This is a genomic window from Brevundimonas sp., assembly GCF_003248455.1.
Classification (GTDB): Bacteria; Pseudomonadota; Alphaproteobacteria; order Caulobacterales; family Caulobacteraceae; genus Brevundimonas.
This window is the reverse complement of record NZ_QFNM01000021.1, coordinates 1-47,576: the sequence shown is the minus strand read 5'-3', so window position 1 is coordinate 47,576 and position 47,576 is coordinate 1. Positions and strand designations below refer to the sequence as shown.

Annotated in this window: 41 protein-coding genes and 1 pseudogene; 18 read left to right on the top strand and 24 right to left on the bottom strand. The window is 66.9% G+C overall.

What is annotated here, in order from left to right; translation table 11 throughout:
• Nucleotides 1-123: transposase (locus DI624_RS09395; RefSeq protein ID WP_291537579.1), on the bottom strand; the 123-nt coding region annotated here is incomplete at its 3' end.
• A 63-nt stretch (nt 124-186) separates the two neighbouring features.
• On the opposite strand from DI624_RS09395, the pseudogene DI624_RS09390 reads away from it, so the two are divergent.
• Nucleotides 187-384, top strand: a pseudogene (locus tag DI624_RS09390) (transposase); the annotation flags it as partial.
• Here DI624_RS09390 and DI624_RS09385 read toward each other — a convergent pair.
• The 6 genes from DI624_RS09385 to putA form a co-directional block, all read right to left on the bottom strand.
• Nucleotides 381-1,232 (bottom strand): hypothetical protein, encoded by an 852-nt coding sequence (locus DI624_RS09385; RefSeq protein WP_291537569.1) that lies wholly within the window; start codon nt 1,230-1,232, stop codon nt 381-383. The pseudogene DI624_RS09390 and the gene DI624_RS09385 sit on opposite strands and share 4 nt — an antisense overlap.
• Nucleotides 1,233-1,237: 5 nt before the next feature.
• Entirely contained in the window at nt 1,238-1,915 is a 678-nt protein-coding gene (locus DI624_RS09380; protein ID WP_291537567.1) for an ABC transporter ATP-binding protein, read from the bottom strand.
• Complete coding sequence (locus DI624_RS09375) at nt 1,912-3,078, bottom strand: chain-length determining protein (protein ID WP_291537565.1); 1,167 nt, start codon at nt 3,076-3,078, stop codon at nt 1,912-1,914. Before DI624_RS09375 ends, DI624_RS09380 begins: the two co-directional genes overlap by 4 nt.
• Before the next feature lie 19 nt (nt 3,079-3,097).
• Entirely contained in the window at nt 3,098-3,874 is a 777-nt protein-coding gene (locus DI624_RS09370; protein WP_291537563.1) for an ABC transporter permease, read from the bottom strand.
• A gap of 97 nt (nt 3,875-3,971) precedes the next feature.
• Nucleotides 3,972-5,285, bottom strand: a complete 1,314-nt coding sequence (locus DI624_RS09365) for a glycosyltransferase family 1 protein (RefSeq protein WP_291537576.1) — start codon at nt 5,283-5,285, stop codon at nt 3,972-3,974.
• Between the two features lie 61 nt (nt 5,286-5,346).
• The gene (gene putA, locus DI624_RS09360; protein WP_291537561.1) at nt 5,347-8,478 is read right to left on the bottom strand and encodes a bifunctional proline dehydrogenase/L-glutamate gamma-semialdehyde dehydrogenase PutA; all 3,132 of its coding nucleotides are present in this window, start codon (nt 8,476-8,478) and stop codon (nt 5,347-5,349) included.
• Nucleotides 8,479-8,585: 107 nt separating this feature from the next.
• On the opposite strand from putA, the gene DI624_RS09355 reads away from it, so the two are divergent.
• The 5 genes from DI624_RS09355 to DI624_RS09335 all read left to right on the top strand — a co-directional run bounded on the left by DI624_RS09355 (nt 8,586) and on the right by DI624_RS09335 (nt 14,474).
• Nucleotides 8,586-9,047, top strand: a complete 462-nt coding sequence (locus DI624_RS09355; protein WP_291537558.1) for an Lrp/AsnC ligand binding domain-containing protein — start codon at nt 8,586-8,588, stop codon at nt 9,045-9,047.
• A 131-nt stretch (nt 9,048-9,178) separates the two neighbouring features.
• Complete coding sequence (locus tag DI624_RS09350; protein ID WP_291537555.1) at nt 9,179-11,398, top strand: AGE family epimerase/isomerase; 2,220 nt, start codon at nt 9,179-9,181, stop codon at nt 11,396-11,398.
• Between the two features lie 94 nt (nt 11,399-11,492).
• Nucleotides 11,493-12,578, top strand: coding sequence for a glycosyltransferase family 1 protein (locus DI624_RS09345; RefSeq protein ID WP_291537553.1), 1,086 nt, complete (start codon nt 11,493-11,495; stop codon nt 12,576-12,578).
• Between the two features lie 46 nt (nt 12,579-12,624).
• The gene (locus DI624_RS09340; protein WP_291537550.1) at nt 12,625-14,124 is read left to right on the top strand and encodes a phosphomannomutase/phosphoglucomutase; all 1,500 of its coding nucleotides are present in this window, start codon (nt 12,625-12,627) and stop codon (nt 14,122-14,124) included.
• Between the two features lie 86 nt (nt 14,125-14,210).
• On the top strand, nt 14,211-14,474 hold the full coding sequence (locus tag DI624_RS09335) for a hypothetical protein (protein WP_291537548.1): 264 nt from the start codon (nt 14,211-14,213) through the stop codon (nt 14,472-14,474).
• Nucleotides 14,475-14,516: 42 nt separating this feature from the next.
• Here the strand turns inward: DI624_RS09335 and glmS are convergent, their stop codons facing one another.
• Nucleotides 14,517-16,331 (bottom strand): glutamine--fructose-6-phosphate transaminase (isomerizing), encoded by a 1,815-nt coding sequence (gene glmS, locus DI624_RS09330; protein ID WP_291537547.1) that lies wholly within the window; start codon nt 16,329-16,331, stop codon nt 14,517-14,519.
• 158 nt (nt 16,332-16,489) lie between these two features.
• Between glmS and glmM the strand changes: the two genes are divergently transcribed.
• Nucleotides 16,490-17,839: a phosphoglucosamine mutase gene (glmM, locus tag DI624_RS09325; protein ID WP_291537546.1), complete on the top strand. Its 1,350-nt coding sequence runs from the start codon at nt 16,490-16,492 to the stop codon at nt 17,837-17,839.
• A gap of 7 nt (nt 17,840-17,846) precedes the next feature.
• On the opposite strand, the gene DI624_RS09320 is transcribed toward glmM, so the two are convergent.
• Nucleotides 17,847-18,332, bottom strand: coding sequence for a hypothetical protein (locus DI624_RS09320; RefSeq protein WP_291537545.1), 486 nt, complete (start codon nt 18,330-18,332; stop codon nt 17,847-17,849).
• 67 nt (nt 18,333-18,399) lie between these two features.
• Complete coding sequence (gene rph / locus DI624_RS09315) at nt 18,400-19,125, bottom strand: ribonuclease PH (RefSeq protein WP_291537543.1); 726 nt, start codon at nt 19,123-19,125, stop codon at nt 18,400-18,402.
• A 91-nt stretch (nt 19,126-19,216) separates the two neighbouring features.
• On the opposite strand from rph, the gene hrcA reads away from it, so the two are divergent.
• Both hrcA and grpE read left to right on the top strand, forming a co-directional pair.
• Nucleotides 19,217-20,287 (top strand): heat-inducible transcriptional repressor HrcA, encoded by a 1,071-nt coding sequence (gene hrcA / locus DI624_RS09310; protein ID WP_291537573.1) that lies wholly within the window; start codon nt 19,217-19,219, stop codon nt 20,285-20,287.
• Entirely contained in the window at nt 20,284-20,931 is a 648-nt protein-coding gene (grpE, locus tag DI624_RS09305; protein ID WP_291537541.1) for a nucleotide exchange factor GrpE, read from the top strand. Before hrcA ends, grpE begins: the two co-directional genes overlap by 4 nt.
• A gap of 24 nt (nt 20,932-20,955) precedes the next feature.
• Here the strand turns inward: grpE and DI624_RS09300 are convergent, their stop codons facing one another.
• The 8 genes from DI624_RS09300 to DI624_RS09265 all read right to left on the bottom strand — a co-directional run bounded on the left by DI624_RS09300 (nt 20,956) and on the right by DI624_RS09265 (nt 32,263).
• Nucleotides 20,956-23,040, bottom strand: coding sequence for a S8 family peptidase (locus DI624_RS09300; RefSeq protein ID WP_291537538.1), 2,085 nt, complete (start codon nt 23,038-23,040; stop codon nt 20,956-20,958).
• Nucleotides 23,041-23,289: 249 nt separating this feature from the next.
• Nucleotides 23,290-24,189 (bottom strand): dienelactone hydrolase family protein, encoded by a 900-nt coding sequence (locus DI624_RS09295; RefSeq protein ID WP_291537536.1) that lies wholly within the window; start codon nt 24,187-24,189, stop codon nt 23,290-23,292.
• Nucleotides 24,190-24,336: 147 nt separating this feature from the next.
• Complete coding sequence (gene purH, locus DI624_RS09290; RefSeq protein ID WP_291537534.1) at nt 24,337-25,941, bottom strand: bifunctional phosphoribosylaminoimidazolecarboxamide formyltransferase/IMP cyclohydrolase; 1,605 nt, start codon at nt 25,939-25,941, stop codon at nt 24,337-24,339.
• Nucleotides 25,942-26,021: 80 nt separating this feature from the next.
• The gene (locus DI624_RS09285) at nt 26,022-26,366 is read right to left on the bottom strand and encodes a hypothetical protein (protein ID WP_291537531.1); all 345 of its coding nucleotides are present in this window, start codon (nt 26,364-26,366) and stop codon (nt 26,022-26,024) included.
• Nucleotides 26,363-28,183 (bottom strand): heparinase II/III family protein, encoded by a 1,821-nt coding sequence (locus tag DI624_RS09280; protein ID WP_291537529.1) that lies wholly within the window; start codon nt 28,181-28,183, stop codon nt 26,363-26,365. Before DI624_RS09280 ends, DI624_RS09285 begins: the two co-directional genes overlap by 4 nt.
• Nucleotides 28,180-28,845: a ribulose-phosphate 3-epimerase gene (gene rpe, locus DI624_RS09275; RefSeq protein ID WP_291537527.1), complete on the bottom strand. Its 666-nt coding sequence runs from the start codon at nt 28,843-28,845 to the stop codon at nt 28,180-28,182. The genes DI624_RS09280 and rpe overlap by 4 nt, the downstream gene beginning before the upstream one ends.
• A gap of 47 nt (nt 28,846-28,892) precedes the next feature.
• Nucleotides 28,893-30,227 carry an RsmB/NOP family class I SAM-dependent RNA methyltransferase gene (locus DI624_RS09270; RefSeq protein ID WP_291537525.1) on the bottom strand — a complete coding sequence of 445 codons (1,335 nt, stop codon included), beginning with the start codon at nt 30,225-30,227 and terminating at the stop codon, nt 28,893-28,895.
• A 47-nt stretch (nt 30,228-30,274) separates the two neighbouring features.
• Nucleotides 30,275-32,263 (bottom strand): potassium transporter Kup, encoded by a 1,989-nt coding sequence (locus tag DI624_RS09265; RefSeq protein WP_291537524.1) that lies wholly within the window; start codon nt 32,261-32,263, stop codon nt 30,275-30,277.
• Nucleotides 32,264-32,429: 166 nt separating this feature from the next.
• On the opposite strand from DI624_RS09265, the gene DI624_RS09260 reads away from it, so the two are divergent.
• Entirely contained in the window at nt 32,430-32,900 is a 471-nt protein-coding gene (locus DI624_RS09260; protein ID WP_291537523.1) for an Rrf2 family transcriptional regulator, read from the top strand.
• 7 nt (nt 32,901-32,907) lie between these two features.
• A complete protein-coding gene (locus DI624_RS09255; RefSeq protein WP_291537522.1) occupies nt 32,908-33,705 on the top strand; it encodes an SDR family oxidoreductase in 798 nt (265 codons plus the stop codon).
• A gap of 149 nt (nt 33,706-33,854) precedes the next feature.
• Here the strand turns inward: DI624_RS09255 and lpdA are convergent, their stop codons facing one another.
• Genes lpdA through DI624_RS09230 form a run of 5 tightly spaced genes read right to left on the bottom strand, consistent with a single transcriptional unit; the run spans nt 33,855 to nt 39,823 of the window.
• Nucleotides 33,855-35,279 carry a dihydrolipoyl dehydrogenase gene (gene lpdA, locus DI624_RS09250; protein ID WP_291537520.1) on the bottom strand — a complete coding sequence of 475 codons (1,425 nt, stop codon included), beginning with the start codon at nt 35,277-35,279 and terminating at the stop codon, nt 33,855-33,857.
• Nucleotides 35,279-35,713 carry a hypothetical protein gene (locus DI624_RS09245; RefSeq protein WP_291537519.1) on the bottom strand — a complete coding sequence of 145 codons (435 nt, stop codon included), beginning with the start codon at nt 35,711-35,713 and terminating at the stop codon, nt 35,279-35,281. Before DI624_RS09245 ends, lpdA begins: the two co-directional genes overlap by 1 nt.
• Nucleotides 35,714-35,716: 3 nt before the next feature.
• Nucleotides 35,717-37,432, bottom strand: coding sequence for a 2-oxo acid dehydrogenase subunit E2 (locus DI624_RS09240; RefSeq protein ID WP_291537518.1), 1,716 nt, complete (start codon nt 37,430-37,432; stop codon nt 35,717-35,719).
• A gap of 1 nt (nt 37,433) precedes the next feature.
• Entirely contained in the window at nt 37,434-38,516 is a 1,083-nt protein-coding gene (locus DI624_RS09235; protein ID WP_367142105.1) for an alpha-ketoacid dehydrogenase subunit beta, read from the bottom strand.
• Between the two features lie 59 nt (nt 38,517-38,575).
• Nucleotides 38,576-39,823, bottom strand: coding sequence for a thiamine pyrophosphate-dependent enzyme (locus DI624_RS09230; protein ID WP_291537516.1), 1,248 nt, complete (start codon nt 39,821-39,823; stop codon nt 38,576-38,578).
• Between the two features lie 147 nt (nt 39,824-39,970).
• Between DI624_RS09230 and DI624_RS09225 the strand changes: the two genes are divergently transcribed.
• The 5 genes from DI624_RS09225 (at nt 39,971) to DI624_RS09205 (ending at nt 45,235) form a co-directional block, all read left to right on the top strand.
• Nucleotides 39,971-40,459, top strand: a complete 489-nt coding sequence (locus DI624_RS09225; protein WP_291537515.1) for an Lrp/AsnC family transcriptional regulator — start codon at nt 39,971-39,973, stop codon at nt 40,457-40,459.
• 37 nt (nt 40,460-40,496) lie between these two features.
• A complete protein-coding gene (locus tag DI624_RS09220) occupies nt 40,497-41,435 on the top strand; it encodes a pirin family protein (protein WP_291537513.1) in 939 nt (312 codons plus the stop codon).
• 61 nt (nt 41,436-41,496) lie between these two features.
• A complete protein-coding gene (locus DI624_RS09215; protein WP_291537511.1) occupies nt 41,497-42,462 on the top strand; it encodes a WD40 repeat domain-containing protein in 966 nt (321 codons plus the stop codon).
• The gene (mtgA, locus tag DI624_RS09210) at nt 42,462-43,166 is read left to right on the top strand and encodes a monofunctional biosynthetic peptidoglycan transglycosylase (RefSeq protein ID WP_291537509.1); all 705 of its coding nucleotides are present in this window, start codon (nt 42,462-42,464) and stop codon (nt 43,164-43,166) included. Before DI624_RS09215 ends, mtgA begins: the two co-directional genes overlap by 1 nt.
• A gap of 125 nt (nt 43,167-43,291) precedes the next feature.
• Nucleotides 43,292-45,235 (top strand): ubiquitin-activating E1 FCCH domain-containing protein, encoded by a 1,944-nt coding sequence (locus DI624_RS09205; RefSeq protein WP_291537508.1) that lies wholly within the window; start codon nt 43,292-43,294, stop codon nt 45,233-45,235.
• Nucleotides 45,236-45,239: 4 nt separating this feature from the next.
• On the opposite strand, the gene DI624_RS09200 is transcribed toward DI624_RS09205, so the two are convergent.
• Complete coding sequence (locus DI624_RS09200) at nt 45,240-46,151, bottom strand: 2-oxoglutarate and iron-dependent oxygenase domain-containing protein (RefSeq protein ID WP_291537571.1); 912 nt, start codon at nt 46,149-46,151, stop codon at nt 45,240-45,242.
• 226 nt (nt 46,152-46,377) lie between these two features.
• Here DI624_RS09200 and DI624_RS09195 point away from each other — a divergent pair, with 226 nt between their 5' ends.
• A complete protein-coding gene (locus tag DI624_RS09195; RefSeq protein ID WP_291537506.1) occupies nt 46,378-47,052 on the top strand; it encodes an OmpA family protein in 675 nt (224 codons plus the stop codon).
• A gap of 138 nt (nt 47,053-47,190) precedes the next feature.
• Nucleotides 47,191-47,364 (top strand): hypothetical protein, encoded by a 174-nt coding sequence (locus DI624_RS09190; protein ID WP_291537503.1) that lies wholly within the window; start codon nt 47,191-47,193, stop codon nt 47,362-47,364.
• Nucleotides 47,365-47,576 lie beyond the last annotated feature (212 nt).

Here is a 47,576-nt window from a genome sequence, read left to right as displayed (position 1 = left end):
CCACCGATAGAAGGTCTGCTCGCTGATCCCGTGCCGCCGACAGACCTCCGCTGTCGGGCTCCCGGCCTCCTGCTCGCGCAGCACGCCGATGATCTGCGCGTCGTTGAACCTGCTCTTCTTCACGTCCGTCTCCTTGATGAAACGGACTCTCACTCAAAACGAGGGATCAGGAAGGGGGAACGTCACAGGCGAAACCGCAAAATCCAGCCCGTCATCGACGGCCACATCTACGCCCTGCGAAACCGCATCGAGCGTTGTTTCTCAAAGCTCAAACACAGCCGACGACTGGCCACACGATATGACAAGACCGCCGACAGCTTCCTCGGCTTCATCCTCACCGCATCAATCCGATTGTGGATCAGGCACTTCGTCCACACCGCCTAGGCCGGATTTGATACTTCAGTAATTTCAACCCCGCCGAAACTTACGTACCCGTCGAACACACCTTCCAACTGAACCAGCCGCACTTCACTGGGGGCGGCCTCAGTCCATCGGTGCTCCATGATGATCTCGAAGTACCCAGGCCTGGATGGGGAAAATTCCTGAGCCTCATAAACCTCTACGCCGCCCCAATCGACGCGAAAACGAGAACGGCTCGCCCCCTCGTCAAATCCAAACTTGATCTTGGCCTGCCAGGTCGCCGGCCGCATGACGATATAAGGTCCAGAGATCAGGAAACGCGGTTTTCCTGTGATGTCGAAGGGCAGGCCCGACATCGCTAGGTCGACAGATCGCACATCGTAATTAAAGAGTTCTGGCGACCACGTCGCAGAAGCCTCACCCATAAGCAGGCCGAGCGCTTCCGCCGCAGCCTCTGATCGCGCACTGACGGATTTTGGCTGATCTGGACAAGCGACTTCAAGCCCCGGAGCGATCTCTATCAGCCGGCCTTCTTCAGTTGGCAGTACAAGCCGTCGCACCTCGTCGAGTCGACCAGCGTCCCAGAGGCAGCGGGAAATAGATTCGATGTTGTAAAAACCATGATCTTCGTCATCGAGATCTGGCAAACCCAGCAGTATCACGATTTCAGAAACATCTGCCCCCCTGTCCAAAGCCGCCTCGACAGAAGTGCAGATGGAGAGAACGCTGTCATGCCGATCTTCTATCGAATCTGCTTTCAAAGCATCGGACAGGCGCCATCCTTTTAAAGTGGCCTGGCTTGCGATTGCATTTCGCCATGCCGTCCAAGACCTGCACGGCGGCAGCACAACGCAATGATTAGGCAACGCCATGAAAATTACGCAGCCCTCAACCACGTGTATACTTCAACGGCTTCTTGCACATCGTCAAAAAGCTTAGCCTTTCCGCTCTCTATGATCAGCGCCTGATCGCAATAACTCGCAACCATGTCGGTGTTGTGCGATGCCATTACAAACGCCCTATGCGCTCTATTCTGGAACAACTCTTCCTGACACTTGCGCTGAAAGCGTGCGTCACCCACCGCAACCAATTCGTCAATCAGATAGCAATCGAACTCGACCGCGAGGGACAGCCCAAAAGCCAGCCGGGCCCGCATACCAGATGAATACTGCTTCACAGGCCGCCGCATAGCGTTCCCTAGTTCAGCAAAATCATCCACCCTCGCCATCAGGTCTTTGAAGTCCCTGTCGTAGAGTCGCGCCAAAAATCTCACATTATCGATGCCCGTCAGTGAGCCTTGGAAGCCACCTGCGAAGCCAATGGGCCAAGACGAAGTCATCCTCCAGGTAATCCTGCCTTCCGTAGGCCGGTCGATCCCGCCGAGCATGCGTATGAAGGATGACTTGCCCTGCCCGTTGCGACCAAGAAGAGCCAGCCGTCCATCCCGACGCAAGGAGAGGTTTAGATCGGAAAACAAGGGTTTGTGCGCGCCCGGATGTGTACGACTCAACCCCTGGACCAGCAACCCTATTTCGCCAGGTGTCAAATCGGTCATCCGAGCTGACGGTGCTCCCGCACCCCCGCCCATATAAGCCAACCCAGACCGTAAATCAGCATTGTAGAGAAGAACACCGTAAGAACCGCAACGAATCGACGCGGCTCTGTCGGCTTGTCAGGGTAGCTAGGGCTGACGATGCGCTCTAGGTAAAGTTTCTGGCGTCTAGCCTCCTGTTCGGCCGTGACGACGCCTGCGGTGGCTTCCGCCAGTTCTTTGTTGGCGAGTTCGCGCCGCAGCGACAGGTCCTCGTAGCCGCTGATCTTGCTGGCGAGAGAGTTTGACGCCCCTGCGATCTTGGCGCGTTCGGTGGCGACCTGACTTTCGTAAGCCGCGATACGGGAATCCAGCATAGGAAGTTGAGGGCTTCGGGGGGCGTCGGCGACGAGTTGCGCACGCTCCGCCTTCAAGGTCGCGATCGCCGCAAGAAGGTTGCCCACGAGAGCAGAGCCCTCCGTCGCGGTGCGAGCAGGATCTATAAATTGTTCCCGGTTACGAAACGCCGCCAGTTGAGACTGGATTTCCGATAGCCGCGTCCGCGCCTCTTCCTGGCTTCGCTTGGCGTCACGAACCGCGTCTTCAGTCGCGCGTGCATTCATTCGGTTGACAAGCCGCTCCCCGCCATCAAGCATGGCGACATTGAGCGACTGCGCGATCTTTGGATCAAAACTCTCGACACGCAGGGTGCTGATCCCTGTCGTTGCGTCATATCCGGTGACGACAAATCGCTTGAAAGCCTTTCTCATGCCCTCGTCAGAGTCACCCTCCCAAAACCGGGGCCACCCCGTGAGGGGATCACCGCCTCGGGGCGCGAGAATCTTCTGAAGATCAAAGCGCTGGCGCAACTCCTGAATTCCATCCGAAGACAGCACGTACTCGTGTACAGCAAAGGCGTCAGAAGCCGAGGCCGACAGTCCCACGCCTTGCAAGACGAAACCCAGGGACGTCGCCTGCGATTGATTGGCCTGCCGGACGACAAACCGCGCTTCAGACACATAAAGCGGCGACGCAATCAACAGGTAGTAGATAGCAACGAGCAGCGTCGGAACCACCACAACGCCCAAAAAGCCCGTCGGCAGGCGACGCCACCAGCGCGTCTCCTTGGGGGATGACGTGATGAGCTGGGGGATCGGACCCACATAATTGATCTTCGTTTTGCTCATTGGTTTCGCCCAGCGGGGTTTAGGATTCGGTTTCGATTAGCGGTCGAGCGCTTGAGATGAGCAAAAGGCCGACAATGTTGAAAACTGCGCCAACAGCCAGCGCATAAGGAACATCGTAATAGGTTTTGACAAATTCGCCAAATACAGAGGAGCGCATCATCTCGACCGGATGCACGAAAGGCAATACGAGGAGGACCTTTCGGAACCCTTCAGGCAGCCAGGCAACCATCGTGAACACGCCCGAAAGAGGCAGCATCAAATAACCAATCAGGCCGATCAACCGCTCCATCACATCGAAGCGCATGGCCAACCCAGTAAGGATCAGGGCGAAGCCTGTGGATATGAAGGCAAGAAGAAACCACCCCTCATACAGCAACAGGTAGTTACTTGGAGGATTTACCTGCCCCACAGCAAGCAAAAAGGCGTAAACGACCGCATAGGCGATCGTAGCGCCTGCAAATTCCAACAAGACACGTGCCGTGAAGATATGAAATGAACCAATCTGCCTATGGTAGAGCAGCCCCATGTTGCCTTGCAGCGCGCCAGCTAAATAGCCAATCAAGTGGCGGATCAGAATCAGCGACATATAGGCCGTCATAACGAATGGCGCGAGGCGGATTCCGTGCTCGTATGCGGGCTTGGTGAAGCTCCAGAGCACCATCACGCCGAAACAGAAGGCAAGCGGCTCAGCCACCAGCCATACAAAACCAAGCCCCTCACGCCCGAAACGCGTGATGATCTCCCTCATCAGCAAGGCGAGAACGGTCCTGAAATGTCTTTTTATAGAAGCGATCATGACGCTGCCGTGGTGGACCTAGGATAAACCTCGACCGAGCAGATCGACCTTTTGCTCGTTTGCGCTCTATTAGAAGACCGGGTCAAGGGCCGGATACTCAACCCACAACCTTCGCGTAAAGATCGCGAAGCCTGAGCTGATAGGCGGCCGGGCTGAACGCCTCGGCCTGAACCTTTCCGAGGGTCTCGAAATTAAGCCGCATGTCCGCGTCTGCGTCGAGCGCCTGAATACCGCGAGCGATGGCGCGTGTGTCGTAAGGATCGACAATCAGCGCCGCGTTCCCAGCGACTTCCGGCAGCGCCCCGCCGGTGGACGTCAGCACTGCGGTCGATAGGGCCATCGATTCCAAAACAGGCAATCCAAAGCCCTCATAAAGCGAGGGGAATAATGTCGCCTTCGCGCCACGAACCAAGCTGATCAACAGAGAGAACGGCATATAATCGTATTGTCGGATGCGGTCTGCATTGGGCCCGCCGTCGCGTTTCACCTGCGCGAGCAACGCCGTTTCGCCTTCATCCAGCCAAGCCCGACCGCCGATTATTATCAAGGGAGCTCGGGTTCCTGAAGCCAAGTAAGCTTCAACGATGCGTCCAAGATTCTTCTTGGGTTCGATAGCGCCGAAATGAAGGAAATAATCCTTCCAGCCTAAGTTGAATACGCCTTCGAGTTCCATCTCTAATTCGGCTTGCGGTCGATCAGAAAGGGAGGACGGTATGCTTACGGCCTGATATGTATTTGTAACCTGGCGCTCATCAACACCAAGCAGGCGTATCACATCCTGCCGCGTGGTTTCCGACACCACCGCGATATGATCCGCACGGCTCGCGACCTCTCGGCTCAACTTCATGTAGTTAGCTTTATCGTCCAACGTGGTGTGAGGAAGACGCAGCGGTATCAGGTCGTGGAAAGTGTAGATGTTCGCCACGCCCCTAGCATGGAGCGGCAGATTGGCTGTCCAGTGCATGATGTCGGGTGCCGGAGCGTCGGATGTCGCTGCAAACGAAACGGGGGTTGATCGCCCGTAGGCCTGAAAAGCGCGGTTAGCTAGGAAATACAGATCCTGGACAGCCCAGAAACGGTCTGCAGCCGGCATCCCGCCTGAACGCGACGGCCAAATAACCTCCCCCGACGGTATGATTGGATAAGGCGATCGACCAAGCGGCGACGTGAGCGTACCTCTCCAACGACGCGCCTTTTGCTTACGGTTCAGCTTCTGGGGGGGACGTTCAGCATCAACGAGCATGGCCTCGTTGAGAACGTTCTGCGGCCTTCTAGCACCAGACGGCCCATAGAGAACCTGTGTCCCCATGCCTATGGCGCGCGCATTCTCCAAGAGATTTCGGCCGTATGTCGCGATTCCGGAGCCCTTAGCGAGAGCAAGATTAAAGCCGTCAATACAGATCGAGGTCATGGTCACCAGCAGTACGTCAAAGGCACCTTGGACGATTGTGAAGACGGATCGTCAACCCCCTCTAGAGATTCAGCAGCACCGGATCCCCGCCCTGAGCGGCAATATTCACGCTGATCGCCTTCTCCGCCGCATAGCGGATCAGGCTGTTCGGCCCACCCGCCTTGGGCCCGGTGCCCGACAGGCCCTCGCCACCGAAGGGCTGGACACCGACCACAGCGCCTGTGATCGAGCGGTTCACATAGACGTTGCCCGCCGGGACCAGGTCGACCACCTCAGCGGCGAAAGCCTCGATGCGGCTGTGGACGCCCAGGGTCAGGCCGTAGCCGCGCGCGGCGAGCGCGCCGGCGACCGATCTCAGGTCGGACGGGGCGTAGCGATAGATGTGCAGGATGGGGCCGAAGACCTCGCGCTCCAGGAAGTCGGGCGCAGGGATTTCGGCGATGGTGGGGGCGAACAGGTCGCCCTTCTCCGAGGCCATCGGCAGGGCGGCGCGGGCGACGATCTTCGCCTCTCGCGACAGGCGCTCGACATGAGCCTCCAGGGCGCGGCGCGATTCGGGGTCGATCACCGGGCCGATGTCGGTCTTGGGGTCGGCGGGATCGCCCAGCACCTGCGCCGCCAGCGCGCCCTTCAAGCCCTCGATCAGGGCGTCGGCGGAGTCCTTGGGCACATAGAGGACGCGCAGGGCCGAGCAGCGCTGGCCGGCCGAGCCGAAGGCGGACTGGATCACGTCGTCGATCACCTGTTCCTTCAGCGCCGTGGTGTCGATGAACATGCCGTTCAAACCACCGGTCTCGGCGATGAAGGGGATGATGGCGCCGGGGCGGGCGGCGATCGAGCGGTTGATGGCGGCGGCCGTGTCCGTGCCGCCGGTGAAGGCGACGCCGTCTATGCCCGGATGCGTGACCAGGGCGGCGCCCACCGTCTCGCCGCGTCCGGGAACCAGGGCCAGCAGGTCGGGGTTCAGACCGGCCTTGTGATACAGGCGCACGGCCTCGGCGGCGATCAGGGGCGTCTGTTCGGCCGGCTTGGCCAGGACGGCGTTGCCGGCGGCCAATGCGGCGGCGATCTGGCCGGTGAAGATGGCCAGCGGGAAGTTCCAGGGCGAGATGCAGGCGAAGACGCCGCGCCCATGCAGGATCAGCTGGTTGGTCTCGCCGGTCGGCCCCTTCAGGGTTTCCGGCGCGGAGAAGTCGCGTTCGGCCAGAAGCGCGTAGTAGCGGCAGAAGTCGGCGGCCTCGCGCACCTCGGCGACGCCGTCGTTCAGGGTCTTGCCCGCCTCGCGGCTGAGCAGGGCGACCAAACGGTCCATGTCCGCCTCCAGCGCATCGGCCATGGCGCGCAGGACGATGGCGCGGTTCGCCCCGCCCTGGCGGTCCCAGGCGACATGGGCGTTGGCGGCGGCCAGGGCGGCGGCGTCGATGTCGGCCGTCTCGGCCTCCGACACATGACCCAGCACCTGCGAGCGGTCGAACGGATTGGTCACGGCCTGGGCGTCGATCCCGGCCCTCAGCTTGCCGCCGACGATCGGGCCGGAGGTCAGTTTTTCGCGGTCCACCAGCCCCAGCGCCTTGGCGTGGCGTTCGCGGTCGGCGGCCTGGGAATAGTCGCGGCCGAGGGAGTTCTGACGATCGCCGTACATGTCTTTGGGAACCGGAATCTTGGGGTGACGGTCGGGCGCCTGCTCGACCAGAGAGATGGGATCGGCCGCGACGGCCGAGGCGGGCACGCGCTCGTCCAGCAGGGCGTGGACGAAGGAGGAGTTGGCGCCGTTCTCCAACAGACGTCGCACCAGATAGGGCAGCAGTTCCTCGTGCCCGCCGACCGGGGCGTAGGCGCGGACGATGACGGTCTCGCCTTTCCAGGCTTCACGGGCCGCGTCGTACAGGGCCTCGCCCATGCCGTGCAGGCGCTGGTGTTCGACCGCGACGCCCCGATCGCGCGCCATGCGGCGCACGGCGGCCAGGGTGTGGGCGTTGTGGCTGGCGAACTGGCTGTAGATCGCCGGCCACGCCTCGATCATGGCGCGCGCGCAGACCAGATAGTTCAGGTCGGTCGCCGCCTTGGTGGTGAAGACCGGATAGTCGGTGCGGCCGAAGACCTGGGCGCGCTTGATCTCGGTGTCCCAATAGGCGCCTTTGACCAGACGCACCATCAGCCGGCGGCCCGAGCGGCGGGCCAGGTCGGCCACCCGCTGGATCGTTTCCAACCCCCGCTTCTGATAGGCCTGAACCGCCAGGCCCAGACCGGTCCAGCCGCCCAGCGACGGTTCGTGCGCCAGGCGATCCAGCAGCTTCAGCGACAGGGCCAGACGGTCCGCCTCCTCGGCGTCTATGGTGAAGTTGATGTCGTATCGGGCCGCGATAAGGGCCAGGCGCAGGACGCGGGGATACAGGGTCTCCCACACTCCGTCCTCCTGTGTCGCCTCGTAGCGGGGCGACAGGGCCGACAGTTTGACCGACACGCCGTGGCCGTGGTCCGGCCCCTGGCCTTTCGACGTCCTGCCCACGGCCTCGATGGCGTCGGCGTAGATGGTCTCGTAGCGGTCGGCGTCGGCCATCGTCCGGGCGCCCTCGCCCAGCATGTCGAAGCTGCACAGCCAGCCTTCCTTGTTCGACCGTTTCAGCGCCGCCTGGATGGTGCGGCCGACCACGAACTGCTCGCCCATGATCTTGACGGCGGTGGCCACGGCCTGGCGGATGACCGGCTCGCCCAGACGGCCGGCGATCCGTTTCAGGAAGCCGGGCAGGTCGGTGCGCGCCTCCTCGTCCACGTCCACCAGCTTGCCGGTCAGCATCAGACCCCAGGTCGAGGCGTTGACGAACAGGCTGTCGGACTGGCCCAGATGGGCGGCCCAGTCGGCGGAACCGATCTTCTCGGCGATCAGACGGTCGCGGGTCTCCTCGTCCGGCACGCGCAGCAGGGCCTCGGCCAGGCACATCAAGGCCAGACCCTCGCGGGTGCCCAGCGAGAACTGCTGCAGGAAGCTTTCGACCACCCCCTGTTTCTTCTGGCTGCGGCGGGCGTGTTCGACCAGGGCGACGGCCTCGTCCACCACGGCGGCGCGTTCGGCGGCGTCCAGCGGAATGCGCGCCAGATTGGCCGCGACGGCCTCGCGCTCGTTGCGGAACTTGTGCGCATCCAGACCGTCCCAGACGGCCAGGCTGGCGGGCGAGAAGGCGGGGGCGAGCATCGGCGACAAATCCTGTGGATTACGCCTATAGGCCGGAGTTCATTGAAGGTGCTTCGTATGATAGGACACGAGGCCGAAGATCGTTCGATGTAAAGGCAGGATATCCGATGATCGACATCGACGCCGTCGACCGCCGCATCCTGCGCGTGCTCCAGGCCGAGGCCCGCATCTCCAACGCCGAACTGGCCCGGCGCTGCAACCTGTCCCCCGCCGCCTGTTTCGAACGCGTCAAACGGCTGCGCGAAAAGCGGATCATCACCGGCTACGCCGCCCTGATCGACCCGGCCCAGGTCGGCCGCGACCTGTTGATCTTCGTGGAGGTTCTCTTGGACCGCACCACCGGCGACGTCTTCGAGGCCTTCGCCGCCGCCGTCCGCAGCCAGCCCGAGGTTCTGGAGTGTCACATGGTCGCAGGCGGCTTCGACTACCTGATCAAGGCCCGCGTCGGCGACATGGACGCCTATCGGGCCTTTCTGGGCGACGTGCTGGTGCGGATGCCGGGGGTGCGCGAAACCCGGACCTATGCGGTGCTGGAAGAGGTGAAGTCGACGACGGTTTTGCCGTTGTAAATGCACCCTAGGGCGATGCCGCGTCGCTGCTCGCGTCACCTTCGCTGCAACTTGAGATCAGCGAATGGGGTGACGAGACAAGGCTGCTGACCTAAGACGGGCCTCTGACTAGCAGCTTACAGCATCGCTCAATGACCAACATCTTCCCCGTCATCATGTGCGGCGGCTCCGGAACGCGCCTTTGGCCTGCCTCTAGGCCCTCGCTCCCCAAACAGTTCATTCCTTTGGCAGGTAATCGGTCGCTGTTTCAGGAGACAGTCAGCCGTGTCGCCGCTTTGGCGGAAGACGGCGGCGAACTGCTTGTGGTTGGCGGCGTGGGCCACAAGAGGGCGATCCTTGATCAGCTGGAAGAGATCGGGATTTCAGCCGTCATTCTTCTGGAACCTGAAGGCCGAGATTCCTCGGCCGCCATGGCTGCGGCTGCCCTTTGGACTGCTGAGCGCGCACCGGATGCGATCAATCTTTTTGTCGCATCCGACCACCACATTCCCGATGACACGGCCTTCAGGCAATCTGTGGCCTACGCAGCGGGCGCAGCGGCGAAAGGCCGCATCGTAACGCTGGGCGTCGTGCCCACGGAGCCGTCGTCCGCCTATGGTTATATTGCGCCTGCAGGCTCGGGCTTGTCGGAAGTGTCAGCCTTTGTCGAGAAGCCTGACCAACAGACGGCCCGTCGATATATTTCCGAGGGGTATCTTTGGAATAGCGGGAATTTCATCGTGCGCGCCGATATTTTGATCGAAGAGCTTCGAGAGCGCGCCGCCGCAGTCGCCGAGGCCGTCCAAGTCGCCTTGACTCAAGCCGAGCTCGATGGCCCGGCGCTGACCTTGGGGTCTGAATTTTCGGTCGCGCCAAAGATATCCATTGATTATGCCGTAATGGAAAAGACGGATCGCGCGTCTGTTCTGCCGGTCAACTTCGAGTGGTCAGATCTTGGAGCCTGGGATTCCGTTTACGCCTCCGGCGAAGGCGATGTCGGGCTTCACATCCTCGAAGATTCCGAAGGTTGCCTGGTCCGCGCCTGTGACGGCGTGATGGTTGCGGCCATCGGCTTGAGGGACGTTGGCATCGTTGTGGAACCCGATGCGGTTCTCGTCACTGACCTGAAAAAAAGTCAGGACGTGAAGAAGGTGGTCGAAAGGCTGCGCAAACTTTCCCCGCAGCACCTGGACTTCCCCCCCCCAGACACTCCCGAAACGCTGGAGGCTGGCGCAGTGCGGCTCACCGCCTGGCTGCGTCAGGTCGCCCTGCCGGTGTGGTCGAGCCTGGGGCAGGATGAAAGCGGCGGCTTCGAAGAGGTTCTGGCGCTGGATGGCCGTCATATCGCGACCTCAAGGCGCGCTCGGGTCCAGACCCGCCAGCTTCAAGTATATGCTGAAGCGGGACGGCAGGGATGGCGTGGGCCCTGGCGCGCGGTTGTGGACGCCGGTCTTGCTCGCCTCGAAGAAGTTTATCTAAAGCCCGACGGTCAGATGCGCACGCTCTTGGCTCCGGATGGAACGCCGCTTGATGAGACAGCGATGGTCTACGATCAGGCCTTCCTTATGTTCGCGTTAGCCCGTGTCCCCTCAGGGACCCGCGAGGTCGACTTTGAGACGCGAGCAGCAACCGTTCGTGACCTTCTGTCCGCCCGCGCCGATTACAAGGGCGGCGTCAAAGAAAGCGGTCACCACCCCTATCAGTCAAACGCCCATATGCACCTTCTGGAAGCTGCGCTGGCCTGGGAAGAAGCGGGCGGAGGCGGCGAATGGGCCGCCCTATCCGACCGCATTGTCACATTGGCCAGAACATCTTTCATTGACGAAGAGACCGGCGCTCTGCGGGAGTTCTTTCAGCAGGACTGGTCGCCCGCCACCGGTGAAGATGGCGCGCTGGTCGAACCGGGCCATCAGTTCGAATGGGCGTGGCTGCTCGCGCGTTACAGCCGCAGACGAGATGATCTCGTTGCGCTGGTCGACGCCTGGCGACTGTATGAGGTCGGGCTGAAAGGCATCGATTCTAAGCGTCAAATCGCCGTAGACGCCATGAACATCGACGGCAGCGTGCGAAGCGCGCGCGCTAGACTCTGGCCCCAGACCGAGTGGCTGAAAGCGTCACTTATACTGGCTTCGCTCTGCACCGAGAAAAAACGTACTGTCTGCCTGGAACAGGCCGCAATGGCTCAGCGAGCACTCTGGCGATATCTGACTCCGCAAGGAGTCTGGCATGACAAGCTACTCGAGAACGGAAAATTCATCGATGAGCCCGCCCCGGCCAGTTCTTTCTACCACATCATGGCGGCCTATGTGCAACTCAGGGAAACGCTGACAGAGCTTCAGCCAGACACTGCTCTTTCCGTTCGCCTAGGATAAGGCGTGGCGGTTCGGCCACGACCGTCTCGCCTTCGTCATTCGAACGGTCTAGAAGTTCCGCCCTTACTTAACGCCTCAGGGTCCGCCCGCCTCAATGCGCATCGTTCTGGCCACCGACGCCTGGGAACCTCAGGTCAACGGCGTCGTCCGCACCCTGACCCGCACCGTGGCGGAATGCCGGGCCATGGGGCATGAGGTCGAGGTCATCGAGCCCAGCCTGTTCAAGACCATTCCCTGCCCGACCTATCCCGAGATCCGGCTGGCCCTGGGGGCGGAGGAGGAGATACGGGAGATGTTGCGCGCCTTCGAGCCGGAGGCGGTGCATATCGCCACCGAGGGTCCGATCGGCATCGCCACGCGGCGCATCTGCGTGGAGTGGAAGCTGCCCTTCACCACCAGCTACCACACCAAATTTCCCGAATACGTCTCGGCGCGGTTCCCGATCCCGGTCCAGGTCGGCTACGCCTATATGAAATGGTTCCACAAGCCGTCGGGCCGGCTGATGGTGGCGACCCCGACGCTGCGCGACGAACTGGTCGAGCATGGGTTCAAGAACGTCTCGCCCTGGTCGCGCGGCGTGGACACGAAGGTCTTCAACCCCGATCTCGAACCTATCTATGACGAACTCGGCGGCAAGGACTGGCCCCGCCCCTTCTTCCTGAACGTCGGCCGGGTGGCGGTCGAGAAGAACATCGAGGCCTTCCTGCAACTGGATCTGCCCGGGACCAAGATCGTCGTCGGCGACGGCCCGGCGCGCGCCGAGCTGCAGGAGAAATACCCCGAGGCCAAATTCCTGGGCGCCAAGTTCGGCGACGATCTGGCCCGCTGCTTCCGCGACGCCGACGTCTTCGTCTTCCCCAGCTGGACCGACACCTTCGGCCTGGTGATCCTGGAGGCCATGGCCACCGGCACGCCCGTCGCCGCCTACCCGGCCCACGGTCCCATCGACATCATCCCCGGTTCGAACGCCGGGGCGATCGACAAGGATCTGAAGACCGCCTGCCTGGCGTGCCTGGACCTGGATCGCCAGGCGGTGCGCGCCTATGCGGAGAAGTTCAGCTGGCGCGCCTCGGCCGAGCAGTTCGTCGAAAACCTGCAACCCTATCCCGAACCGGAACGCGGCCGCTTCTGGCGCCGTCTGCGCCGCATCGCCCGCATTCGCAAACGCGCCGCAGCCTGATAAGGGCGACGACAACTCTAGCGCGACTCCCTACAAAGGACACCCCATGCTCAAGCCCCGCCAGGATCTGACGCCCAACACCGCCGCCTATGAGACCCAGGCGTTGGTCAAGCCGACGGGCTTTCGCGAGTACGATGCGCGCTGGATTCTGGAGAAGGAGATCAATCTTCTGGGCGTCCAGGCCCTGGGCCTGGGGCTGGCGACCTATGTCCACGAGATCGGGGTCCAGCCGAAGATCGTGGTAGGTCACGACTTCCGCGGCTACAGCCTCAGCGTCAAACAGGCGCTGATCATCGGCCTGATGCAGGGCGGGATGGAGGTTCTGGACGTGGGGCTGTCCCTGTCGCCCATGGCCTACTTCGGCCAGTTCGAACTGGACGCCCCCTGCGTCGCCATGGTCACGGCCAGCCATAACGAGAACGGCTGGACCGGGGTGAAGATGGGCGCCGACAAGCCCCTGACCTTCGGCCCTGAGGAGATGGGCCGGTTGAAGGAGATCGTGCTGAACGGCGAGGGCGTCGCGCGCGACGGTGGCAAGCTGGTGCGCATCGACGATTTCCGAGAGACCTATATCGCCGACGTCGCCTCCAAGGTTCAGGTCAAGCGCCCGCTGAAGGTCGTGTGCGCCTGCGGCAACGGCACGGCCGGCGCCTTCGCGCCCGAGGCCCTGCGCCGCATGGGCGTCGAGGTGATCGAGATGGACACCGAGCTGGACTACACCTTCCCCAAATACAATCCGAACCCGGAAGATCACGCCATGCTGGTGCAGATGGCCGAGCGGGTGAGGGAGACGGGCGCCGACCTGGCCCTGGGCTTCGACGGCGACGGCGACCGCTGCGGCGTGGTGGACGACACGGGCGAGGAGATTTTCGCCGACAAGATCGGCCTGATGCTGGCCCGCGATCTGTCCAAGGGCCATCCGAACGCGACCTTCGTCGTCGATGTGAAATCGACCGGCCTCTACAAGACCGACGAGACGCTGAAGGCCAACGGCGCCCAGGTGGTCTATTGGAAGACGGGCCACTCCTATATCAAGCGCAAGACCGCCGAACTGGGCGCCCTGGCCGGGTTCGAGAAGTCGGGCCACTTCTTCATGGCCGGCGACCTGGGCCACGGCTACGACGACGGTCTGGTCGCGGCCGGCGCCGTCCTGGCCATGCTGGACCGCAATCCGGGCAAGAAACTCAGCGAGCTGAAAGCCGCCCTGCCCGACGCCTGGACCAGCCTGACCATGTCGCCCCATTGCGACGACGAACTGAAGTACGGGGTGCTTGAGCGCATCGTGAAGGAGTATTCCGATCTGGCCGACGCCGGCGGCGAAATCCTGGGCCGCAAGATCGTCGAGGCCATCACCGTCAACGGCGTGCGGGTGCACCTGGAAGACGGCTCCTGGGTCCTCGTGCGCGCCTCGTCCAACAAGCCCGAACTGGTGGTGGTGGTTGAAAGCATGCGCTCCGAGGACGACATGCGCGACCTGTTCCGCAAGGAGGTCAAGCCGCGCCTGGCCGCCTATCCCGAGATCGGCGCGTTCAACCAGGAAATCTGAGGGCGATCAGGCCTCTGCGCGACCGGGGCGCTGAACCAAACGGCGTCCCGGCCGCTTCCTCCCAAACCTCAAGGCGGGAGGACCGATTGCCACGTTACTTTTTCCATACCCAGAACGGCGACTGCGTTCGCGACGACCAGGGCGAAGAGCTGAAGAGCGTGGACGCCGCGCGCGAGGAGGCGGTGGCGGTCCTGGGCGAAATCCTGCGCTACCGCGGGGCGTCCTTCTGGGACACGCGCGCCTTCAGCGTCATCGTCACGGACGCGGACGGCGAGACGGTGGTCAGCATCACCGCCTCGGCCTCGGACGCCCCGCCCGACGGATGGAACCTGTCGGAACGGCTTCAGTGACCGCGCGAGGGCTTGGCCGCCGTCGCCGCGACCCTGCCCCCCTCACTCCACCGTGACGGATTTGGCCAGGTTGCGGGGCTGATCGACGTCGGTGCCTTTCTGGACGGCGGTGTAATAGGCCAGCAACTGCACCGGCACGGCGTAGATCAGCGGCGCGATCAGCGGGTGGCAGTCCGGGGCGTCGATGCGGCGGATGCCGGCGCCGTGCGGATCGGGCGCGGCGGCTGGCGCGATCATGATCACCGGCCCGCCGCGCGCGGCGACCTCCTGCAGGTTCGAGGCGGTCTTCTCGAACACCTCGTCCAGCGGGGCCAGGGCGATGGTCGGCGTCTCCTCGTCGATCAGGGCGATCGGGCCGTGCTTCAGTTCGCCGGCGGCGTAGCCCTCGGCGTGGATATAGCTGATCTCCTTCAGCTTCAGCGCGCCCTCCATGGCCAGGGGGAACATGACCCCGCGCCCAAGGAACAGGACGTCGTCGGCCTTGGCCAGGTCCTGGACAACGGCGCGGACGCCATCGCCCATGCTCAGGGCCTGGGCGATTAGCCGGGGGCTTTCGAACAGGGCCTTGACCAGTTCGGCCTCTTGGCCCGCGTCGATACGGCCGCGCGCCACGCCCGCCGCCACGGCCAGGGCCAGAAGGGCGGCGACCTGGGCGGTGAAGGCCTTGGTCGAGGCCACGCCGATTTCGGGTCCGGCGTGGGTGGGCCACAGAACCGCCGCCTCGCGCGCCATGGACGAGGAATGGACATTGACGACCGCCGCCGTTTGCAGCCCTTGCGCCTTGCACCAGGTCAGGCTGGCCAGGGTGTCGGCCGTCTCGCCGGACTGGCTCACGGCGACCGCCACCGTGCGCGGCGACACGGCCGGCGAGCGATAGCGGAACTCCGACGCGATCTCGACGTCGCAGGGCAGGCCCGCCAGCCTTTCGAAGGCGTAGCGGCCGATCTGACCGGCGTAGAAGGCGGTGCCGCAGGCCACGATCTGGATGCGGTCGACGGCGGCGAAGTCCACGCCCTGCGGCTTGGCCCTGCCCGTCACCAGATCCAGATATTCCGAGAGGGTGTGCTGGACGCTGTCGGGCTGTTCGTGGATCTCCTTTTCCATGAAATGGCGGTACTCGCCCTTTTCGACCAGGGCCGAGGAGGCCGAGACCTGGACCACCGTCCGTTCCACAGGCTGGCCCGCCATGTCGAACATCCGGGCGCCCCGGCGGGTCACGGCGACATAGTCGCCCTCTTCCAGATAGGAGATCTTCTGGGTGAAAGGGCCCACCGCCAGGGCGTCGGATCCCAGATACATTTCGTCCTCGCCCCAGCCGACGACCAGCGGGCTGCCTCGACGCGCGCCCAGGATCAGGTCGTCCTCGCCGTCGATCAGGACAGCCAGCGCGTAGGCGCCGGTAAGCCGATCCAGCGTGACCTTGAACGCATCCAGCGGCGCCCGGCCCGTCTTCAGTTCAGCGTCCAGCAGGTGGGCGATCACCTCGGTGTCGGTCTGGCTTTCGAAGACGTGCCCCTCGGCGGCCAGTTCGGCCTTCAGCTCGGCGAAGTTCTCGATGATGCCGTTGTGCACCAGCGTCACGCGCCCGGCCTTGTGCGGGTGGGCGTTGGCGGTGGTCGGGGCGCCGTGGGTGGCCCAGCGGGTATGGCCGATGCCGACCGTGGCCTTCATCGGGTCCTCGGCCAGGACGGCCTCCAGATTGCGGATCTTGCCCTGGGCGCGGCGGCGTTCAACATGGCCGTCGACGACGGCGGCGACCCCGGCGGAATCATAGCCGCGGTATTCCAGCCGCTTCAGACTGTCGATCAGACGGGGAACGACGGGGCCGTTTCCCGTGACGCCGATGATGCCGCACATGCGAAAGCTCCGCTCGGGGAATGAAAAGGCCGCTTTGCACTGGCGGCGAACTGGGACTAAGCCACACCTCTTGCCCCTTCGGCCGTCTAGGCAATCTTAAATCCGGCCGCATTAAACAAGGGGTTTCGGATCGTTACCCGATACGTAAGGACCAGGCCTTGGGCGACAGAAAATATTTCGGCACGGACGGCATTCGCGGACGGGCCAACACCTATCCGATGACGGCCGAGGTCGCCCTGCGCGTCGGTCTGGCCGCCGGCAAGCTGTTCCGCACCAGCGACGACCGGCGCCATCTGGTGGTGATCGGCAAGGACACCCGCCTGTCGGGCTATACGATCGAGCCGGCCCTGGTCGCCGGCTTCGCCTCGGTGGGCATGGATGTGCGCACCTTCGGTCCCGTGCCGACGCCGGGCGTGGCCATGCTGACCCGGTCGATGCGGGCGGACCTGGGGGTGATGATCTCGGCCTCGCACAACGACTACGCCGACAACGGGATCAAGCTGTTCGGGCCCGACGGCTACAAACTGTCCGACGAGATCGAGCTGAAGATCGAAGCGATGATGGACCAGGGCCTGGACCAGGGCTTGGCGGCGTCGAACAAGCTGGGCCGGGTCAAGCGGATCGACGACGCCCAGGCGCGCTATATCGAGATCGCCAAACAGGCCTTCCCCAAACGCCTCAGCCTGAAGGGCCTGCGCATCGCCGTCGATTGCGCCAATGGCGCGGGCTACAAGGTGGCGCCGACCACCCTGTTCGAACTGGGCGCCGAGGTCTTCCCCGTGGGCGTCGAGCCGAACGGGACCAACATCAACGCCGACTGCGGTTCGACCCATCCCGAGGCCTTGTCGGCGGCCGTCAAGCGCTACCGCGCCGACATCGGCATCGCCCTGGACGGAGATGCGGACCGGCTGATCGTCTGCGACGAAAAGGGCCAGGTTGTCGACGGCGACCAGATCATGGCCCTGGTCGGACTGGACTGGGCCAGGCGCGGCATCCTGACCGGGGGCGGGATCGTCGCCACCGTCATGTCGAACCTGGGGCTGGAACGCCGGCTGAAGGCCGAGGGCCTGACGCTGGAGCGGACCAAGGTCGGCGACCGCTATGTGATGGAGCGGATGCGAGAGGGCGGCTTCAACATCGGCGGCGAACAATCGGGCCACATCATCCTGCACGACCACGCCACCACGGGCGACGGCCTGATGGCGGCGCTGCAGGTGCTGGCCGTCCTGGTCGAATCCGCCAAGCCGATGAGCGAACTGGCCCGCCAGTTCGACGCCGTGCCGCAACTGCTGGAAAACGTCCGCTTCACCGCCGACAAGCCGCTGGAGACCGACGCGGTCAAGGCCGCGATCGGCGAGGCCGAGACCCTGCTGAACGGCCAGGGCCGCCTGCTGGTCCGCCCATCGGGCACCGAAAAGCTGATCCGCGTCATGGCCGAGGGCGACGACGAGGCCCTGGTCAGACAGGTGGTGGCCGATGTGGCCGGCGCCGTGCGGGCGGCGGGCTGACCAGCCGCTAGTTGCGACACTCCGCCGGCGGATTTCCGTCGCCCCGCCACAGCCTGCAGGACCGGTCGATCTCGCCCTGGATCAGGTCGCAGGGGTTGGCGGCGTTGCACGGCGGGCGGGTCGCGGGGCTCACCTTGATGCAGCGTTCGACCAGACGCGCGGCGGCGCTGGCGCCGATGGCGTCGCGACAGGCGACCTCGCTGACCGGCGCGCGGACCGGCGCCATGTCCGGCCCCTCGGGGATGCGGGCCTGCGGTTCTTCGACCGGATCGGTCTTTTCAGGCTCGGCGGTCTTTTCGGCCTGGGCCGAGGGCGCCGGCGTCTGAGCCTGGGGAGCGGGCGCCGGCGCATCGGCCTTCAGCGGCGTCGCCTCGATGATGTCGTTCCGGCCCGCCGAACCGTCGGCGGTCGCCGGCGGGGCCGGATCGCCGCGCTGGCACCCAGCCGCGATCAGCGCGCAGGCGATCAGCGAAAGCCAGGGGGATCGACGCATGGGCTGCGCTCCGTTCGGAAATCGAGACGCGCCACGATGCCTCAAAGACGGGCGCCGGCGAAACCCCTTATCGCTTCGCCGCCGCCAGCGCCGCCTTTTGCAGGGCGAACAATTCGGCGCAGCCGATCTCGGCCAGGGCGAACAGCCGGTCGAACTCGGCGCGCGAGAAGCCGCGCTTCTCGCCTGTGGCCTGGACCTCGACGATCTGGCCCGCGCCGGTCAGGACGAAGTTGGAATCGGCCTCGGCGCCGGAATCCTCCTCATAGTCCAGGTCCAGCACCGGCGCGCCGTCGCAGACGCCGCACGACACCGCCGCCACCTGGTCCAGGATCGGATCGGATTTCAGCACCCCCTCGTCGCGCAGATGGTTCAGGGCCGAGGCCATGGCGACCCAGGCGCCGGTGATCGAGGCGGTGCGGGTGCCGCCGTCGGCCTGGATCACGTCGCAGTCCAGCACCACCTGACGCTCGCCCAGGGCCTTCAGGTCGATGACGGCGCGCAGGGACCGGCCGATCAGCCGCTGGATCTCCTGTGTGCGGCCCGACTGCTTGCCCGCCGCGGCTTCGCGGCGTCCGCGCGTATGGGTGGCGCGCGGCAGCATGCCGTATTCGGCCGTGACCCAGCCCTGGCTCTTGCCGCGCATCCAGCCGGGAATGCTCTCCTCGACCGAGGCCGTCACCAGGACCTTGGTGTTGCCGAACGCGATCAGGCACGACCCCTCCGCATAGCGGTTGACGCCGGTCTCGATGGTCACGGGACGCAGCTGGTCGTCGGTGCGTTGCGAATGGCGCATGAGAAATGATCCCTGTCGGTCGGGCCTTGGAAGCGGTCGCGGCGGTGCTTATCCTGAAACCGTGAGCCTGTATGCCCCGAAAAACCCGCCGCTGGACGCCGGCCAATCCCTCGCGGGCCTGGCCGGTCTGGACGCGCGCGCGCGCGACATCTTCCGGCGCATCGTCGAGAGCTATCTGGAGACCGGCGAGCCGGTGGGATCAAGGACCCTGTCGCTGGGCGGGGTCGCCCTGTCGCCGGCCTCGATCCGCAACACCATGCAGGACCTGGCCCTGGCCGGGCTGCTGGCGGCGCCCCACACCTCGGCGGGGCGGATCCCCACCCATGCGGGCCTGCGCCTGTTCGTGGACGGCCTGCTGGAGGTCGGCGACCTGACCGCCGAGGAACGGCGCGAGATCGACGGGCGCCTGGCAGGCCGGGGCCGCAACCTTGAATCCGCCCTGGACGAGGCGTCCAACCTGCTGTCCGGCCTGGCGGGCGGGGCGGGCGTCGTCTCCAGCCCCGTGCGCGACGCGGGCGTCAAACATGTGGAGTTCGTGGCCCTGGGCCCGGATCAGGCCCTGGCCGTCATCGTCGCCGACGACGGCACGGTGGAGAACCGAATCATGGCCCTGTCGGCCGGGGTCACGCCGTCCACCCTGCAGGAGGCCTCCAACTTCCTGAACGCCCGCCTTCGCGGCCGCCCCTTCGCCGACGCCCGGCGCGAAATGACCCAGGAGCTTCAGGCCGCCCGGCGCGAACTGGACCAGGCCGCCGCCCGCCTGGTCGAGGACGGCCTGGCCGCCTGGTCCGGCGGCCCGGACCGCGAGCGCGCCCTGATCGTGCGCGGCCGCGCCAATCTGCTGCAGGACCGCGAGGGGCTGGCGGACCTGGAGCGGGTGCGCGTCCTGTTCGACGACCTGGAGCAGAAGGAGCAGTTGATCGGCCTGCTGGACGGGGTGGACGCCGCGCAGGGGGTGCGCATCTTCATCGGGGCCGAAACGCGGTTGTTTTCACTTTCGGGTTCCGCCGTGATCGCGGCGCCCTATATGAGCGGCCGACAGCGGGTTCTGGGCGCCATCGGCGTCATCGGGCCCGCGCGACTGAACTACGCCCGTGTCATTCCGTTGGTGGACTATACCGCCCGGGTGCTGGGCCGGATGCTGGACGGGAACGAAACGTGAGCGACAAGCCCCTTAACGACGACATCAACGCCCTGGACGCCGAGGCGGCCGAAGCCAACGCCGAACATGGTCTGGATTCCCGCCCCTCGCAGGATGCCGGCGACGACCTGGCCCCGCTGGACGCCGTGATCGCCGAGCGCGACGAGTGGAAGGACCGCGCCCTGCGCGTCGCCGCCGAGATGGAGAATCTGAAGCGCCGCGCCGAGGCGCAGCAGAACGACGCCCGCGCCTTCGCCATCCAGCGGTTCGCCAAGGACCTGCTGGGCGTCGCCGACAATCTGGAACGGGCCTTGATGGCCGCGCCCAAGGAGGCCGAGGGGGCGACGGCCGGACTCGTCACCGGGCTGGAGCTGACGCAGAAGGCGCTGCTGCAGGCGTTCGAGACCAATGGGCTGAAGCGCGTGGCCCCCGAGGCGGGCGAAACCTTCAATCCCCACCTGCACCAGGCCATGATGGAACAGCCGTCCGACACCGTGTCTGGCGGCAAGGTGATCCAGACCATGCAGTCCGGCTTCGAATTGTTCGGCCGCACCGTGCGCCCCGCCATGGTGGTGGTCGCCGCCAAGGGCTCGGGCGGCCAGGCCGCCAACCCCTATGGCGCGGCCCCTGCGGCCGACGGTCAGGCCTTCGACGGCAAGGCCTGATCCACGGCCGATGGACGGCGTCGGTCAGAACCGGCGCCGCCATCCTCCGATCAGGGCGAATTCGGGCGCGGCGTCGGCGACATGGCGCGGCGCGCGGCTGGCCACGGCCTGAAGCGTGACGCTGGAGCCGTCCCGCAGATCGCGTTCGCCGCCCAGGATGACGTCGATCTGCCGACCGCTGGGCGCCGCCGAGAAACTGCGCCGGGAATAGGTCAGCGGGTCGAAATAGTCGATCGGCACGTCGGCCAGATAGGCGGAGAAGGTTCCGCTCTCGATCCGCAAGGGCTGGGCCAGGGTGAAGCTGACCCGGCCGCACAAGGCCGAACAGTCGGCCAGCAGCCCCAGCCGCCAGTTCGAACTGATCGCCGCCCGGTCCATCGACAGGAACCGCCCCTCGATGCGGGTCGACCCCAGCCCCGCCTCCCCGATCAGGCGCAGGCCCGGCGTCAGGCTCCAGTCGCCGCCCAGGGCGTAGAAGCGGGTGCGGGACGGCAGGGCGAAATCCGATCCGCCCGGCAGGAAGGCCCCCAACGGCCCCAGCCGTTCGTCCAGGGCCCCGACGCTGAACGACAAGCCGCCGTCCGCGCCGCGCCAGCCGATCGACGCCCGGTTGTAGGTCGCCGCATCCTGTTCGACGTGGCGCAGCGGCATCCGCCGGTCGCCGCCGCCGCTTTCGGCCGAGACCTTCAGGGCGCCGAACCGCATCGCGCCGCGCACGGCGCGGTCGGCCTGGGCCAGGGCGGCGAAGCCGTCGCCGGCCGCGCCGTCGAACGGCGAGGCGGCCCCGCCCTTGCCCTGCCAAACCGAGAAATTCATCCGGCCCGTTTCCAGGTCCAGCATCGCCTCCTGGCGAGGCTCGTCGCCCATCCACGGCGCATCATAGAGGTCGTGACGCGGCGCAACGGGCTCGGGCGTCGGGCTGGGCTGGGCCGCGATCAGATTCAGCCGTCCGCCGCCGGGCAGGGCCAGGGTGGTGGCCGCCGTTGTGTTCTGTTCGAACGGCGCCGCCTGATAGGAGCGGCTGGGCGCCGTGGGATAGGCCTCGCCCAGCTGGACCGCGAACATCCGACCATAGCCGTCGAACAGCACCGTGTTCAGCGCGTTCTGCCGGCCGAAGGCGTCGCCGAAGGCCGCGCCCACGAAACTGCCCGGCGCGGTCTGGGTGATCAGTTTCGATCCATCCGCCATCGGCGTCGCGCTCGTCCCGACCGGCCGAAAGGCGCCGGCCAGGTCGAGCAGACCGCGCCCATAGACGATGTCCGCGCCTGGGTCGCCGGCGTCGCGCGCCGTATCGACCAGAATGGCCAGGGCCTGTCGCGCCGTCAGATTGGGAAAGGCCTGCATCAGAAGGGCCAGGGCGCCCGAGACGTGCGGCGCCGAGAACGACGTGCCGCTAACTACCCAGCAGGACGTGCCCTCGCAGCCGGTGACGACCTCTTCGCCTGGCGCGGAGATATAGGCGCCGGCCGTATCGCCGGCCTTGTTGGAGAAGCTGGACATGACATTGGTCGCCCCGTGCGATCCCACGGCGATGACGCCGCCCGCGAAGCGCGGGTCGACGGCGTAGCGGGCGGGCCAGCCTGGATTGGCCTCTCCGTCGTTGCCGGACGAGGCGACGATCACCGCCCCCGCATTGACGGCCCGCAGCAGGGCCGCCTCGAAGGCCGAGCCCAGCCGGCCGTCGCCGCCCAGCGACATGTTGATGATCTTGACCCCGTTGGCGACGGCGTAATCCAGCGCGCGCACCAGGTCCGAACTGCTGAAACAGACCTTGTCGTCCTTGTCCTCGCAGTCCGAGATGTCGGTGCGGATCGACAGGATGGTCGACTGATAGGCGACGCCGATCGCGCCGAAGCCGTTGAAGTTTGAGGCGATGACGCCCGAAACCCGCGTCCCGTGGCTGCTGGATTCGACATAGGGGGTGTTCCGGCCTGCGACCACGTCGGTCGAGGCGCCGGATATCCGCCCCTCGAGTTCCGTCAGGGTGTTGGCGACGCCCGAATCGACCACGGCGACGGTGACGCCCGCGCCTGTGGCCCCCGACTGCCAGGCCGATTGAACCTTGATGTTCGCCAGCCCGTAGTTGCGCAGATATTCGCTCGACGTCACGGCGGGCGGCGGTGGCGGAGGAGGCGGCGGCGGTGGGGGCGGTGGGGGTGGGGGTGGGGGAGGAGGAGGCGCAGGCGGGGTTATCGCACCGCCGCCGCCGCCGCCGCCGCCTCCCCCGCCGCCGCATGCGGCCAGAGGCAGGAACACCAGCCCAAGGCCCAGGACGACCGCCGCACGACGCCGCAATCCGATCATCGCCAATCCCTCCCGCGCGCGACCGCCCTCCGCAGCCCGCCGTTCAGTAACGCCTTAATTCTTTAACGCCTTATCGAAGGTCGCCAGCAGTTTGGACCAGCCGTCCTTGGCGTCCGCCTCGACGTAGCTCGCGCGATAGTCGGCGTGGAAACCATGCGGCGCGTCGGGATAGACGACGATCCGACTGTCGGTCTGGCCGGCCCGCGCCAGGGCTTGGCGCATCCGCTCCACGCTGGCCAGGGGAATGCCCTGATCCTGGCCGCCATACAGGCCCAGCACCGGCGCCTTCAGATCGTCGGCCAGGTCGACCGGCCAGGGCTGGCCCGCCGAAACCTGAACCGGGGTCGCGTCCGCGCCGGGCGCCAGCCGGCCGTACCAGGCCACGCCCGCCCCGATGGCGGCGAAACGGGCCGCCGCCTGCCAAACCACCTTGCCGCCCCAGCAGAAGCCGGTGATGCCGACCTTGCCGTCCCGGGCCCAGGATTGCTGGCTGGCCCATTCCATCGTCGCCGACAGGTCGCCCATCACCTGCTCGTAGCCGGCCGCGCCCACGATCTCCGTGATCCGCTTCATGTCCGACAGGGGCGCGGGGTCCTCCACCCGGTTGAAGAAGGCGGGCGCGATGGCGGCGTAGCCCTGCTTGGCCAGCCGGCGGCAGACGTCGCGGATATAGTCGTGCACGCCGAAGATTTCGGACACCACGATCACGACGGGGAACGGTCCCGCCCCGTCGGGCCGCGCCACATAGGCCGGCAGGTCGAACCCGTCCGACGCGGCGTAGGTCACGGTTTCGGTCGTCAGGCCCGCCGCATCGGTGGTGATCGGCTTGGCCTCCCTGGCCAGGGCGGCGACGGCGTAGCCGGAGAACAGCAGCCCGCCCAGGGCGCCCAGGGCGCGTCGGCTCAGCTTCACATCGTCGGCGGCCTGGCCTTCGGGACGGATCGGCACGGTCATGGGGCGACGCTCCAATGCAAGGAAAGGCGTCAGAGCATCACGACCGGCGCGCGCCGTCCAGTCCTGTCGAAGCGCGATGCAAACGTCTCGGCAGCCTCGACAATTTGTCGAGGCTGCGCCCGAAATCTCGACGCCGGATGTCGAGGATCAGTGCCGGAAGACGCGAACGCCGGTGAAGGCCATGGCGATGCCCTTCTCGTCGGCGGCGGCGATCACCTCGGCGTCGCGCATCGATCCCCCCGGCTGGATCACCGCCGTCGCGCCCGCCGCGACCGCTTCCAACAGGCCGTCGGCGAAGGGGAAGAAGGCTTCCGACGCGCAGGCCGAGCCTTCCGCCAGCGAATGGGCCAAGCCCTTGGCCTCGCCGGCCTCCTTGGCGCGGATGGCGGCGATGCGGGCCGAATCGCGGCGGTTCATCTGGCCGGCGCCGATGCCCGCCGTCTGGCCGTCCTTGGCGTAGACGATGGCGTTGGACTTGACGTGTTTGGCCACGGTGAAGGCGAACAGCATGTCCTGGATTTCGGTCGGCGTCGGCTGGCGGCGCGTGACGATCTTCAGGTCCGACGGCTTGATCAGCGAGCGGTCGCGCGACTGGACCAGGAAGCCGCCGGCGACCGAGCGGAACACCTCGCCCGGGCCGTGCGGGTCGGGCAGGCCGTCGGCGATCAGCAGGCGCAGGTTCTTCTTGGCGGCGAAGACTCCCCTGGCCTCGTCGTCCGCGCCTGGCGCGATCACGACCTCGGTGAAAATGCCGGTGATGGCGCGGGCGTCGTCGCCGTTCAGCGGGCGGTTGACCGCGATCACCCCCCCGAAGGCCGAGACGGCGTCGCATTCCAGGGCGCGGGCGTAGGCTTCCGACAGGTCCTTGCCGACCGCTACGCCGCACGGGTTGGCGTGCTTGACGATGACCACGGCCGGCTGTTCGAACTCGGCGACCAGCTCATAGGCCGCGTCGGCGTCGGCGATGTTGTTGTAGCCCAGCTCCTTGCCCTGGACCTGGGTCGCATAGGCCACGCCCGGACGCTTCTCGCCGGTGCGGTAGAAGGCGCCCGTCTGATGCGGGTTTTCGCCATAGCGCAGCGTCTGGGCCAGGGTTCCGGCGATGGACTTGCGGGCAGGCGCCGCGTCCTCGATCTGTCGGGCGAACCAGCCCGAGACGGCGGCGTCATAGGCGGCCGTGCGGGCGAAGGCGCGGGCCGCCAGCCGCTTGCGCAGCGCCAGATCGGTCGATCCGTTCGCCTTCAAGGCCTCCAGGATCAGGGCGATGCTCTCGCCGTCCACCGCCACCGCCACATGCCCATGGTTCTTGGAGCCGGACCGGATCATGGCCGGGCCGCCGATGTCGATATTCTCGATCGCGGCCTCGAAACCGCCGCCGGCTTCAACCGTCTTTTCAAATGGATAGAGGTCGATCCAGACGAGGTCGACCGCGCCGATGCCGTGTTCGGCCATAGCCTGGGCGTGCGTCGGGGCGTTGCGCACGCCCAGCAGGCCGCCGTGCACGACGGGATGCAGGGTCTTGACCCGGCCGTCCATCATCTCCGGGAAGCCCGTCAGCTCGGCCACGTCCTTGACCGGCAGGCCCAGCTTCTCGATGGCCGCGCGCGTGCCGCCGGTCGAGACCAGTTCGACGCCCAGATCGTGCAGGGCGCGGGCCGCGTCCTCCAGCCCCGCCTTGTCGGACAGGGAAATCAGGGCGCGCTGCGGTTTCACCTGATCGGGCGCGGGCGGAAAGTCGGGAGCGGCGGGCATGGCGGCGTCCGTGAATGCTGGGGAGGATGGCGGGCCGTCTAGACCCAAACCGCCGCCGCGTCACCCCGTATGCGGACGCCTCACAACAGGTCGAACCATCGCAGGGCGTTGAGCGCAAGGCCCAGCGCGATCAGGGGGCCGAAGACCCGAAAGGTGTGCCGCGTGCAGCGCTCGGGAAAGAAGGTGTCATAGGCGCCGTCCGGCGTGGCGCCATAGCGCACGGCCACGGCGGTCAGGGGGCACTTCAATCCAGAGCCGATGAAAACCGCCGCTTCGACGGCGACCAGGGTCAGGGCGATCCAAAGCCACCGTCCCGTCCGCCCCGAAATCCCGGCGTAGAGCACCAGAAGAGAAGCCGCCGACATGACCAGATAGATGGCCGTATGCACGCCGCGAACGATCCGCAGGCGATCGCCGTCGGTCACGCCGGATCGCCGCTCGCGCCCGCAGGGCTCAGCTTCCAGCGGATCTTGGTTTCGCTGTCGGTGCGGGCCGAGCCGCGCACCACGATCTGCAGGCTGCGGCGGGTCAGGCCCGCGTCGATATGGACGCTGGGTTCGATGGCCACGTCCGGCCCGTCGGTCCTGAACCACCAGCCCCGGCCCGAGGCCCCGCGCAGCAGGATGGAGCGCCGGTCCCGCGCCAGCGACGCCTGCACTCCCGGCTCCAGATGGAAACGGATGGCGTAGGGAGCGGCGATCTGGCGCACCATCTCCTTGCGGCCCGGCGTCGGAAACAGCTTCTCCTCGGCGCGCAGTTCGTCCAGCCGCTGGTCCAGATACAGCCTGCGCTGATGGTTGAGGCCGAAGAGCTCGGTCCAGCCGTCGTGCTCCATCTCCAGCCAGACCGCGCCGTCGCCGTCGCGCCGATCGGCCGTGACATGGATCGGCGGTCCGACCAGGCGCGGCCCCAGCAGTTCGCCCTTCCACCCGCCCAGCGGCTCGTTCAGCGACCGTTCGCCCAGCGTCAGCGTCGAATGGGCGGGCGTCAGGCGCAGGGCCTGGCGGTCCGTCGCGGCCGGGGTCCAGCCCGATCCCGTGACCAGACGATCCTTGCCGCAGGCGATCTCCAGCGCCAGGGGCTGGGCGCAGGCCGTGGCGCCCCATGGCCCGGACGCCGGCGCCGCCGTATCGGCGACGACGGTCAGAAGCGGGCTGGCGATGCGGGTCAGGCCCGCTGCCTTGCCCGCGGCGGCGGGGTCGTCCGTCGCCTCGTCATGGGCGCGGGCGGCGGCGACCCGTTCGACGCTGGACGCGCCGCCGCCCTGGAAACCGGCCAGACGACCGTCGGGCAGGGTCAGCAGACGCAAGCCCTTGGTCAATCGGGCGATGGCGGCCGAAACGGCGTCGGGCGTCGGCTCGGACAGTTGCGACAGGGCGTCGTCCAGCGTCAGCAGGTCCAGCAACAGTTCCAGCCCCGCCTCCGGGCTGCGCGAGGCGTGGCCGCCGTCGTCCTGAACCGTGATCTCCAGCGCGCCGGACAGGCGCGACAGGGCGCGGCGACGCAGGCTCTGCCCGGCCGGTCCGGCCAGGACGCAGCCGCCGACGGCCGCCGCCGTCAGACGCTCGGCCCGGCTGGCCAGACCGCCGGGGGGCCGCAGCAGCTGGCGGGTCTGGCGCGCCAGGCTGTCGGCCAGGGCCAGGCGTTCGGTCTCGGTGGCGACCGCCCCCATCCGCCGCGCCGCACAGGCCAGGTTGACGACGCGACGCGCCAGGATCTCCGGGCCCCAGGCGAAGGGCGACCAGCGGGCGAAGGCGTCGCCCCAGGCCAGGGCCAGACGCAGGGCCTCGCGCGCGCCGCGATCGCCTTGCATCATCAGGGCGGGCAGCCAGGCGAAGGCGTGCAGTTCGACCGCGAAGGGCCTGGACGGACTGGGCCGGTTCCACGGATCGCCCGACGGCTCCACCTCCATCGCCGCGCCGGCCAGCAGGAACCGCCCGGCCAGGACGTTGCGACCCGGCGCAGGATCGTGCGGACGGAAATCGCGCGGCGTGGCGGCGAAGGCGCTGACCTTGCGCCCCTTCAGCGTCAGGCCGTAGCCGGGCAGGCCGTAAAGCTCGATCCACAGTTGGCGCGTCGCCAGCCGTCCGGCGATGGCGGGCCACAGGCCGGGACCGGCCGCCGCGTCGCCGGCCCGAACGGGCGTCCTGACCGGGGCGCCGGGCAGGCCGGGAATCTGGCCCGAAGCCACGTCGAGGCCCGCGTCCTGGCCGCGCGGAGCGAAGGGACCGAGCGGGCTCATGCGCGTTCCGGCGCGGCCTTCAGGGCGGCGATATTGGCCGCATAGTCGCCCTTGAACACGAAGGAGCCGGCGACCAGGGCGTCGGCTCCGGCGTCGACGCAGGCCGCCGCATTGGCCGCGGTGACGCCCCCGTCCACCTGCAGATGCGCCGAGGATCCCGCCCGGTCCAGCATGCCGCGGGCGCCTGCGATCTTGCGCAGCGAACTGTCGATGAACCTCTGGCCGCCGAAGCCTGGATTGACCGACATGATCAGCACCAGATCGACCAGATCGACCACCTCTTCCAGGATCGACAGCGGCGTCGCCGGATTGAACACCACCCCGGCCTTGGCGCCCAGTTGGCGGATGCGCCCCAGGGTGCGATGCAGGTGCGGGCCGCTTTCCGGGTGGACCGTCAGGATGTCGGCCCCGGCGTCGCGGAACGCCTCGAGCCACGGATCGACCGGCGCGACCATCAGGTGCACGTCGAACGGCAGGCGGGTGTGCGGCCGGATCGCCTTCACGATGTCCGGCCCCAGTGTGAGGTTGGGCACGAAATGCCCGTCCATGACGTCCACATGGACCCAGTCGGCGCCCGCCGCCTCCAGCGCACGGACTTCTTCGCCCAGCCGCGAAAAGTCGCTGGCGAGGATCGACGGACAGATCAGAGGGGTGACGGCCATGGCCCTCGGGATAAGGCGGGTTGCAGTCGGGAGCAAGCCGCTCCCGCTCAGGAAACCCGTTCCAGCCGGGCGGCGAAGAAGCCGTCGAGACCGCCTTTTTCGGCCCACATGGAGGGCAGGATGCGGAGCCAGCCTTCGGGGGTCAGCGCCTGGACCGGGGCGCCGATGGCGGCGGGGTCGGCGGGTGTGGTGCGGAAGCCGGGGTTGCGGCGCAGGAAGGCCACGACCTGGGTCTCGCCCTCCTCGCGCTCCAGCGAACAGGTGCAATAGACCAGCCGTCCGCCCGGCTTGACCCGTTCCGCAGCGGCGTCCAGCAGGCGGTGCTGGACATCGGCCAGTTTGGCGACCTCGGCCGGGCGGGTGGCGCGCAGGACCTCGGGGTTGCGGCGGAAGGTGCCGGTGGCGGTGCAGGGCGCGTCCAAAAGGACGGCGTCGAAGGTGCGGACGTCCGCCCAGTCCTCGGCGGGCACGGCGACGACCTCGGCGCCCAGGCCGGTGCGAACCAGGTTCTGGGTCAGGCGTTTCAGGCGCGGGGCCGACCGGTCGAGCGCGACGACCGCAGCGCCGGCGGCCGCCAGTTGCAGGGTCTTGCCGCCGGGCGCGGCGCACATGTCCAGCGCGGTCTCGCCCGCCTTCACGTCCAGCAGGCGGGCAGGAACGGCGGCGGCGGCGTCCTGGACCCACCAGTCGCCGTCCTCGAAACCGGGCCAGGTCGCCACGTCGCCGCGCCGGCCGGTGCGGACGGTTCCCCCCGGCAGCGCTTCTCCGTCCACGGCGGCGGCGACGGCGGCGGGATCGACGCCGGGCTTCAGGCTGAGGTCCGTCGCCGGCTCCTCGCGCGCGGCCAGGGCCAGGCCGACCAGGGCCGCCTCGCCATAGGTCGCCTCCCACCGGGCGGCGATCCAATCGGGCAGATTGCTCTCGGCGGTCGTCAGGCCGGGACCGTCCCTGCCCACGCCGCGCAGCACGGCGTTGACCAGGTTCTTGTAGGGCCGGGTCCTGGGATCGCGCTCGGCCAGTTTCACCGCCGTCGACACGGCGGCGAAGGCGGGCGTCTCCAGCACCAGGGTCTGGGCCAGGGCGACGCGCATCAGGGTGCGCACGGCCTCGGGCGGGGCCTTCTGCAGGCGGCGATCCAGAATCTGATCGATCTCGCCCAGCCGGCGCAGGGCGGCCATGGCGACGGCACGGGCGAAGGCGCGGTCCACCGGCGCCAGGGCGCGGGCGGCGGGCTGGGACAGGGCCTCGTCCAGGCCGTTGCGCTTTTCCAGCGCCGCATTCAACAGGACGCCGGCGACCACGCGCGCCTCAACGCCGATGTCGTCCTGAGACGAAGCGGCGGCCTCTGCCGAAGCCGGGCGCGGCCTGCCCTTGGTCGCCATCCGGCGTCCGCGCGCTTCGGAGCTTTGGCCCGGCCGGGCGCCCGGCCTCATACGGCCACCTGCGCGCCCAGTTCGACCACGCGGCCGGGCGGGATGTGGAAGAAGTCGGTCGGATTGGCGGCGTTGCGCATCAGGAAAATGAACAGCCGATCCTGCCACAACGGCATGCCCTGCCGCGCCGAGGGGATCAGCGAGCGCCGGCCCAGGAAGAAGCTGGTCGACATGATGTCGAACTTCAGCCCCTGCTTGCGGCACAGGCCGAGCGCGCGGGGCACGTTCGGCGTCTCCATGAAGCCGTATGTCACCGTGACCTTCTTGAAGTCGTCGTTGATCGGCTCCATCCGCACGCGGTCGGCCTCCCTGACGCGCGGCCGCTCCGAGGTGCGCACCGTCAGGATGACGTTCTTCTCGTGCAGCACCTTGTTGTGCTTGAGATTGTGCATCAGGGCGACGGGGGCGACATCGGGGTCCGAGGTCAGGAAGATGGCCATGCCCGGCGCCCGGTGCGGCGGTCGCGCCTGCAGCATCTCGATCAGGTCGGTCAGCGGCAGGCTGTCCTTCCTCGTCTTGGCCGTCAGGATCTGGGTGCCGCGCACCCAGGTCCACATCACCACGACCAGCAGGGCGCCCAGCACCAGCGGCATCCAGGCGCCGTCGGGGATTTTCAGCAGGTTGGAGGTCAGGAAGACGCTGTCGATGAAGGCGAACGGGATCAATGTGCCGGCGACGGCCCACATCGGCCACTTCCAGCCCTTGCGGATGACCGAATAGGCCATCAGCGTATTGACCAGCATGGTGCCCGTCACGGCCACCCCATAGGCGGCGGTCAGATTGTGCGAGCTCTGGAACACCACCAGCAGCACCAGAACCCCGGTCATCAGGAAGGTGTTCACCGCCGGCACGAAGATCTGGCCGGCCTGGGTCTCGGAGGTGTTGCGGATGTCGATCCGCGGCAGCAGGCCCAGTTGCACCGCCTGCTGCGTCACGGAAAAGGCGCCGGTGATCACGGCCTGGGAGGCGATGACGGTCGCGGCGGTGGCCAGGATCAGCATCGGCCAATAGGCGGCCTGGGGCACCATGTTCCAGAACGGGTTCTCGGCCGCGGCGGGATTGTCCAGGATCAGGGCGCCCTGGCCCAGATAGTTCAGCGTCAGGCAGGGCAGGACGAAGGCCAGCCAACCCATTCGGATCGGCGCCTTTCCGAAATGACCCATGTCGGCGTAGAGGGCCTCGGCCCCCGTGACGGCCAGGAAGACGCTGCCCAGGATGACGAAGCCCAGAAAGCCGTCGTGCAGCAGCAGGCTGACCCCGTAATAGGGCGACAGAGCGCGCAGGATGGTGACGTCGTCGAAGATATGGACCAGGCCCAGCGCCCCCAGGCTGAGGAACCAGACCGCCGTGATCGGCCCGAAATACTTGGCCAGCTTGGCCGTGCCGCGCGACTGGACCAGGAACAGGGCGATCAGAATGCCGGCCGAGATCGGCACGATGAAGGGGTCCAGCCTGCCCGACACGCCGGGCGCGTCCTGCAGCCCCTCGACCGCCGACAGCACCGAAATGGCGGGCGTGATGATGCCGTCGCCATAGAAGAGCGCCGCGCCGCAGACGCCCAGGATGAAGATCCAGGCGCTGCGCCGCCCCACGGCGAACTGCGCCAGGGCCATCAGCGACAGGGTGCCGCCCTCGCCCTTGTTGTCCGCGCGCATCAGGAAGAAGACGTATTTGAACGTCACCACCACCATCAGCGCCCAGAAGGCCAGCGACACCACGCCGACGATGGCCAGGTCGCCGCCCACGCCGCGCTGGGCATGACCGATCGCCTCGCGCAGGGCGTACAGCGGGCTGGTGCCGATATCGCCGAACACCACGCCGATGGCGCCCAGGGTCAGCGCCCAAAGGCCGCCGTGCTTGGCGATCCCGCCCTGAACAGGGCCGCCCGGAACGTGGGATTCCGGGCCCGTAGCGTGGGTGGACGTGTCCGGCGTGTGCGACGCAGGCGAGGGAGCGCTCGCGTCGTGGGGAGTATCCCCGGCCATGCGTATCCTCCGGGGCGCCGACGCCAGTCGGTCCCTTCAAAGCGGCGAGCCTTTAGGCTCATTCCGCGCGGTCTTCAATCGCGCCCGGCAGGATTCGGTTTCGCCGCGCCGCCGCCGATTTGTGATTCGGCGCGCGAACGCCTATTTTCACCCTAGGAACAGAACCATGTCAGACAGCCAGCGCTTCCCCGTCGCCGCCCACGCCCTGGCCTATATGGCCCACAAGGGCGCCTATGGGCCTGCGCAGGCGGCGCCCAGCGGCGTCCTGGCCTCGTCCATTCCGACCAACCCCGTCGTCGTGCGGCGCGTGACCGCCCTTCTGGCCAAGGCCGGGCTGATCGCGACCCGGCCGGGCGCCACCGGCGGTTCGTGGCTGCTGCGTCGGCCGGAGGACATCCGACTGGACGAGGTGCTGAAGGCGGTCAACGGCTGCGCCCACATCGGCTCGCCCCCCGCCGGGGCCAAGGGCTGTCCGATCAGCGAACACATTCCCCGCCAGGTGGCCAAGGCCCTGACCGCCGCCGACGAGGCCGCGACCGAGGCCCTGTCCAAAATCACCATCGCCGACCTGCTGGCCGAGAACCCGCCGTCCCTGGCCGCCTTCACCGTCCATCCGTCCTGCCCCGTCGCGGCCTGAGACCGAAGTGCGCCGCACGGTCCTGATCACCGGCGCTTCGGCCGGGATCGGCGCGGCCCTGGCCCGGACCTACGCCGGCCGCGGCTGGAACCTGATACTGACAGCGCGGCGCGAGGCGCCCCTGAACGCCTTGGCCGAGGCGGCGGCGGCCGCTTACGGCGCGGCGACCGTCGTCATTCCCGAGGACCTGGCCGATCCGGCGGCGCCCGAGCGCCTGGTCGCCGACATCGCCGCGGGCGGCCTGGTCGTCGACGGCCTGGTCAACAATGCGGGCTTCAGCCGCGTCACCGGCTTTCTCGACACGGACCTGTCCGCCCATCGCGCCATGATCCAGGTCATGCTGACCGCGCCGGTCGAGCTTTCGCGCCTGTTTCTGCCCGGCATGGTGGAGCGCCGCTTCGGCCGGGTGCTGAACGTCGCCTCCCTGGCCGGCCAGATGCCCGCGACCGGCGGCGACACCCTGTATGGGCCGATCAAGAGCTTTTTGATCAAGGCGTCTCAGGGCCTGCATCTGGAGACGCAGGGGACCGGCGTCCACGTCACGGTGCTGAACCCCGGCTACACCCTGACGGAGTTCCACGACGTCAACGGCTCGCGCGAACAGGTCTCCAGCGCCTATCCGGCCTGGATGTGGATGGACGCCGCGCGCGTGGCCCGCATCGGCTACGACGCCTGCGAGGCCAACCGCCCCAGCGTCACCCCCGGCGTCATGAACAACGTCATGGCCGGACTGGCGCGCTTCCTGCCCGACGGCCTGGCGCTCCGCATGGTGGCGAACCACGCGAAGCGGCTGGAGCGGATCTGATCCCACCCGTCATCCCAGGGCTCGTCCCTGGGATCCAGATTCCCGGCGCCTGACGCCGGTGCAGACTGCGGACGCACCGGGAGTCTGGATCCTCGCCACAAGGGCGAGGATGACGACTTAAGGAATGGGGGCGACGCCCCCATACCGGATCAGATATGAATCGCGTGCCCCAGCGCCCGCAGCGACGCCTCGTGGAAGGCCTCGCCCAGGGTCGGGTGGACGTGGATCGTCCCGGCCACGTCTTCCAGCACCGCCCCCATCTCCAGCATCTGGGCGAAGCTGTTGGACAGTTCCGACACGTGCTGGCCCACCGCCTGGACCCCCAGGATGCGATGATCGGATTTGGACGCGATCACCCGCACGAAGCCGCCGTCCTCGCCCGCCTCGATGGCCAGGGCCCGGCCGATGGCGGCGAAGGGGAAGACGGCCTGGATCACGTCGTCGCGGCCTTCGACGTCGGATGGGCCCAGGCCCGCAGAGACGATCTCCGGCTCGGTGAAGCAGACGGCGGCGATGGCGACGGGATCGAAGATACGGTCGTGGCCGGCGATGATCTCGGCGACCATCTCGCCCTGGGCCGAACCCTTGTGCGCCAGCATCGGTTCGCCGGTCAGGTCGCCGACCGCCCAGACGTTCTTCATGCTGGTGGCGCAGCGCTGGTCGATCCTCACGAACGGGCCGGCCATGGCCACGCCCATGTTCTCCAGCCCCCAGCCCCGGGTGCGGGGACGGCGGCCCACCGTGACCAGCACCTTGTCCGCGTCCAGTTGCAGCGGCTCGCCGTCCTTGGTGGTGACGTTCAGCTTTCCGTCGCCGAAACCGCCCGCCCGGGCGCCGAGGTGCAGTTCGACCCCGTGCTTCTCCAGCCATTTGGCGACCGGATCGGTCAGGGCCTTGTCGTACAGCGGCAGGATGCGGTCGGCCATCTCGACGATGGCCACCTCGGCGCCCAGCTTGCGATAGGCGATGCCCAGCTCCAGCCCGATATAGCCGCCGCCGACCACGACCAGCTTCCTGGGCACTTCGGACAGGCTCAGCGCCTCGGTGGACGAAATGACGTCGCCGCCGAACGGCAGGAAGGGCAGTTCGACCGGCTCGGACCCCGTGGCCAGGATGACGTGTTCGGCGGTGATCTTCACATCGCCGTCGTCGGTTTTCACCACGCAGGTCTTGGCGTCCTCGAAGTTCGCCCAGCCCTTGACGACCTTGACCTTGGCCTTCTTCAGCAGGGCCGCGACCCCGGCGTTCAGCTTCTTGACGACGCCGTCCTTCCATTCGACCGTCTGCTTCAGGTCGATGGCGGGCGCCGCCGCCGTGACGCCCAGCGTCCCGCCGCCCTGCTCTCGATCTTTGGCCGCCTTGGCCACCGTCTCGAACTTGCCCGCCGCATGGATGATGGCCTTGGACGGAATGCAGCCGACGTTCAGGCAGGTTCCGCCTAGGCCTCCACCTTGGCCATCCCCGCCATCGACCAGGACCGTGTCGAGCCCCAACTGGCCGCAACGGATGCCCGCGACATAGCCGCCGGTGCCCGCGCCGATGATCAGGACTTTGGTTTTCAGGGTCTGGGTCATCAACGCTCGCAGAGTGGAAGAGGATGGGCCATCGCACGATCGTAGTCAGCGACTTCATCGCGATCAGGGTTCCGATTGCCCAAATAGGTTCGACGATCGACTTGGAAGGTGTCGATCTGCCCCGTCGTAAAAAAGTTTACGCAGCCGCGTCGTCCAACAAAATCCGTCTTCGACGCAGTGCATTCGATGCGCACTGTTACAGGGCGTCTGACTTGCGCGCCTCGAAGAACTCGGATCGGGCGAACAGTGGCGACGATCTCGTAATGGATATCGCCAAAGGGAGTCCACCAAACTGGCTGTTCGCGTCTAATCGTCTGGCGTTCTACCCGACCTGTAAAGACGCTCACTTGGCGCATGTCCAAATCCGTACAACGCAACGGTTCATCGCCAGCGATCAGCGACGTGATGGCGAACAGTGCAGCGACGGCCGACATTCATCACCCCATCCACAGCGTCGCCGGGTGTTCCAGCAGGCCCTTGATGCGCTGGACGAAGACCGCCGCGTCGTGGCCGTCGACGATGCGGTGATCGAAGCTGGAGGACAGATTCATCATCTTGCGCACGACCATCTGACCGTCCTGGACCACGACCCGTTCGGCGATCTTGTTGGGACCGACGATGGCGACCTCGGGGTGGTTGATGATCGGGGTATGGACGACCCCGCCCAGCGTGCCCAGCGAGGTGATGGTGATGGTCGAACCCGACAGTTCCTCGCGCTTGGCCGAACCGTCCTTGGCCGCGCCACTGACGCGGGCGATCTCCAGCGCCGTGTCATAGGGGTCGCGCGCCTCGGCGTGGCGGACCACCGGCACCATCAGGCCGTTCGGCGTCTGGGCGGCGATGCCCAGGTGCACGGCGGCGTGCTGGGTCAGGACGCCGGCCTCGTCGTCGTAGGTGGCGTTGATCTGCGGCTGGTCGCGCAGGGCCACCACGATGGCGCGGGCGATGAAGGGCAGGACGTTCAGCTTGGGCTGATCCTTGGACTTCGTCGCGTTCAGGTGGGCGCGCAGCTCTTCCACCGCCGTCATGTCGATCTCCTCGACATAGGTGATGTGCGGAATGCGGCGCACGCTCTCGGCCATCTTCTCCGCGATCTTGCGGCGCAGGCCGATGATCTTGACCTCGGTCGTCCCTTCGGCCGGGGCGTACAGCGAACCGCCGCCCGACGGCGCCGAAGCCGGAACCTGGCCGCCGCGCGCGATGAAGCCGTCCAGGTCCTCGTGCGTGATCCGGCCGGCCGGGCCGGAACCCGGCACGAAGGTCAGGTCCACGCCCAGGTCGCGGGCGCGGTTGCGCACGGCCGGAGAGGCGGACGGCCGCTCGCCCGGCGCACGTCCGGTCAGGGCCGGAACGGGCTTGGCCGGGGCCGTAGCCGAAGTCGTCGAAATCGTCGCCGGAGTCGTCGAAGTCGCAGCGGAATCCGTCGTCGAATTCTCCGCCGGATTCGGGGCCGGTTTCGGGGCCGGTTTGGGAGCAACGACCGGCGCCGCGACATTGCCCCGCCCCTCGACATCGAAGGCCGCCAGCGGCCCGCCGACCGGCACGGCCTTGCCCGCCTCGCCGTACAGGGCGACGACGGTTCCGGCGACCGGCGAGGTGATCTCGACCGTGGCCTTGTCCGTCATGACGTCGGCCAGGATCTGGTCTTCCTCCACCGCGTCCCCGACCTTGACGTGCCAGCCGACCAGCTCGGCCTCGGCGGTGCCTTCGCCCACGTCGGGCAGTTTGAAGACGTAGTTGCCGGCCGGCGTCGACGGCGCGTCGGAGCGCCCCTCCACCGCTTCGCGGTCCCCCTCCCCACGGGCGTGGGGAGGAGACGATGCGGCGACTGTCTCCTCCCCGCGCGAAGCGGGGGGAGGTGGCTCGGAGCGCAGCGGAGAGACGGAGGGGCTCTCTTCGGCATTCCCCGTCCCCTCGACCTCGAACTCCACCAGCGGACCGCGCACCGGCACCATGGCGCCGGGTTCGCCGTGCAGGGCCATGACCGTGCCCGACACCGGGGCGGTGATCTCGACCGTGGCCTTGTCGGTCATGACGTCGGCGACGATCTGGTCCTCGGCGACAACATCCCCGACCTTGACATGCCAGCCGACCAGTTCGGCCTCGGCGGTGCCTTCGCCCACGTCGGGCAGTTTGAAGACGAAACGACCCATCTTATCGACCCATCCCTGTTGCTTGGCCGGTCATGACGCTCTTCAAGGCGTCTGCGACCCGTTGCGGTCCGGGGAAATATTCCCATTCGAAAGCATGGGGATAGGGCGTGTCCCAGCCGGTGACGCGCGCGATGGGCGCCTCCAGCGAATAGAAGCAACGCTCCTGCACCAGGGCCGACAGCTCGCCGCCGAAGCCCGAGGTCTTGGGCGCCTCGTGAACGATGACGCAGCGGCCCGTTTTCTTGACGCTGGCCTCGATGGTTTCGATGTCCAGCGGGACCAGGGTGCGCAGGTCGATGACCTCGGCGTCCACGCCCGCGTGTTCGGCCCCGGCCAGGGCGACCCAGACCATGGTGCCATAGGCCAGGATGGTGACGTCGTTCCCTTCGCGCATCACGCGCGCCTTGCCGATGGGTTCGACGTATTTGCCGGTCGGGACCTGGGCCAGATCCTGCGCCTTCCACGGCGAGACCGGCTTCTCGTGCCAGCCGTCGAACGGGCCGTTGTAGAGGCGTTTCGGCTCGAAGAAGACGACCGGATCGTCGTCCTCGATGGCGGCGGTCAGCAGGCCCTTGGCGTCGTAGGGATTGGACGGGATGACGACCTTCAGGCCCGCGATATGGGTGAACAGACTTTCCGGCGACTGGCTGTGCGTCTGGCCGCCGAAGATTCCGCCGCCATAGGGGCTGCGGATCGTGATGGGCGAGGTGAACTGGCCGCCCGAGCGGTAGCGCATCTTGGCCGCCTCAGAGACGATCTGGTCGTAGGCCGGATAGATGTAGTCGGCGAACTGAATCTCCACGACGGGCCGCAGGCCATAGGCGCCCATGCCGATGGCGGCGGCGACGATGCCGCACTCGCTGATCGGGGCGTCGAAGCTGCGGGTCAGGCCGTGCTTCTGCTGCAGCTTGTCGGTGACGCGGAAGACCCCGCCGAAATAACCCGCGTCCTCGCCGAACGACAGGACGTCGGGGTCCTCGGCCATCTTGACGTCGATGGCCGAGTTCAGGGCCTGGATCATGTTCATCGGCTGGATGCCAGCGCCGGTCGCCTCGGAGGCCGGAGCGGCGTTCTGATCGACCATGTCCGGCTCGACGCCGTCGGTGCGGTCGGCCTCGGTGAAGGTGGATTGCTCAGCCATGATCAGACCCCCACCTCGCGGCGCTGTTCGACCAAGCGCCAGTCCTCGGTCGCATAGACCTCTTCGAACATCGTCTTCACGCTGGGGCGCGACTGGCCCAGGGTGCCGACGGCCTCGGCTTCCTTGCCGGCGGCCCGGACCTGTTCGACCGCCGCCTTCAGCGCGGCCGCATGGCGTTCGTCGTCCCATTCGCCGATGACGGTCAGGTGCTGGCGCAGCCGTTCCAGCGGATCGCCCAGCGGCCATTTCTCGTGCTCGTCGCCGGGGCGATATCGGCTGGGGTCGTCGGAGGTCGAGTGCGGGGCGCCACGATAGGTGAACAGTTCGATCACCGTCGCCCCCTGGTTCGACCGCGCGCGCTCCTCGGCCCACTGGGTCGCGGCCCAGACCGCCAGGAAGTCGTTGCCGTCGACCCGCAGCGCCGGCAGGCCGTAGCCGATGGCCTTGGAGGCGAAGGTCGTCTCCAGCCCGCCCGCGATGCCCTGGAAGGACGAAATGGCCCACTGGTTGTTGACGACGTTCAGGATGACCGGCGCGCGATAGACGCTGGCGAAGGTCAGGGCGTTGTGGAAGTCGCCTTCGGCCGTGGCCCCGTCGCCGATCCAGCTGATGGCGATCTTGTCGTCGCCCTTGTAGGCGCTGGCCATGGCCCAGCCGACCGCCTGGGGCACTTGCGTGCCCAGATTGCCCGAGATGGTGAAGAAGCCGTAGTCCTTGGCCGAATACATGATCGGCAGCTGGCGGCCTTTGATCGGGTCCGCCGCATTCGAATAGATCTGGTTCATCATCTCGACCAGCGGATAGCCGCGCGCGATCAGAAGCCCCTGCTGGCGATAGGTCGGAAAGCCCATGTCCTCGCGGCTGAGCAACATCCCTTGCGCCACCGCGATGGCCTCTTCGCCGGTGCACTTCATATAGAAGCTGGTCTTGCCCTGGCGGTGGGCGCGGTGCATCCGGTCGTCGAAGGCGCGGGTCAGGATCATGGCGTTCAGCCCGCGCCGCAGCGTCTCGGGATCCAGGCGCGGGTTCCAGGGGCCGACGGCCTGGCCCGCGTCGTCCAGGACGCGAATCAGGCGAAAGGCCAGATCGCGCATGGCGTAGGGGGTCGATCCGACCTCGGGCCGATCCACCGCGCCGGCCGGGTCCACCTGCAGATGGCTGAAGTCGGGCGCGTCGCCGGGCCGACCGGACGGTTCGGGCACGCGCAGCGACAAGGGCCGGCTGTTCTTCTTGCTCATTTTGTCGTTCATGCGGGCGTCCATGTCCGTTGGGGTCCGTCCGTGTTTCCTCTAGACGTTTGATAACACGGCCCCTAAGCAGGCGCTCGCTCAAATTGACCTTGCAAAATCCCGATTTCGGGTATTTTATTTCGCGATAATCATAATCGGAGAAACGCCTTGGCGGACGAACTCGATCCCATCGACGCCCGTATCCTGGATATCCTGCAACAAGACGCCGGGCTGTCGGTCGCCGAGGTGGCGGATCGCGTCGGGCTTTCGGCCTCGCCCTGCTGGCGGCGGATCAAGCGGCTGGAGGATTCCGGCCTGATCACCAAGCGCGTCACCCTGCTGAACGCCAAGCTGCTGGGCCTGGACTTCGAAGTCTACGCCATCGTCAAGCTGATGCTGCCGTCGTCCGAAAACTTGAACGTCTTCGAGGCCGCCGTGGCCAAATGGCCCGAAGTGGTGCAGTGCGCCACCATCACCGGCCGCGAGGACTATGTGCTGCGCATCATCACCGCCGACATGCACGCGTTCGACCTGTTCCTGCGCGAAAAGCTTCTGGCGCTGGGAATCGTCTCGGACTGCGAAAGCCACATCGTGACGCGCGGCGTGAAGAATGTGACCGCCCTGCCTCTTGGCATCGTCACGCCTCACGTCGGATAACGGCGCTCAGGCGGACGTTCGCCCTGGGAGCCGACACATGATCGAACTGGTGATCGAGGCGCGCCGCAAGGATCTGGGCGGGTTCGAGGTCGGGCGCGTCCTGCCCTTCCATTCGCGCCGGATGGTGGGGCCCTTCATCTTCCTGGACCAGATGGGACCGGCCGAGTTCGCGCCGGGCGCGACCGCCATCGACGTGCGCCCGCATCCGCATATCGGCCTGTCGACCCTGACCTATCTGTTCGAGGGTCGGATCATGCACCACGACAACCTGGGCTACGACCAGGCGATCCGGCCGGGCGAGGTCAACTGGATGACGGCCGGCAAGGGCATCGTCCACTCCGAACGCACCGACCCCCTGACCAAGAGCCGGGGCGGGCCGATGCACGGGATGCAGGCCTGGGTCGCCCTGCCGAGCGAGGCCGAGGAGATCGATCCGTCCTTCGTTCACCTGGGCGAGGACGCCCAGCCGACCTATGAGAACGGCGGCCTGTTCGCGCGGCTGGTCGCGGGCGAAGCCTATGGCGCCAGGGCCGACGCGCCGGTGTCCTCGCCGCTTTTCTACATCCATTGGGAGCTTCAGCCCGGCGTGCGCACCGCGCCGCCGGCCGCCAGGGGATCGGAGGGCGTGAACGAGCGCGCCCTCTATGTGGCCAAAGGGTCGATCGAGGTGGGAGACCGCGCCTTCCACGAGGGGCAGATGGTGGTGCTGTCGCCGGACGCCGAACCGACCGTCAAGGCCCTGACCCAGGCCACCGTCATGGTGCTGGGCGGAGAACCGGTGGGCGAGCGGCTGATCTGGTGGAACTTCGTCGCCTCCAGCCAGGCGCGGATCGACCAGGCCAAGGCCGACTGGAAGGCCGGCCGGATGAAGCTGCCCGACGCCGACGACCTGGAGTTCATCCCCCTGCCCGAAGAACCGGCCGCCGCCCAGCCCGCCCCCGCGCCGGTGGAGCCCAAGCCGACCGATCCGGTCTGAAACGACGAGGGCTTGTCTCCGCGATTTGCTCCAGAGGGCGCAACCCGCTAACGCCTGCGCCATGAACTTCGACTTCGACGCCCAAGTCACCGCCGCCCTGTTCGACAACACCGGCGCCGTTTTCGCCCTAGGCGACGGCTCGGTACGATTCGAGGACCGGACGCGGGTGGAGGCGCACGACGGGGCCGTGCTGTGCGCCTGCGTCCACCCCTCGGGCGAGGGCGTGATCACGGGCGGCGACGACGGAAAGGTGGTCTGGACCCGCCGCGATGAAGATCCGGTGGTGCTGGCCACGGCGAAAAACCAATGGATCGACGCCATCGACGCCTCGCCGGCCTCGGGCCTGATCGCCTTCTCCTTCGGCCGCACCTTGTCGGTGATCGACCCGGCCGACATGGGCTTTCGCCGCGACTTCGCCCATGAGCGGACCGTCTCGGGCGTCGCCTTCGATCCCAAAGGGCGGCGCATCGCGGCCTCCACCTATGGCGGGGCGGCGCTGTGGTACGCGCGGATCGAAAAGCAGCAGCCGGTCAAGCTGAGCTGGGCCGGCTCGCACACGGCCGTCGCCTTTTCGCCCGACGGCGCCTTCGTCGTCACCACCATGCAGGACAATCAGTTGCATGGCTGGCGCATCAAGGACGCCAAGAACCTGCGGATGGGCGGTTATCCGGCCAAGGTCCGGTCGATGGCCTTCCTGACGAATGGCCAGCTGATGGCGACCTCGGGCGCGCAAGGGGCGGTGCTGTGGCCCTTCGTCGGCGCGAACGGACCGATGGGGCGCGAGGCGACCGAGATCGGCTATGACGATACGACCCTGGTCAATCTGGTCTCGGCCCGCGCCGACCACGGCCTGCTGGCCGCCGGACTGATGGACGGTCGGGTCTGGGTCGCCCATCCGGCCGCGCAGGGGCTGAACTTCGTCAAGGCCGAGAAAGGGCCGGCCATCGTCGCCCTGTCGCTGAGCCCCGACGTGGACAAGGTCGCCTGGGCCGACGAGGACGGTCGCGCCGGGGTCATCCTCCTCTGATGCCGGCGACGGGGCGCAAGCGCGGACGCCGCCGCGTCGTGACGATCGTGCTGGCCGTCCTGGTCCTGTTCCCGATCGCCGGCGTGCTGGTCGTCGCCGTGGTTCCGCCCCCGCCCACCATTCTGATGCTGCGCCAGGCCCTGAGGGGCGAAGGGCTGGACTATCGGTGGCGCGGGCTGAACCGCATTTCGTCCAATCTGGTCGACGCCGCCATCGCCGCCGAGGACGCCCGGTTCTGCAGCCACCACGGCTTCGACATGGACGCGATCCAGAAGGCGCTGGACCACAACGCCGAGGGCGGGCGCATCCGCGGCGGATCGACCATCAGCCAGCAGACCGCAAAGAACGTCTTCCTGTGGCCCGGCCGCGACTGGGTCCGAAAGGGGCTGGAGGCCGGCTATACCGTCCTGATCGAAACGGTCTGGTCCAAGCGGCGGATCATGGAGGTCTATCTGAACGTGGTGGAATGGGCGCCCGGCGTCTATGGCGCCCAGGCCGCCGCCCGCCATTGGTTCGGCAAGGACGCCGAAGACCTGACCCCGCGCGAGGCCGCGCGCCTGGCCGCCATCCTGCCTGCGCCGCGCCGCTATCAGGCCGCCGCGCCCGGCCCCTATGTGCGGCGACGGGCGGCCCGCATCCAGGCGGCGATGGGGACGGTGCGGGGCCAGGGCCTGGACGCCTGCGTCGTGGGCCGCAGGGGCTGAACCCGCGCCGTTGAACGGCCCGGGGGGTCAGACGGGGTTAACCCTTCCCCTTGAGCCTTCCCTTAACCGCCGCGCGCCATACTGTCGGCCAATCGGGCGTAATCGGGCGGTCGGGGCCCATGGGGATGAACTTGGCCAACGCTTCCACACTGGTCGGCAGAACCGTTCGGGGCTTGCGGGCGCTTGCGGCGCGTCTCGCGTCGGATCGCGGCGGCAATGTCGTGATGATCTTCGCCCTGGTCATGCCGGCCCTGATCATGATCACCCTGGGCGGGATCGACCTGAACCGGATCACCACGGTCAAGGCCCGGGTTCAGGACGCCCTCGACGCCGCCGCCCTGGCCGCCGCCCGGTCCTCCTATACCGACGCCGACGACCTGAGGACGGTGGCCATGGTGGCGCTGCGGGCCAATCTGCGCGGCGCCTCGGTCGAGCCGTTCAGCGATGCGGACCTGAAAATCGAACTGACCGCCAATCAGGTGGTGGTCGCCGATCTGAAGGTTCAGGTGAAGACGCTGGTCGCCAACATCGTCCTGCCGCCCTACGGCAAGCTCATGGACGACACCCTGCCGGTCAATGTCCACTCCGAAGTCAACCGCTCCTCCAAGGACATCGAGGTCGCCCTGGTGCTGGATATCACGGGGTCCATGGCCGGCTCGCGCCTGACCAGCCTGAAGGACGCGGCTCGTCAGCTCGCCACCATCGTCGTGCAGGACCGACAATCCCCCTACTATTCGCGCATGGCGGTCATTCCCTACTCCACGGGGGTCAATCTAGGCGATATGGCCAGCGACGCCCGTGGCCCCGCCATCCAGTCCACGGCCATCACCAAAGCAGACTGGTCGACCGGCGCGGCCCGGTCGATCACCGCCATCTCCAGGGCGAACAAGGGCTACGTCACCTCTTCCAATCACGGGTTCAAGGTCGGCGACTTCATCTGGATCGACGGCGTGAAAGGCATGACGCAGATCAACGCCAAGCCTTATCGCGTCGCCGACGCTTCGACCGACGCCTTCTCATTGCAGTCCTGGAACGGCTCCTACTGGGCGGACGTCAGCACATCGAGCTACAAGACCTATTCTTCGTCGGGAACGGCGTATGGCTGCAAGCTGTCGGACTGCACGATCGTCGTCACGTCGCCCAATCACGGACTTTCGGCGACGGACCCGGCGACAGGCGCTCAATCGGGCGTGCGCATCACCGACGTGATCGGCATGTCGAAGATCAACGCCACGAGGGATACCGACTATTGGCTGATATCCAATGTCACCCGGGACACTTTCTCGATCGGCCTGGTCGGGCCCACCGCCGGAACCTATGCGTCGGGCGGCAAGGTCTGGTGCGGCGACGACGGGTGCCAATGGCGCATCTATCGCAACGTGTCGGGGGCGATGAAGGTCTATCCGATCAGCGACTGCGTGAGCGAACGGGCGGGTCCGCACCAAAACGACGACACTCGTCCATCCGTCGCCTATGTTGGGCGATTCTATCCGAACCAGGCCGGCTCGAACAAATGCACCGCTTCGCCGCTGCTGCCGCTGACCGACGACAGAGCGGAGATCAACAAGCTCATCGGCCCGGTCAATGCGCCCAGCCAAGGCTTCCAGGCCGCCGGCTACACCGCCGCACAGATCGGACTGGCGTGGGGCTGGTATTCGGTTTCCCCAGAATTCAACGCGTTGTGGAGCGCCTACCCGGCCGCAGCCTACGATCCAAACAAGACCTTGAAGGCCGTGATCCTGATGACGGATGGCGAGTTCAACGCGCCCTATTGTTCCGGCGTGCTTGGTCGGGACGCCTCGATCGGCGGTTCGGATCGCGCGGACTGCGCCGCGACCAACGGCGAACCCTACGGTCAGGCCAGGGCGCTCTGCACAGCCATAAAGGGCAAGAACATCATCCTCTACACCGTCGGCTTTCAGGTCTCCGCCAACAGCTCCGCCGGCAGATTCCTGAAGGATTGCGCCACGACCCCCGCGAACTTCTTTCTTCCCGCCAGCGGGGCCGACCTAACGGAATCGTTCAAGGCCATCGGCCGCGACATCACCCGGCTGAGGATTTCGCGCTGATCGGTCAGAGCAGGCGAATCTCGCGCAGGCGTTCCGTCAGGTAGTCCTCGGCCAAAATGGTCTTGCCGGCGTAGCGGTCGGGATTGTCCGGCGCGATGGCGCTGGGCAGGGTCTCGATCGGAAAGTCCGGGTTGAAGTGCAGGAAGAAGGGCGTCGAATAGCGGGCGAATCCCCGCCGTTCGGGCGCGGGATTGACCACGCGGTGGGTCGTCGACGGCAGGACGTGGTTGGTCAGGCGCTGCAGCATGTCGCCGATATTGACCACCAGGGCGCCGGGCGGCGGGGCGATGTCCAGCCAGCCGCCGTCCTTCTCCTGAAGCTGAAGGCCCGCCTCCTCGGCGCCCAGCAGCAGGGTGATGACGTTGATGTCCTCGTGGGCGCCGGCGCGCACGCCGGGCGCATCGGCCGGCACCGGTGGGTAGTGCAGCATCCGCAGCACGCTGTTGCCCATCTCGACCTTGTCGGCGAAAAAGTCGTCGCCCAGCTTCAGATAGCGGGCGATGGCGCGCAGGATCCTGGCGCCCAGGGCGTCCAGGTCCTCGAACATGCCGTAAAGGTGCTCGCGGAAACCCTCGACCTCGGTCGGCCAGACGTTGTCGCGCATATAGCGACGATAGGGGTGGCCTTCGGGCAACTCGCGCCCGACGTGCCAGAACTCCTTCAGATCCACGGTCTTGGAGTCCTTGGCCGCCTCGACCCCGAACGGGGTCAGGCCCCGCGCCCCGCCCGTGCCGGGCTGATGATATTTGCGCTTCACATCCTCAGGCAGGGCGAAGAAGGCCTTGGCGTCGTCGAGCGCGGCCGCGATGCGCGCCTCGTCCAGACCATGGTCGGCCACCACGGCGAAGCCGAAGCGCGAGAAGGAGGCGCCCAGGGCGTCGCTGAACGCCTGGAAGTCGGCGTCGTACAGTTTCATCGAGACCGGCGTGATGGCGCGGTTCTGCGGGCGGTTGTCTTCGGTCGCGCTCACGGCGTCGTCCTTGGTCTGGGGATGGGCGGCGTTCCCCTTACGCCTAATCCGCATGGTTGTCAGTTCGCCGAAGACGCCGACGTATCGCCCGTTCATCCGGCATACAGGTTGGAACCTTCACAGTAAGGATACGTTTTCGCGCCAGATCGCAAAATACGAAAAGGACCCCTCCATGCGCGCCAAATTCATCGTCGCCAGCGTCTCGATCGCCGCCCTGCTCGGCGCGGCCGCCTGCACCACCACCGACCCCTACCGCTCCGGCCCCGTGCGCAACAACACCGGCACCGGCGCCATCGCCGGCGCCCTGGGCGGCGCCTTGCTGGGTTATCTGACCAACACCTCGAACGGCGAACAGGGCCGAAAGAACGCCCTGATCGGCGCCGGGGTCGGCGCGCTCGGCGGCGCGGCCGTGGGCCAGTATATGGATCGTCAGCAGCGGGCGATGGAATCCCAGTTGTCCGGCTCGGGCGTCGGCGTCGCGCGTCAGGGCGACACCCTGGTCCTGCGCATGCCATCGGACGTGACCTTTGCGACCAATCAGTCGTCGATCGACCCGCGCTTCCTGCCCGTCTTGCAGGATGTGGCGCGCGTGCTTCAGCAATATGACCAGTCCACCGTCGATGTGATCGGCCACACCGATTCCTCGGGCGGCGACGCGATCAACCAGCCCCTGTCCGAAGCGCGCGCCAGCAGCGTCGCCGCCGAACTGGTCCGCAACGGCGTCCTGGCCCAGCGCCTCTATGTCGCCGGCGAGAGCTCGCGCAAGCCGGTGGCGTCCAACGCCACGGCCGAAGGCAAGGCGATGAACCGCCGTGTGGAAATCCTGATCCGTCCGTTCACCGGCTGATCACGGCCCCATCGGCGAGGATGGCAGGGCGGCGTCGAAGAGGCGTCGCCCTTTTTGCCGCCCGGCGATCGGGTTCGCGGCTTGCATGGCGCCGCGCATCGGGGCTAGGCCGGTCGCAGCCCTCTTTGGAGCGAGGCCGTGCCGCCGGAAGACCGGGACCTTGAACAAGGCTTGAAGCTGGCCGTGGTCGCCGTGGTCTGCGCCATCCTGACGGCCACTCTGGTCATCGCCGTCGGCGGAGCTTTGCTGGGACGACCGCCGCCCGACGCCGAGTCCGTGGAGACGCCGGCCGCCCTCGCCCCGGAATCCTGAGGCTTCCGCGCAAACGGAAACGCCGCCTCCTTTCGGAAGCGGCGTCAAGGTCTGTCGACATCTGATCCCTGGTCTGCCGGTCTGGTTTGTCCAGACCGGCTTTCCGTCGGGTCTTAGAAGTTGATGTCGATGGTCGCGCGGCGGTTGAGCGGTTCGCGCACGCCGTCGGCGGTGGGCTTGGCCAGGTTGGTTTCGCCCTTGCCGTCCAGGGC

What these genes read in the sequence shown, in the direction of transcription:
- rpe (WP_291537527.1), bottom strand. Translation starts at nt 28,845, where the DNA reads ATGGCCGTCACCCCTCTGATCTGTCCGTCGATCCTCGCCAGCGACTTT.
- DI624_RS09295 (WP_291537536.1), bottom strand. Translation starts at nt 24,189, where the DNA reads ATGACCGTGCCGATCCGTCCCGAAGGCCAGGCCGCCGACGATGTGAAG.
- DI624_RS09320 (WP_291537545.1), bottom strand. Translation starts at nt 18,332, where the DNA reads ATGCGTCGATCCCCCTGGCTTTCGCTGATCGCCTGCGCGCTGATCGCG.
- DI624_RS09375 (WP_291537565.1), bottom strand. Translation starts at nt 3,078, where the DNA reads ATGAGCAAAACGAAGATCAATTATGTGGGTCCGATCCCCCAGCTCATC.
- DI624_RS09230 (WP_291537516.1), bottom strand. Translation starts at nt 39,823, where the DNA reads ATGAACGACAAAATGAGCAAGAAGAACAGCCGGCCCTTGTCGCTGCGC.
- DI624_RS09260 (WP_291537523.1), top strand. Translation starts at nt 32,430, where the DNA reads ATGTCAGACAGCCAGCGCTTCCCCGTCGCCGCCCACGCCCTGGCCTAT.
- DI624_RS09355 (WP_291537558.1), top strand. Translation starts at nt 8,586, where the DNA reads ATGATCGACATCGACGCCGTCGACCGCCGCATCCTGCGCGTGCTCCAG.
- putA (WP_291537561.1), bottom strand. Translation starts at nt 8,478, where the DNA reads ATGCTCGCCCCCGCCTTCTCGCCCGCCAGCCTGGCCGTCTGGGACGGT.
- DI624_RS09380 (WP_291537567.1), bottom strand. Translation starts at nt 1,915, where the DNA reads ATGACCGATTTGACACCTGGCGAAATAGGGTTGCTGGTCCAGGGGTTG.
- DI624_RS09365 (WP_291537576.1), bottom strand. Translation starts at nt 5,285, where the DNA reads ATGACCTCGATCTGTATTGACGGCTTTAATCTTGCTCTCGCTAAGGGC.
- DI624_RS09195 (WP_291537506.1), top strand. Translation starts at nt 46,378, where the DNA reads ATGCGCGCCAAATTCATCGTCGCCAGCGTCTCGATCGCCGCCCTGCTC.
- lpdA (WP_291537520.1), bottom strand. Translation starts at nt 35,279, where the DNA reads ATGACCCAGACCCTGAAAACCAAAGTCCTGATCATCGGCGCGGGCACC.
- DI624_RS09245 (WP_291537519.1), bottom strand. Translation starts at nt 35,713, where the DNA reads ATGTCGGCCGTCGCTGCACTGTTCGCCATCACGTCGCTGATCGCTGGC.
- DI624_RS09235 (WP_367142105.1), bottom strand. Translation starts at nt 38,516, where the DNA reads ATGGTCGATCAGAACGCCGCTCCGGCCTCCGAGGCGACCGGCGCTGGC.
- mtgA (WP_291537509.1), top strand. Translation starts at nt 42,462, where the DNA reads ATGCCGGCGACGGGGCGCAAGCGCGGACGCCGCCGCGTCGTGACGATC.
- DI624_RS09200 (WP_291537571.1), bottom strand. Translation starts at nt 46,151, where the DNA reads ATGAAACTGTACGACGCCGACTTCCAGGCGTTCAGCGACGCCCTGGGC.
- DI624_RS09350 (WP_291537555.1), top strand. Translation starts at nt 9,179, where the DNA reads ATGACCAACATCTTCCCCGTCATCATGTGCGGCGGCTCCGGAACGCGC.
- purH (WP_291537534.1), bottom strand. Translation starts at nt 25,941, where the DNA reads ATGCCCGCCGCTCCCGACTTTCCGCCCGCGCCCGATCAGGTGAAACCG.
- DI624_RS09280 (WP_291537529.1), bottom strand. Translation starts at nt 28,183, where the DNA reads ATGAGCCCGCTCGGTCCCTTCGCTCCGCGCGGCCAGGACGCGGGCCTC.
- DI624_RS09340 (WP_291537550.1), top strand. Translation starts at nt 12,625, where the DNA reads ATGCTCAAGCCCCGCCAGGATCTGACGCCCAACACCGCCGCCTATGAG.
- DI624_RS09265 (WP_291537524.1), bottom strand. Translation starts at nt 32,263, where the DNA reads ATGGCCGGGGATACTCCCCACGACGCGAGCGCTCCCTCGCCTGCGTCG.
- DI624_RS09385 (WP_291537569.1), bottom strand. Translation starts at nt 1,232, where the DNA reads ATGGCGTTGCCTAATCATTGCGTTGTGCTGCCGCCGTGCAGGTCTTGG.
- DI624_RS09240 (WP_291537518.1), bottom strand. Translation starts at nt 37,432, where the DNA reads ATGGGTCGTTTCGTCTTCAAACTGCCCGACGTGGGCGAAGGCACCGCC.
- rph (WP_291537543.1), bottom strand. Translation starts at nt 19,125, where the DNA reads ATGCGCCATTCGCAACGCACCGACGACCAGCTGCGTCCCGTGACCATC.
- DI624_RS09215 (WP_291537511.1), top strand. Translation starts at nt 41,497, where the DNA reads ATGAACTTCGACTTCGACGCCCAAGTCACCGCCGCCCTGTTCGACAAC.
- DI624_RS09370 (WP_291537563.1), bottom strand. Translation starts at nt 3,874, where the DNA reads ATGATCGCTTCTATAAAAAGACATTTCAGGACCGTTCTCGCCTTGCTG.
- glmS (WP_291537547.1), bottom strand. Translation starts at nt 16,331, where the DNA reads ATGTGCGGCATCATCGGCGTCACGGGAAACGGCCCCGTCGTTCCCCGT.
- DI624_RS09345 (WP_291537553.1), top strand. Translation starts at nt 11,493, where the DNA reads ATGCGCATCGTTCTGGCCACCGACGCCTGGGAACCTCAGGTCAACGGC.
- DI624_RS09220 (WP_291537513.1), top strand. Translation starts at nt 40,497, where the DNA reads ATGATCGAACTGGTGATCGAGGCGCGCCGCAAGGATCTGGGCGGGTTC.
- DI624_RS09205 (WP_291537508.1), top strand. Translation starts at nt 43,292, where the DNA reads ATGAACTTGGCCAACGCTTCCACACTGGTCGGCAGAACCGTTCGGGGC.
- DI624_RS09270 (WP_291537525.1), bottom strand. Translation starts at nt 30,227, where the DNA reads ATGGCGACCAAGGGCAGGCCGCGCCCGGCTTCGGCAGAGGCCGCCGCT.